Annotated in this window: 48 protein-coding genes (2 of these 48 cut by a window edge); 29 read left to right on the top strand and 19 right to left on the bottom strand. The window is 68.1% G+C overall.

Going from position 1 to position 57,671, the window contains the following annotated elements; translation table 11 throughout:
* From ACYX7E_RS04115 to ACYX7E_RS04100, 4 genes are all read right to left on the bottom strand, one after another.
* Positions 1–162 carry the start of a hypothetical protein gene (locus ACYX7E_RS04115; RefSeq protein WP_462079288.1) on the bottom strand. Its footprint begins 342 nt before the window's first position, so 162 of the gene's 504 nt are visible here — the first part of the coding sequence; it begins with the start codon at positions 160–162; the stop codon falls past the left edge of the window.
* Positions 163–608: 446 nt separating this feature from the next.
* Positions 609–1,049 carry a hypothetical protein gene (locus ACYX7E_RS04110; RefSeq protein WP_462079287.1) on the bottom strand — a complete coding sequence of 147 codons (441 nt, stop codon included), beginning with the start codon at positions 1,047–1,049 and terminating at the stop codon, positions 609–611.
* A gap of 423 nt (positions 1,050–1,472) precedes the next feature.
* Complete coding sequence (locus ACYX7E_RS04105) at positions 1,473–2,102, bottom strand: hypothetical protein (protein ID WP_462079286.1); 630 nt, start codon at positions 2,100–2,102, stop codon at positions 1,473–1,475.
* Positions 2,103–2,573: 471 nt separating this feature from the next.
* Positions 2,574–2,927 (bottom strand): winged helix-turn-helix transcriptional regulator, encoded by a 354-nt coding sequence (locus ACYX7E_RS04100; RefSeq protein WP_462079285.1) that lies wholly within the window; start codon positions 2,925–2,927, stop codon positions 2,574–2,576.
* A gap of 183 nt (positions 2,928–3,110) precedes the next feature.
* On the opposite strand from ACYX7E_RS04100, the gene ACYX7E_RS04095 reads away from it, so the two are divergent.
* On the top strand, positions 3,111–4,028 hold the full coding sequence (locus ACYX7E_RS04095; RefSeq protein ID WP_462079284.1) for an SDR family oxidoreductase: 918 nt from the start codon (positions 3,111–3,113) through the stop codon (positions 4,026–4,028).
* Between the two features lie 69 nt (positions 4,029–4,097).
* On the opposite strand, the gene ACYX7E_RS04090 is transcribed toward ACYX7E_RS04095, so the two are convergent.
* The 4 genes from ACYX7E_RS04090 to ACYX7E_RS04075 form a co-directional block, all read right to left on the bottom strand.
* The gene (locus tag ACYX7E_RS04090; protein WP_462079283.1) at positions 4,098–4,334 is read right to left on the bottom strand and encodes a hypothetical protein; all 237 of its coding nucleotides are present in this window, start codon (positions 4,332–4,334) and stop codon (positions 4,098–4,100) included.
* Between the two features lie 239 nt (positions 4,335–4,573).
* Positions 4,574–5,203: a glutathione S-transferase family protein gene (locus ACYX7E_RS04085; protein ID WP_462079282.1), complete on the bottom strand. Its 630-nt coding sequence runs from the start codon at positions 5,201–5,203 to the stop codon at positions 4,574–4,576.
* Positions 5,204–5,435: 232 nt separating this feature from the next.
* Complete coding sequence (gene ppc / locus ACYX7E_RS04080) at positions 5,436–8,219, bottom strand: phosphoenolpyruvate carboxylase (protein WP_462079281.1); 2,784 nt, start codon at positions 8,217–8,219, stop codon at positions 5,436–5,438.
* 245 nt (positions 8,220–8,464) lie between these two features.
* Positions 8,465–9,844, bottom strand: coding sequence for a glutamate--cysteine ligase (locus ACYX7E_RS04075; protein ID WP_462079280.1), 1,380 nt, complete (start codon positions 9,842–9,844; stop codon positions 8,465–8,467).
* 311 nt (positions 9,845–10,155) lie between these two features.
* Here ACYX7E_RS04075 and ACYX7E_RS04070 point away from each other — a divergent pair, with 311 nt between their 5' ends.
* Positions 10,156–11,004, top strand: coding sequence for a helix-turn-helix domain-containing protein (locus ACYX7E_RS04070; protein WP_462079279.1), 849 nt, complete (start codon positions 10,156–10,158; stop codon positions 11,002–11,004).
* Between the two features lie 244 nt (positions 11,005–11,248).
* Positions 11,249–12,223: an MBL fold metallo-hydrolase gene (locus tag ACYX7E_RS04065; protein WP_462079468.1), complete on the top strand. Its 975-nt coding sequence runs from the start codon at positions 11,249–11,251 to the stop codon at positions 12,221–12,223.
* 78 nt (positions 12,224–12,301) lie between these two features.
* Here the strand turns inward: ACYX7E_RS04065 and yihA are convergent, their stop codons facing one another.
* Positions 12,302–12,985, bottom strand: a complete 684-nt coding sequence (gene yihA / locus ACYX7E_RS04060) for a ribosome biogenesis GTP-binding protein YihA/YsxC (RefSeq protein ID WP_462079278.1) — start codon at positions 12,983–12,985, stop codon at positions 12,302–12,304.
* A 150-nt stretch (positions 12,986–13,135) separates the two neighbouring features.
* On the opposite strand from yihA, the gene ACYX7E_RS04055 reads away from it, so the two are divergent.
* The 4 genes from ACYX7E_RS04055 to ACYX7E_RS04040 all read left to right on the top strand — a co-directional run bounded on the left by ACYX7E_RS04055 (position 13,136) and on the right by ACYX7E_RS04040 (position 16,662).
* Positions 13,136–14,041, top strand: a complete 906-nt coding sequence (locus ACYX7E_RS04055; RefSeq protein ID WP_462079277.1) for a c-type cytochrome — start codon at positions 13,136–13,138, stop codon at positions 14,039–14,041.
* A gap of 156 nt (positions 14,042–14,197) precedes the next feature.
* Positions 14,198–14,848 carry a thiol:disulfide interchange protein DsbA/DsbL gene (locus tag ACYX7E_RS04050; RefSeq protein WP_462079276.1) on the top strand — a complete coding sequence of 217 codons (651 nt, stop codon included), beginning with the start codon at positions 14,198–14,200 and terminating at the stop codon, positions 14,846–14,848.
* A gap of 217 nt (positions 14,849–15,065) precedes the next feature.
* Positions 15,066–15,869 carry a thiol:disulfide interchange protein DsbA/DsbL gene (locus ACYX7E_RS04045; protein WP_462079275.1) on the top strand — a complete coding sequence of 268 codons (804 nt, stop codon included), beginning with the start codon at positions 15,066–15,068 and terminating at the stop codon, positions 15,867–15,869.
* A gap of 31 nt (positions 15,870–15,900) precedes the next feature.
* Positions 15,901–16,662, top strand: a complete 762-nt coding sequence (locus ACYX7E_RS04040; RefSeq protein ID WP_462079274.1) for an endonuclease/exonuclease/phosphatase family protein — start codon at positions 15,901–15,903, stop codon at positions 16,660–16,662.
* Between the two features lie 210 nt (positions 16,663–16,872).
* Here ACYX7E_RS04040 and ACYX7E_RS04035 read toward each other — a convergent pair whose 3' ends face one another.
* Positions 16,873–18,090, bottom strand: a complete 1,218-nt coding sequence (locus tag ACYX7E_RS04035; RefSeq protein WP_462079273.1) for an alpha/beta hydrolase — start codon at positions 18,088–18,090, stop codon at positions 16,873–16,875.
* Between the two features lie 136 nt (positions 18,091–18,226).
* A complete protein-coding gene (locus ACYX7E_RS04030) occupies positions 18,227–21,211 on the bottom strand; it encodes a TonB-dependent receptor plug domain-containing protein (RefSeq protein ID WP_462079272.1) in 2,985 nt (994 codons plus the stop codon).
* A 339-nt stretch (positions 21,212–21,550) separates the two neighbouring features.
* Here ACYX7E_RS04030 and ACYX7E_RS04025 point away from each other — a divergent pair, with 339 nt between their 5' ends.
* Entirely contained in the window at positions 21,551–22,270 is a 720-nt protein-coding gene (locus ACYX7E_RS04025) for a GntR family transcriptional regulator (protein ID WP_462079271.1), read from the top strand.
* 151 nt (positions 22,271–22,421) lie between these two features.
* On the opposite strand, the gene ACYX7E_RS04020 is transcribed toward ACYX7E_RS04025, so the two are convergent.
* From ACYX7E_RS04020 to ACYX7E_RS04000, 5 genes are all read right to left on the bottom strand, one after another.
* Complete coding sequence (locus tag ACYX7E_RS04020; RefSeq protein WP_462079270.1) at positions 22,422–23,069, bottom strand: ChuX/HutX family heme-like substrate-binding protein; 648 nt, start codon at positions 23,067–23,069, stop codon at positions 22,422–22,424.
* Positions 23,070–23,165: 96 nt separating this feature from the next.
* Complete coding sequence (locus tag ACYX7E_RS04015; protein WP_462079269.1) at positions 23,166–23,990, bottom strand: class II aldolase/adducin family protein; 825 nt, start codon at positions 23,988–23,990, stop codon at positions 23,166–23,168.
* Positions 23,987–24,844: a VOC family protein gene (locus ACYX7E_RS04010; protein ID WP_462079268.1), complete on the bottom strand. Its 858-nt coding sequence runs from the start codon at positions 24,842–24,844 to the stop codon at positions 23,987–23,989. The genes ACYX7E_RS04015 and ACYX7E_RS04010 overlap by 4 nt, the downstream gene beginning before the upstream one ends.
* Complete coding sequence (locus ACYX7E_RS04005; protein WP_462079267.1) at positions 24,841–25,767, bottom strand: VOC family protein; 927 nt, start codon at positions 25,765–25,767, stop codon at positions 24,841–24,843. The genes ACYX7E_RS04010 and ACYX7E_RS04005 overlap by 4 nt, the downstream gene beginning before the upstream one ends.
* A 59-nt stretch (positions 25,768–25,826) precedes the next feature.
* Positions 25,827–26,990 (bottom strand): amidohydrolase, encoded by a 1,164-nt coding sequence (locus ACYX7E_RS04000; protein WP_462079266.1) that lies wholly within the window; start codon positions 26,988–26,990, stop codon positions 25,827–25,829.
* A gap of 247 nt (positions 26,991–27,237) precedes the next feature.
* Here ACYX7E_RS04000 and ACYX7E_RS03995 point away from each other — a divergent pair, with 247 nt between their 5' ends.
* From ACYX7E_RS03995 to ACYX7E_RS03960, 8 genes are all read left to right on the top strand, one after another.
* Complete coding sequence (locus ACYX7E_RS03995; protein ID WP_462079265.1) at positions 27,238–28,725, top strand: 2-hydroxymuconic semialdehyde dehydrogenase; 1,488 nt, start codon at positions 27,238–27,240, stop codon at positions 28,723–28,725.
* On the top strand, positions 28,706–29,548 hold the full coding sequence (locus ACYX7E_RS03990; protein WP_462079264.1) for a 2-keto-4-pentenoate hydratase: 843 nt from the start codon (positions 28,706–28,708) through the stop codon (positions 29,546–29,548). Before ACYX7E_RS03995 ends, ACYX7E_RS03990 begins: the two co-directional genes overlap by 20 nt.
* A gap of 4 nt (positions 29,549–29,552) precedes the next feature.
* Positions 29,553–30,581: an acetaldehyde dehydrogenase (acetylating) gene (locus ACYX7E_RS03985; protein WP_462079263.1), complete on the top strand. Its 1,029-nt coding sequence runs from the start codon at positions 29,553–29,555 to the stop codon at positions 30,579–30,581.
* On the top strand, positions 30,578–31,621 hold the full coding sequence (gene dmpG / locus ACYX7E_RS03980) for a 4-hydroxy-2-oxovalerate aldolase (protein ID WP_462079262.1): 1,044 nt from the start codon (positions 30,578–30,580) through the stop codon (positions 31,619–31,621). Before ACYX7E_RS03985 ends, dmpG begins: the two co-directional genes overlap by 4 nt.
* Complete coding sequence (locus ACYX7E_RS03975; RefSeq protein WP_462079261.1) at positions 31,618–32,394, top strand: 2-keto-4-pentenoate hydratase; 777 nt, start codon at positions 31,618–31,620, stop codon at positions 32,392–32,394. The genes dmpG and ACYX7E_RS03975 overlap by 4 nt, the downstream gene beginning before the upstream one ends.
* A gap of 99 nt (positions 32,395–32,493) precedes the next feature.
* Entirely contained in the window at positions 32,494–32,691 is a 198-nt protein-coding gene (locus tag ACYX7E_RS03970; protein WP_462079260.1) for a tautomerase family protein, read from the top strand.
* A 74-nt stretch (positions 32,692–32,765) separates the two neighbouring features.
* A complete protein-coding gene (locus ACYX7E_RS03965; protein ID WP_462079259.1) occupies positions 32,766–34,112 on the top strand; it encodes a DUF3100 domain-containing protein in 1,347 nt (448 codons plus the stop codon).
* A gap of 401 nt (positions 34,113–34,513) precedes the next feature.
* Positions 34,514–35,899, top strand: coding sequence for a putative porin (locus ACYX7E_RS03960; protein WP_462079258.1), 1,386 nt, complete (start codon positions 34,514–34,516; stop codon positions 35,897–35,899).
* 81 nt (positions 35,900–35,980) lie between these two features.
* Here ACYX7E_RS03960 and ACYX7E_RS03955 read toward each other — a convergent pair whose 3' ends face one another.
* The gene (locus tag ACYX7E_RS03955; protein WP_462079257.1) at positions 35,981–36,775 is read right to left on the bottom strand and encodes a sulfite exporter TauE/SafE family protein; all 795 of its coding nucleotides are present in this window, start codon (positions 36,773–36,775) and stop codon (positions 35,981–35,983) included.
* A 140-nt stretch (positions 36,776–36,915) separates the two neighbouring features.
* Between ACYX7E_RS03955 and ACYX7E_RS03950 the strand changes: the two genes are divergently transcribed.
* The 3 genes from ACYX7E_RS03950 (at position 36,916) to ACYX7E_RS03940 (ending at position 40,695) form a co-directional block, all read left to right on the top strand.
* Positions 36,916–38,856, top strand: a complete 1,941-nt coding sequence (locus ACYX7E_RS03950) for a lytic transglycosylase domain-containing protein (protein ID WP_462079256.1) — start codon at positions 36,916–36,918, stop codon at positions 38,854–38,856.
* Positions 38,853–39,347 (top strand): GNAT family N-acetyltransferase, encoded by a 495-nt coding sequence (locus ACYX7E_RS03945; protein WP_462079255.1) that lies wholly within the window; start codon positions 38,853–38,855, stop codon positions 39,345–39,347. Before ACYX7E_RS03950 ends, ACYX7E_RS03945 begins: the two co-directional genes overlap by 4 nt.
* Before the next feature lie 106 nt (positions 39,348–39,453).
* A complete protein-coding gene (locus tag ACYX7E_RS03940) occupies positions 39,454–40,695 on the top strand; it encodes a multifunctional CCA addition/repair protein (RefSeq protein WP_462079254.1) in 1,242 nt (413 codons plus the stop codon).
* Between the two features lie 67 nt (positions 40,696–40,762).
* Here the strand turns inward: ACYX7E_RS03940 and ACYX7E_RS03935 are convergent, their stop codons facing one another.
* On the bottom strand, positions 40,763–43,630 hold the full coding sequence (locus ACYX7E_RS03935; RefSeq protein WP_462079253.1) for a TonB-dependent receptor: 2,868 nt from the start codon (positions 43,628–43,630) through the stop codon (positions 40,763–40,765).
* A 140-nt stretch (positions 43,631–43,770) separates the two neighbouring features.
* Between ACYX7E_RS03935 and agaR the strand changes: the two genes are divergently transcribed.
* Positions 43,771–44,550 (top strand): transcriptional repressor AgaR, encoded by a 780-nt coding sequence (gene agaR / locus ACYX7E_RS03930; protein ID WP_462079252.1) that lies wholly within the window; start codon positions 43,771–43,773, stop codon positions 44,548–44,550.
* Positions 44,551–44,596: 46 nt separating this feature from the next.
* Here the strand turns inward: agaR and ACYX7E_RS03925 are convergent, their stop codons facing one another.
* Positions 44,597–45,736 (bottom strand): amidohydrolase family protein, encoded by a 1,140-nt coding sequence (locus ACYX7E_RS03925; RefSeq protein ID WP_462079251.1) that lies wholly within the window; start codon positions 45,734–45,736, stop codon positions 44,597–44,599.
* Between the two features lie 112 nt (positions 45,737–45,848).
* Between ACYX7E_RS03925 and ACYX7E_RS03920 the strand changes: the two genes are divergently transcribed.
* The 9 genes from ACYX7E_RS03920 to kdpC form a co-directional block, all read left to right on the top strand.
* On the top strand, positions 45,849–47,984 hold the full coding sequence (locus tag ACYX7E_RS03920) for a glycoside hydrolase family 36 protein (protein WP_462079250.1): 2,136 nt from the start codon (positions 45,849–45,851) through the stop codon (positions 47,982–47,984).
* Positions 47,981–48,895: an EamA family transporter gene (locus tag ACYX7E_RS03915; protein WP_462079249.1), complete on the top strand. Its 915-nt coding sequence runs from the start codon at positions 47,981–47,983 to the stop codon at positions 48,893–48,895. The genes ACYX7E_RS03920 and ACYX7E_RS03915 overlap by 4 nt, the downstream gene beginning before the upstream one ends.
* A gap of 16 nt (positions 48,896–48,911) precedes the next feature.
* Positions 48,912–50,201 (top strand): D-tagatose-bisphosphate aldolase, class II, non-catalytic subunit, encoded by a 1,290-nt coding sequence (locus ACYX7E_RS03910; protein ID WP_462079248.1) that lies wholly within the window; start codon positions 48,912–48,914, stop codon positions 50,199–50,201.
* Positions 50,188–51,357, top strand: coding sequence for an SIS domain-containing protein (locus tag ACYX7E_RS03905; protein WP_462079247.1), 1,170 nt, complete (start codon positions 50,188–50,190; stop codon positions 51,355–51,357). Before ACYX7E_RS03910 ends, ACYX7E_RS03905 begins: the two co-directional genes overlap by 14 nt.
* Complete coding sequence (locus ACYX7E_RS03900) at positions 51,354–52,295, top strand: N-acetylglucosamine kinase (RefSeq protein WP_462079246.1); 942 nt, start codon at positions 51,354–51,356, stop codon at positions 52,293–52,295. Before ACYX7E_RS03905 ends, ACYX7E_RS03900 begins: the two co-directional genes overlap by 4 nt.
* A 183-nt stretch (positions 52,296–52,478) precedes the next feature.
* Entirely contained in the window at positions 52,479–53,231 is a 753-nt protein-coding gene (locus ACYX7E_RS03895; protein WP_462079245.1) for a TorF family putative porin, read from the top strand.
* Positions 53,232–53,284: 53 nt separating this feature from the next.
* Complete coding sequence (locus ACYX7E_RS03890) at positions 53,285–55,057, top strand: potassium-transporting ATPase subunit KdpA (protein ID WP_462079244.1); 1,773 nt, start codon at positions 53,285–53,287, stop codon at positions 55,055–55,057.
* A 10-nt stretch (positions 55,058–55,067) separates the two neighbouring features.
* The gene (gene kdpB / locus ACYX7E_RS03885; RefSeq protein WP_462079243.1) at positions 55,068–57,161 is read left to right on the top strand and encodes a potassium-transporting ATPase subunit KdpB; all 2,094 of its coding nucleotides are present in this window, start codon (positions 55,068–55,070) and stop codon (positions 57,159–57,161) included.
* Positions 57,162–57,172: 11 nt separating this feature from the next.
* Positions 57,173–57,671, top strand: partial view of a potassium-transporting ATPase subunit KdpC gene (gene kdpC / locus ACYX7E_RS03880; RefSeq protein WP_462079242.1) — the 5' portion only. Its footprint extends 167 nt past the window's final position; only the first 499 of its 666 coding nucleotides appear in the window; it begins with the start codon at positions 57,173–57,175; the stop codon falls past the right edge of the window.

Raw genomic sequence — 57,671 nt, 5'->3', positions numbered from 1 at the left:
GTAGGTCTCGTACTCAGTAGCGGTGCCCTCTGCCGAAGCGAGCGACGTCTTGAGCGGAAGACCATCGCTGGGGTTCAGACCAAGATAGACCCCGAGAGCGCCAAGCCCCGCAAGAGAGACTGCGCCTAGAAGATTTTTGGACCTTTCAGTCAGCCTGGACATATTCACCAAAGCCGCCTAACGCCTGCGTTAAGTCGACCCGCGAAGCGGGTTCGACTTGAATGAATTGTTAGAGCTTGCTCCGAATTGCATCTGCGATCTCCCCAGCTCTCATGTTGCTTGCCGCTAGTAAAAGTTCCTGCCAGAACTCCGGCGGGGCTCTACAAGCCTCGCCAAGGCTCACCAGGCAGCCAAGCGCCAAGCGCCAAGCGCCAAGCCAAGCTCATTGTGGCGCAGATAGTCTTCTGCCTCAGACCAAGATTGAGCCGCCTCTGCGCTCGGAAAATTCTCGGATAGGTAGAAACGGCTAGCTGCCAGGTAGCGCAGTGACGTCGCACACGAAGCTTTTAAATCAGGATTCGACATTGATCTCGGCAAGCCTAACGCCCGAATTAAGCCGACCCACAGCAGGGCGGCGACTGGGTGTGAATATAGCCGAAGGCGTGCAATCAGGCGCCGCACTGATGCGGGTTCGGCTTGAATGAATTGTTAGGTGCCAGCCCGTGCGCCACCGCGATTAGATCTGCGATGACTTGCTGCCGACCTTTGGGCGATTTGACGCTGGCAGGCAGACGACTGAGCCAGTGTCCGTTTGGCCCGGCACCGCCACGCAACGCGGCGAGGCGCCGGGAAGAAGGCAGCGGTTTGGTTGAGAGCGTTTTGATGCAGGCGTCCAACTGCTCTCGCGAAGTGAACTGAAAGATCATGCCGCAAGACTCTACGCACAGCACGGGATAGCCAAGTTTGCCATCGACCTCTGGAGCGGGAGGGTCGAACTCCGTTGCACGGTACCAAGGCTCCTTGCCCCTTTGCACATGAACCCAATAGGCCATTGGCGCAGATCGCCAGTTGGCTATGTGCTCTACCCATGATCGCGGAGGCTTCTTCATGGCACCTAACGCCTGAATTAAGCCGACCCGCACTGGATTGGCACCGAAGCCGATAGTACCCAGAACGAACCGGAGTTAGCGAACCTGATGCGGGTTCGGCTTGGATGAATTGTTAGGCCTCTTGCTTCCCATGTCCGGGCTGAGCTTACTGGCCATCTGTGGGCGCGTGCCGAGACTAGGGCTTTGGAGGCGGGTCGCTCGCCACCGCCTCACGAATGATTTTGTATGCGGAAGCTATCTCACCTGCCTGATAGCTTGCGCCGGTTCCGGTAGTAGTTATGGCTTTGTTCGCAAGTGCAGCTGCGAGAATTTCCGCCGTCAGCTCGTCGATGCTTTTAGACATTTTGCCCTCCGATGTATTTGGTTGATGCCTAACGCCTGAATTAAGCCGAGCCGCGAAGCGGCTTCGGCTTGAATGAATTGTTAGCCAGACCCACCAAGAATCAGGTCTCGCTCTTTAATCTCTTTCTTGGCGATTGAAACAGCATCACCGCTAATCTGCTTAATTTCACTTGCAAGTTCATTGAGGTCTTTCAAGTTAGAGCGAAACTCTTCTTCCGAGCTTGAATCTTGAAGGGCAAGGAACTGCTCCCGGAGAGAGGCTAATGCTCGGCTGATCATTAGCACGTCCAATGAAAGCTGCCACTCAGGGATATCAAAGACTGGCAATGCCATCAATGCATGATGGGTGTCAGCCATCAGCGGCGGCGATATCTGGTCTATGTCTTCTTGCTCATTGGACTCATAGGCCTTGCATACGTCTAGGGCCAAACGATGCGAGCGGGCCATAAGCGCCATGATCACCTCCAGCTTTTGCTTGTCGGCCTTTGCTTGCTTGTACTCTTCAAGTTTGCGGGCGTGCACATTCTGCTGCTTGGCTATCCAAGCAGCCGCCACGATTGCGAGGATGCTGCCAATGGCTTGGATCCAGGCAGGTGCGGAATCTTTCGAAAGGTCGAGTCTGTAGCCCTGCACGTATGCAACGCACGCGACTGCCAGCGAGACTAGCCCGATAGCGGCAAGCTGGAGGGCCTTGTTTTTAGTGCCGAGCATAGATGCCCATAGGTCTGGCTAACTACTATTAGACCCCGAAGCGGGGTGTAGCACTGATTCTGGGTACGGGCCAGCATCACTGTCAATCGAGTTTTTCTTTTTGACAACGCGGGCTTACGAGCTTTAGGAGAATCCAATCAGCTTGGTAAATTTGCGTGTTATGCGGTGGCCCAGCCGTTGTATCCGGAGACGTGCTCTGCTTGCCGTCATAACCATGCCGCCACGGTTTCTGTTCCGAGCAGGCTGTTCTGGTGAAGTTCGCCGCAGTTGTGGTTCGAACGATGCCAGTTGCGCACCGAAGAGAATGGTCGGCACTGCTCCGCCGTCATATCCGAAGCGATGCATGATGGCTTTCGATTGCGTTGGACGGCATGGCCGGAGGTCGCGTGATTCCCTTGGACTAGCGTCGCGCATGAGGAATCGCGCCCATGGGCGCTCCCACATCGGTGAGTCTCTCGGTGGTGCTTCGCTTCATTGCTCTCCGTCCGGCCAACCCGACTGGATGCGCGGCAGGTTGGTTTCGATCCAGTCGGCCAGGGCCTGCACTTTGTCGGCGGCTTCGCGGCCCAATGGCGTCAGGGTGTATTCAACGTGTGGGGGCACGACGGGCAGGGCGCGGCGTTCGAGCAGGCCGTCGTGTTCCAGCCATTGCAGGGTCTGGGCGAGCATCTTCTCGCTGACGCCGCCGATGCGGCGACGCAGTTCGCTGAAACGCAGGGTGCCGGCCTGCAACGCGACCAGGACGAGCACGCCCCAGCGGCTGGTGACGTGCCGGAGCACGTCGCGCGAGGGGCAGCGGGCGTCGAAGAGCTCGCCCCGCTGCATGCGCTCGGACAGGGACTCGGGCGGCCGAGCGGACGGGGCCAGGCGGGCGGCGGTTGCGGCAGGGGCAGCGATGACACTTACTCCGGGGTGCGTACTTACAAAAAGTTAGCTTAAGGACTAGGCTGCCGTCAACGTCGATCCGGCGCCCTCTCCCTCCGTACTCCCACGCCCCAAGGAATCCCGATGAGCACTCCCACTTCTGCTGCCGCCTCCCGCTTGATCGCGGTCACCGGCGCTACCGGCCAGCTCGGCCGCCTGGTCGTCGACGACCTGCTGTCTGCCGGCCATCCGGCCGACCGCATCGTCGCGGCGGTGCGTTCGCCGGCCAAGGCGGCCGATCTCACCGCGCTGGGCGTGCAGGTCCGCGAGGCCGACTACGATCGGCCCGAGACGCTGGACGCAGCATTGGCCGGGGTTGAAACGTTGCTGCTGGTGTCGTCCAGCGAGGTCGGAAAGCGCCTGCCGCAGCACCAGGCGGTCATCGATGCGGCCAGCCGGGCCGGCGTGGGCCTGCTTGCCTATACCAGCCTGCTGCATGCCGACCGTTCGCCGCTGGGCCTGGCCGCCGAGCACCTGCAGACCGAGCAGGCGCTGCAACGCGCGGGCATTGCACACGTGCTGCTGCGCAACGGCTGGTACAGCGAGAACTACGCGGCCGGCATACCCGCGGCGCTGGCGCATGGTGCAGTATTCGGCAGCGCGGGCGAGGGCCGCCTGTCGCTGGCCAGCCGCGCCGACTATGCCGCCGCTGCGGTGGCGGTGCTGACGGCAAACGAGGCGCAGGCCGGCAAGGTCTACGAGCTCGCTGGCGACGATGCGGTCACGCTGGCGGACTTCGCTGCAGAACTGTCGCGACAGAGCGGCCAGGCCGTGGCCTATCGCGACCTGCCGCAGGACGACTATCGCCAGGCACTGATCGGTGCGGGCCTGCCGCCGCCGGTGGCCGACCTGCTGTCGGACTCGGACGCAGGCGCGGCCCAGGGTGGCCTGTTCGACGACGGCCGCCAGTTGGGCCGGCTGATCGGAAGGCCGACGACGGCGTTGGCGGAGGTCATCGCCGCCGCGTTGCCGCGCGAGATCGCGCAAGCGCCGCAGGCATGAATGAACTGCAGGCCGGACATCCGGTCTGCAGTGCGCAGATATCTACGGCGCATGGATATGCACTGCACTTCACCCGCCGCAACCGCCGCAACAGGTCGACGGCATCCGTTCGACATCGGCGCCGCGCACCCAGACATCGGCACGACTGAGCGCGGCGACCAGTTCGTCCGCGCCCAGCAGCGTCGACAGGCGCAGTGCGCCGTCCGGGTCGACATCGACCAGTGCCGAGGGGTCGGCATCGCCGACCTGGCTGGCAACGCGGTCGAGGTCGGGCGCGGGGCCCATCAGGTGGATCCTGAATTCCATCGTGCATGCTCCCGGCGGACCTGGGAATCGGCTTGCAACGGTCCGCCGCGTTGCGCCACGCACGGGCATCGATGCCCGTGACGTGATGCTGCGCGCATGCAGCGGCACGTGCGTTGACCTGCATCAAGTGCGATGGACACGCTGCACGCAGCGTCGCACGTGCCTGCGTATCGCGATCCATCCCCCCCTGAGCAAGCACTGACGCGCAGGCAGTTTTGAGCAAGAACCTGAAGAGGTTCTCAGGCCTTGCGCAAGGCATCATCGAGGGCGGCGGCGCGCTGGCTGGCCGGGCGGGCGCGCAGGCGCGCCGAGTATTCGACGAAGGCCGGCCGCTCCGGCAGCGTCTTGAACATCAGGCCCCAGTTGATCTGGCTGCCGACGTAGACGTCCGCGGCGGTGAACTGCTCGCCGAGCAGCCATGGCGATGCGCCGGCGATCGCCGACTCGAGGACGTCGACGGTGCGCTCGTAGCTGCCGTAACCGACCATGCCGGACTTCTCGACCGGCGCCAGCAGGCCCATCGCCTTGGCCGATACCGCGGCCTCGACGGGACCGGCCGCGAAGAACAGCCAGCGCAGGTAGGTGGCGCGACGCGGGTCGTCGACGGCTGGTGCAAGCCCGGCCTGCGGGAAGGCATCGGCGAGGTAGGCACAGATCGCCGCGGTTTCGGTGACGACCGCTTCGCCATGCACGACCGCCGGGACCTTGCCCATCGGATTGATCGCCAGGTAGTCGGGCGACTTCATCGAGGTCGTCATGTCGAGGATCTCGGCGCGGTACGGCTGGCCGATCTCCTCGAGCATCCAGCGCGCGATGCGGCCGCGCGACATCGGATGGGTGTACAGCACGAGCGCGGCGGTGTCGGACATGGCGGCGGCTTCCGGTGGTGGTCGGCGCAAGTCTAGGGCCTGCCATCCATTGCCGGGTAGCTGGTCAGTCGTCAGCGGGTGTTGCGTGGCGCAGCGCCTGACTGGCCCTCAGGTCAAGCCGCGCGGCGCCGGATGGCGCCTGACAAGGCCCAACCCGAAGGGCCGGTCACGGCGCGGGCCATCCGGCAATGGAGACAGGCCCTGGTCGGTTGCGCGCCGGCGGCCGCAAGCTTCAGCCGGTGTTCTGGATGCCGGCGGCGATGCCGTTGACGGTCGAGACCAGCGCGCGCAGCAGGTCAGGGTCTTCGCGGTTGCCGACACGCCAGCGCTGCAGCAGTTCGACCTGCAGCAGGCTGAGCGGATCGACGTAGGGGTTGCGCAGGCGGATCGACAGCCGCAGGCGGTAATCGTCGGCGAGGATGCGCTCGCTTTGCTTCAGCAGCAGGATCGCGTCGCAGGTGCGCAGGAACTCCTCGGCGATGCCGGGATAGAAGGCGGCATGCGCGTCGCCGGCCAGGCGCGAGTAGCGCTCGAAGATCGCCATGTCGGATTTCGCCAGCAGCATCTCGACGTCGTCAATCATCGCCGCGAAGAACGGCCAGTGCCGGGTCATCTCCGACATCGTTTCCTGTCCATGCATCTGGATGCCGTGCTGCAGCGCAGTGCCGATGCCGTACCAGCCGGTCAGGCCGGAGCGGTTCTGCGACCACGCGAACACCCACGGGATCGCGCGCAGGTTGTTGATGCCGCCATCGCGACGGCGCGACGGGCGCGAGCCGATCTGCAGGCGCTCGATGACGTCGACCGGCGTCGCGGCACGGAAGTAATCCGGGAAGTCGGCACGCTCATGCACCAGTGCGCGGTAATGCGCGCGCGAGACCTCGGCCAGCTCGGTCGCGATCAGCCGCCACTCAGGCAGACGCGGATCCTGCTCGCGTGGTCGCAGCGTGGCGCGCAGCACCGCACCGGTGGTCTGCTCGAGGTTGCGCAACGCCAGCGCGCGGATGCCGTACTTGCGGTGGATGACCTCGCCCTGCTCGGTGACGCGCATGCTGCCATCGACCGAGCCGCGCGGCGCGGCGTTGATGGCACGCTCCGTCTTGCCGCCACCGCGGCTGACCGAACCGCCGCGACCATGGAAGAACATGATGCGCACGCCGGCGCCGGCCGCCATCGCGGTCAGCTCGCGCTGCGTGCACTGCAGCGCCCAGCGCGAGGCCAGCAGGCCACCGTCCTTGGCGCTGTCGGAATAGCCCAGCATCACCGTCTGCACGTTGCCGCGCGCGGCCAGGTGGCTGCGGTACTGCGGGTCGTCGAACAGCTGCTGCATTACCGCGGTCGAGGCCTGCAGGTCGTCGACGGTCTCGAACAGCGGCGTCACGTCCAGCGGCACGGTCTCGCCCTCGACGCAGCCGGCGATGCGCGCCAGCGCCAGCACCGCCAGCGCGTCGGCGGCGCTGCGGCTCATGCTGATGATGTACAGGCCGGTGGCGTTGACGCCGTGGCTGCGGCGCACGTCGAGCACGGCGCGGAACACGTCCAGCGTCGAGCCGACGATGCCTTCCTGCGCGTCGATGTCGATCCGGGGCGGCGACGACAGGATCGCGTGCAAGCGGTCGACGCGATCAGCGACGTCGCGCGAGGTCCAGGCCTCGTCATCGGTCAACGTGGCGATGGCTTCGTCGTGCACGGCCGAATCCTGGCGCAGGTCCAGCGAGGCCAGGTGGAAGCCGAACGTGCGCGCGCGCCACAGCACGCGCTGCAGGGCGAAGCGGCCGGCATGCTCGCCGCGATGGTCGCGCAGGCTGGCGTCGATCAGCTCAAGGTCGGCGACGAAGTCCTCGGCATTGGCATAGCCGCCGGCTTCGGACTGCCCGGTCAGCGACAGCTTGCCGATCATCAGGTCGAGCAGGCGCCGGTACGGCATGTCGGCCAGGCGCGGGCTGAAGCCGGCCAGCGCATCGGGCAGCGCCGAAGCATAGGCATCGACGCGCGCCTGGATCGCATCGGCGACGCTGGCGCGCCCCAGCGACTGGGTCAGGATGTCGCCGAGCGCATGCAGGTCCTTGCGGTACTCGCCCAGCGCCAGTCCGCGCTGCAGGTCGAGCGCGGCGCGCATGGTGTCGGCATTGACGTTGGGATTGCCGTCCATGTCGCCGCCGACCCAGGTGCCGAAGCGGACGATCTGCGGCGTCTCGATGCGCTGGCCGTAGACGGCCTCGACCGCATCGGTGAGTTCTTCGTAGAACACCGGCAGCACGCGGTACAGCACCTGCGCGAGGTAGAAGCCGACGTGCTCGACCTCGTCCTGCACGGTGGGTTTCTGGCTGGGTGCGTCGCTGGTCTGCCAGCCGGACGTCAGCGCGAGCCGGATCCGCGCGAGGTCGGAGCGGCGCTCCGGCGGCGTGCGCTCGCGGTCGATGTCCGCGATCAGGCGCTCGACGATCTCGTGCTCCTTTTCCAGCATCGCGCGCCGGACCGCCTCGGTCGGATGCGCGGTGAACACCGGCTCGATCCACAGCCGCGGCAGGCAGGCCTGCAGTTCGTCGAGCGACACGCCCTCGGCGTGCAGGTCGCGCAGCACGGCTTCGAGGCCACCAGGCTGTGGCGCTTCGCTGGCGCGCTGGTAATCGCGGCGGCGGCGGATGCGGTGCACGCGCTCGGCCAGGTTGATCGCGCCGAAATACGCGGCGAACGCGCGCACCACGGCTTCGGCATGCTCGACCGGGATTGCCGCCAGCGCCTGCGCGAGGGTATCGATCGACAGGCCATGCTCGCGCCGGGCGATCGCGGCACGCCGGATGCCTTCCACTTCATCCAGCAGCGCCGGCGAGCCCTGCTCGGCCAGCACTTCGCCAACCAGCGCACCGAGCCGGCGCACGTCGTCGCGCAGCAGGTGGTCGTTGTCGGCGAAAACAATCTCGCGCAGGGATTCTTCGCGCAGGGCGTCATCGCGAAGGGCACCGTTACGAGCGGGGGCATCACGGACAAGGTCCGGGCTGGAACGTGTCGACATTGCGTAGGGACTCACATGGCGGCGATGGGGGCGGCAATGCCCTGCCGCTGCGCGCGCCGCATCCCGATGCGGATGCGTTCGCGGCGCATGCGCTGCCCTGATCCGGGCGGTGCACGCGATCCACGCGATCGAGGCGATCACGCGATACGGGTTGCCCGGGGGAGGCGACGGCAGGCCTTGCCTGTCCATGAGACTAACGCAGGATCATGTCCGGCGTGCAGGTCCGCGCCGACGTCAGCAGGCGATCAGTACGCGTATTCGCGGAACACGTGGTCGATGTCGCCGGCCCAGGCGCCGTGGAACAGTTCCAGCTTGCGCTCGGCCGCGGTCTGGTTGGCTTCGACGACGTCGATCAGCGGCTCCAGGAACACGCGCTCGTCCTGGCCCTTGCCGTTGAGGCGGGCGCGGCGGCGCAGGCCTTCGGCGGAGATCTTCAGCGCTTCCACCGCCAGGTCGCGCAGCGTGCCCCCGCGATGCGGCACCTTCAGGCCCAGGCGCGGCACCTGGTCGCGCAGCGCATTGCGCTCGCCCAGGCTGAAGTCCTTGACCAGGTCCCAGGCCGCGTCCAGCGCGGTCTGGTCGTACAGCAGGCCGACCCAGAACGCCGGCAACGCGCACAACCGGTTCCACGGGCCGCCATCGGCGCCGCGCATCTCCAGGAACTTCTTCAGCCGCACTTCGGGGAAGGCAGTGGTCATGTGATCGTTCCAGTCGCGGATGGTCGGCAACTGGCCCGGCAGCACCGACAGCCTGCCCTCCAGGAAGTCGCGGAAACTCAGCCCGCTGGCATCGTGGTATTTCCCTTTACCGTCCGGCCCATCGCGATAGGAGAAGTACATCGGCACGTCGAGCAGGTAGTCGACATAACGCTCGTAACCGAAGCCGTCCTCGAACACGAAGTCGAGCATGCCGGTGCGGTCGGGATCGGTATCGGTCCAGATGTGCGAGCGGTAGCTCAGGAAGCCGTTGGGCTTGCCTTCGGTGAACGGCGAGTCGGCGAACAATGCGGTCGCGATCGGCTGCAGCGCCAGCGAGACGCGGAACTTCTGCACCATGTCCGCTTCGGTCGCGTAATCCAGGTTGACCTGCACGGTGCAGGTGCGCGTCATCATGTCCAGGCCGAGGCTGCCGACCTTGGGCATGTAGCTGCGCATGATCCGGTAGCGGCCCTTGGGCATCCATGGCATCTCGTCGCGACGCCACTTGGGCTGGAAGCCCATGCCGAGGAAGCCGAGTTGGAGCTCGTCGGCGACGGCCTTGACTTCGCGCAGGTGGCTGCCGACTTCGCCGCAGGTCTGGTGGACGGTCTCCAGCGGCGCGCCCGACAGTTCCAGCTGCCCGGCCGGCTCCAGCGTCACCGAGGCGCCGTTCTTCAGCAGCGCGATCGTGCGCCCGCCCTCGTCGACCGGCGTCCAGTCGAAACGGGTCAGGCCCTTCAGCAGCGCCTCGATGCCGCGCGGACCATCGAAGGTTGGCGGACGCAAGTCGTCGAGCTGGAAGCCGAACTTCTCGTGTTCGGTGCCGATCCGCCAATCCGCTTCGGGCTTCTCGCCGGAGGCGAGCACTTCGACCAACTGGTCGCGCCGGGTGATCGGGGTATCGTTGGCGTTGCTCTGGCTGGACACGGGTGCGCTCGCAGGGGTGCAGGATGCGCCGACCAGGTGGCAGCATGCCGGCCCGGCACTATAGCGGTTGCGGGGCCCGCGAAAGACGCCCGCGGCGACCCCAGAGTGTTCCGTCACGCAGGGTAGTCGCGGGTGCGGCGGGGCGCCATCAGGGGACTGCGAGGGGCCCTAACCTGCGCGCGGCGCGCGGGCCGAAGCGATCGCGCCAGCACGGTCGCACGGCGACAACCCGCGCCCGCAGGCCACTCGCCGCGTCATGCTGGACTACGGCGCACGCGCCAATGGTCGCGCTCGCGGTAGCATCCCGCGCCATGGACGTCGCCTATCCCCACCACGCCAGCCACACCTCCGCTGCGCTGCTCGCGCAACTGGCCAGCCTTGCCGACTGCGCGCAGGCCGAAGGCTTCGCCTGCATCACCGCGCGCCGCGAGCATGGCGCGCGCTCGGTCGACATCGCCGGGCCGCAGTTGGCCATCCTGCTGCAGGGTCGCAAGCAGGTGCACAGCGCGGAGGCAGCGCTGGTCTTCGTGCCGGGCGACCTGTTCCTGGTGGCGCGGCGTTGCCGGATCGACGTGGTCAACACGCCCGACCCCGACAGCGGCCTGTACCTGAGCGCGATCATCCCGCTGTGCGAAGAGGCGCTGACCGCGGCGCGCGCACTCTGGAACGAACCCCTGCCCGCCGCCGGCGCCGACATCGCCCGCTGCGCGCTGGCCGACTTCGGCGTGCCGTTGCTGCAATGGCGCGAGGCGCTGGCACAGGGCCGCTACACCGAGGCGCGGCTGGCCCTGGCCACGATTGTCATCGGCCTGTGCCGGCAGGGCCATGGCAGCCTGCTGTTGCCGCCGGTGCCCAGCGTGTCGACGCAGCTGCGCGAACTGGTCGCCGCGCGTCCCGCGCATGCCTGGCAGGCGCGCGATTTCGAGGAACAGCTGGCGATCAGCGGCGCCACGTTGCGACGCCGGTTGGCGGCCGAACAGACCAGCGTGCGCGAACTGCTGGCCGACGCGCGCCTGGCGCATGCGATGGAACTGCTCTACACCACGCGGCTGCCGCTGAAGACCATCGCGTCGCGGGTCGGCTACCGTTCGGTCAACAGTTTCCGCAAGCGCTTCAGCGCGCGCTATGGCCTGGAGCCTGCGGCGATCGGCAACGGCTGATCCTTGCGCGACAGTGGTGTCGCTGAGCGCTGCGCGCATCGCGATGAGCGGATCGCGCCCATCACCGCGGTCAGCATGGAGGCTCCGCTGGCGACAGCCGCAACCGGATCTCCCGATGTCCTTCTTGCCCCCTGCATTCCTGCTGACACATCCACGCCGCGTGCCGACGCGTACGCCACGACGGGCCGCCCCGCAGCCGGCAACTGCGCGGTCGAAGATCGCGCGTTCGCTGTTGGCACTGTCGATGCTGGCACTGTCGGCGACGACCCTGTCGATCCTGCCTGCGACCGTCGCGCAGGCGTCCACGCGCGACGCGCCCTCCACGCAGGTGCCGGGCGTCTACCACCAGGCCATCGGCAATCTGCAGGTCACCGCCCTGTTCGATGGCACCGTGGCGCTGCCGCGCGCGCAGCTCAAGGGCATCGCGCCCGACGTGCTGGCGCAGTTGCTCGACCGCCGCCATGTCCCCGAGACCGCCAAGGGCATGCAGACTGCAGTCAATGCCTACGTGGTCCGCCAGGGCGAGCACCTGACCCTGGTCGACGCCGGCACCGCGCAGTGTTTCGGCCCCGGCCTCGGCCAGGTCCTGGCCAACCTGCGCGCGGCCGGTGTCGACCCAGCGCAGATCGACGACGTGCTGCTGACGCATGCGCATCCCGACCACATGTGCGGCGTGCTCGACGGCAACGGCGCGATCGCATTCCCGAATGCGTCGGTGTGGCTGTCGCAGGCCGACGCGGACTACTGGCTGGACCCGGCGTCCGAGGCGACCGCACCGCAACCGCTGGTGTTCGCGTTCGCGCTGGCCCGCAACGCGGTCGCACCGTATGCCGCGGCCGGCCGGCTGCGCCGCTTCAAGCCGACCGATGCGCTGCCGGCAGGTGCCCGCGCGGTCGCGTCGCAGGGGCATACGCCCGGCCACGTCTCGTACCTGTTCGATGGCGGCCAGGGCGCGCAACTGCTGGTCTGGGGCGATGTCGTCCACTACCACGCAGTGCAGTTCGCATGGCCCGACGCCAGCTTCGAGGCCGACAGCGATCCGGTCGCTGCGATCGCGTCGCGTCGCTCGTTGATGGCGCAGGCGGCCGACCAGGGCTGGTGGGTGGCCGGCGCGCACCTGCCCTTCCCTGGCCTGGGGCATGTGCGCCGGGAGGGCAGCGCTGCCGCTGCGTTCTCATGGGTGCCTGGCGAGTTCTCGCCGTTGTCGCGTACGCCCTGAGGACGGGCGCCCTGCCCTGAGGACGGCGGTGCGCGGCTGGCCCGGTCGCACCGGCCAGGCGACGCGCCGGAGCGCAGATCAGGCCTCGGGGGCCTGCTCGGCGGTCTGCGCTTCCACGCCGGGGCGCGGCGTCGGGGCGGCGGTCTGGCCGAACTGCAGCCAGCCGTTGATGATCTTGCGCGCTTCGTCGACGCCGACCTTGGATTCGCTGGAGAAGGTCTGCGCGCTGACGATGTCGCCGAACGCGGCCGACAGTTCCTTGCGCACCGCCAGCAGGGTGTTGACCGAGGCGCCGCGGCCGAGCTTGTCGGCCTTGGTCAGCAGCACGTGCGCCGGGATCTGCCGCTGCACCGCATAGGCCAGCATGTTGCGGTCGTAATCCTTCAGCGGGTGCCGGATATCCATCACCACGATCAGCCCGCGCAGGGCCTCGCGGGTGGTGAAGTAGTCGTTGAGGAAGGCCTGCCAGTGTGCCTTGAGGTCGCGCGGGACCTTGGCGTAGCCGTAGCCGGGCAGGTCGACCAGGTAGCGGAGTTCGTGCGGAGGCAGTTCGAAGAACACCAGCTGCTGCGTGCGGCCCGGGGTCTTGGAGACCCGCGCGAGCGCGTTCTGGCGGCACAAGGCATTGAGCGCACTGGACTTGCCGGCGTTGGAACGACCGGCGAAAGCGACCTCGTAACCACCGTCGGGCGGGAGCTGCTTGGGGGTGTGCGCGGCCAGCAGATAGGTGGCGCGGGCCAGGGGATTGGAGGGATTTGCCATCCCGCTAGCTTCTCACGTCTGGCCGGCCGGCACCCTGCCCACTCACCGGGTTTGACCGGCCAGCGCCACAACGACGATAATTTCGGGCCTTGCGGCCGCCCAGTGCGGCTGTTGCACATCGATTGCACCATCGCTTCACGGAGCCCAGCAATGCGCCACGCTCGCGCCTACGGTATCGCCGGATTCGTCGCCCTCGTCGTCGGCGCCGTCGCTTTTGCCCAGACCACTGTCGCGCCGTTGCCCGACAACGCCCCGGTCGAGGTGGCGCCGCTGGACGCCAATGCGGTCGCCGCACTGGCCAAGACCAAGCCTGGCGACGCCGCTGCCGGCGCAACCAAGGCCGGCACCTGCGCGGCCTGCCACGGCCTCGACGGCAACCCGCCGGCCGGCCTGCCGTATCCGCGTCTCGCGGGCCAGAGCGAGCGCTACGTCTCCCAGCAGCTCGCGCTGTTCAAGGGCGGCCAGCGCACCACCGGCCTGGCCGCGGCAATGGTGCCGTTCGCGATGGACCTGAGCGCGCAGGACATGCGCGACCTCGGCGCCTACTTCGCCACCCAGACCAGCGGCGCCGGCATCGCCGACGACACCGTGATCACCGATGACGGTCCGTACAAGGACCTGAAGTTCTACCAGGTCGGCGAGAAGCTCTACCGCAGCGGCGACACCGCCCGCGGCATCCCGGCGTGCATGGCCTGCCACGGTCCGTCCGGCTCGGGCAACCCGGGCCCGGCCTATCCGCACGTCGCCGGCCAGGAAGCGGCCTATGTCGAGCGCCGCCTGCAGGAATACCGGGCCGGCACCCCGGAAGCGCACGATGCGCGCCTGTTCCACATCATGGCGACGGTGTCCAAGTCGCTGACCGACCAGGAAATCACCGCGCTGGCCAGCTACCTGCAGGGCCTGCATCCCACGCCCAACGCCACCACGCTGGCCGCGATGGAAGTGGCGGCCAAGACCGCCCCGGCAGTGGCCCCGCCGGCCGCCGCGCCCGACGCCGCGGCCCCCGCCGAGGCGGCTCCGGCGCCGGAAGCTGAACAGACTGCGACCCAGGGCTGAGAACTTTCCGCGCTCCCGCGCGGTCTGATCCACCGTTCTCTCCCTTAGATCTTGTGGCCGGCCCGGGTATCCTGAGCCGGCCTTTTTTTAGCCTGCCAGGTCAGTCAGATGGTCCGTCCCATGGTTCGCCCCCTGATCCGCCCGATGATGTCGCCGATGCTCCGGAGGACGTTCCGCCACGCTGCCGCCCTCGCGCTGCTGTGCCTGCTGCCGCTGCTGGCGGCCGGCGCGCAGGCACCATCGGCTCCGGTCGAAGGCCAGGACTACCTGCTGATCGCCCCGCCGCAACGCTGGCAACCGGCCGACGGCAAGATCGAAGTCGCCGAGGTCTTCGCCTACAGCTGCGGCCATTGCGCGCACTTCCAGCCCAGCGTCGATACCTGGCTGCGCAAGCTGCCGAAGGACGTGCGCTTCAGCTACGTGCCCGCCGCCTACGAGCAGAGCGATCCCTACGCCCGCGCGTTTTTCGCCTCGCAGTCGCTGGGTCAGCTCCGGCGCACCCACGAGGCGACGTTCAAGGCCCTGCATGAGGCCTTCACGCTGCCGCTGCGCAATGCGTCCAGCGGCGAGATCGAAACGTTCTACGCCTCGCTCGGCGTCGACGCCGGGCGCCTGCGCGAGGCCATGGTCTCGCCGGCGACCGACCGGCTGATGGCGCAGGCGCGCGCGTTCCAGGTCAACGCCGGCATCCAGGGCACGCCCAGTGTCATCGTCAACGGCAAGTACCTGGTGCGTGGCCGTTCGTTCGATGACATCCTGCGCATCACCGACCAGCTGATCGTGCGCGAGCGCGCGGCCGGGCGCTGATCCAATCTCCCGGGCCAATCCAGTCAGGCTGGTCGGATCAGGCCAATCAAATCAGACCGGCCAAATCGAGCTGATCAGATCAAGCTGAGCACGTCACACTGAACCCCGTCAGACGCCGGCCCCGTCGCCGACACCGCGGCAACACCGGTTGCCGCACACTGGCCTCCTTGCACGCCCTCCTCATTCCACGTCCCCACATTCCGAAGGACCCTCGCCCATGACTCTGCACCGCGCACTGGTACCGCTTGCCCTTGGTCTGCTGCTGATGGCCTGCGGCCAGAAGGACGCCCCGGCCGATGCTGCCACGCCCCCGGCCGTCGAAGCCCCCGCAGCGACAACCCCGGCGCCTGCCGCCGACGCGGCCACCCCGCCCGCCGACAGCACCGCTGCCAGCACGCCTGCGGACGCGGCCGCGAGCGCGACCCCGGCCGCAGCGCCGACCCCGGCGACGCCGGTCCCGGGCCTGACCCCCGGCAAGGACTACGACATCATCCAGGGCGGCCAGCGCTTCGCGGCCGGCAGCAACATCGAAGTCGCCGAAGTCTTCGCCTACTGGTGCGGCGCCTGCGCGCAGTTCGACCCGCTGGTGTCGGCGTGGTCGGCCAAGCTGCCGGCCGACGTCAAGTTCACCTACGTGCCGGCCGTGTTCAACGCCCAGGACAACTACCCGCGCGCGTTCTACGCCGCCGAGGCCGCTGGCATCCTGCCCAAGACCCATTCGACGGTGTTCCAGGCGATCCACCTGGAGCGCAGCCTGAAGCCGACCGCGACCCTCGACGACCTGGCCGCGTTCTACGCCAAGCACGGCGCGAATGCCGCCAACTTCAAGAGCACGATGGAGAGCTTTGCGGTCAACGCCAACCTCGGCCGTGCGCGCCAGTTCGCGATCCGCAGCGGCATCAACCACACCCCGACCCTGGTCATCAACGGCAAGTACCGCATCAACGGCACCAGCCACGAGAACCAGCTGCAGATCGCCGACGCCATCATCGCGCACGAGCGCGGCGCGGCAACGCCGTAAGCGCAGCGGCTGCGAAGGACGTCTCACACGGGTGTCGAACCAGCGCCTGAAATTGCTGAGCGCCAACATCCAGGCCGGCTCCAGCACGCGTCGCTATAGCGACTATGCGACGCGCAGCTGGTCGCACGTGCTGCCGACCGGCGGCAAGCGGGGTGCGCTGGATGTCATTGCCAAGCTCGCCAGCGGCCACGACATCGTCGGGCTGCAGGAGAGCGATCCCGGCAGCTGGCGCTCGGGCTTCACCAACCAGACGCATTACCTGGCCGAGCGCGGCGGGTTCGACTACTGGTCGCACCAGCCCAACCGCCGCGTCGGCAGCGTCGCGTCCAGCGCCAACGGCCTGCTGAGCAAGCTGGAACCGCTGGAAGTCATCGACCATCCGCTCCCCGGCCGCATCTCCGGGCGCGGCGTGCTGCTGGGCCGTTTCGGCACCGGCGACGATGGCCTGACGATCGCGGTGGCCCACCTGTCGCTGGGCGCGCAATCGCGGCGGGCACAGCTGGCCTTCATCGCCGAACTGCTCCAGCAGTATCCCAATGCGGTGCTGATGGGCGACTTCAACTGCACGCACGACCGCCCGGAGATGGAGATTCTCTATCGCGGCACGTCGCTGCAGCCGCCGGGCTGCATCGTGCATACATTCCCGAGCTGGCGGCCGCAACGCGGTATCGACCACATCCTGGTGACCTCGTCGCTGCAGGCCGTCGGTACGCATGCGCTGCCGGCCGCGTTCTCCGACCACCTGGCCTTGTCGACCGAACTGGTCATCCCCGACAGCGCCCTGCTGCGCTGAGTGGGTTCGCGCCCATGGGCGCTCCCACAAACAAGCCAGCCCTTGTGAGACTCCGACTGTCATAGGAGCCCTACTCTTGTGGGGCTCTGTTCTTGTGGGGCTCTGTTCTTGTGGGGCTCTGTTCTTGTGGGGCTCTGTTCTTGTGGCGCTCTGTTCTTGTGGGAGCGCCCATGGGCGCGAACCAGCGAGCTACCCCCCCCTCAACCCCACTCAATCCTTGTCGGCGTTGATCAGGTGAGGCTTGCTGCCGTAACGCTCGTCCATCGCCAGGCGCTCGGCGTGCAGCGTCTGTATTTCCGCTGCTGTCAGGCCATCGTGCAGGGTCTGCTTGAGCTGGTTGAGCCACGGGATGCGGTGCGGATCGGGCAACGCGCGCACCTGCAGGCGCAGGCGGTAACGCTGGTCGGCGGTCATGTCGAAATACGCACGCGCGGTCGGCACCGCCGGCACCGTGGTCGCGCCGAACAGCACGAAGCCGACGCCGCGACCGATCGCGGCCGGGATCACGCTACCGTGGTCTTCGCCCGCGATCTCGTTGAAGTCGACCAGCATCGACGGCGCGGTGGCAAGGTGGCGCGCGGCATCGCGTGCGCGCGTGACCTGGCCGCGACGCGCGAGGTCGGCATCGGCGCGCGCGGCACGCTCGGGGTCTTCGGCCCAGGCCGTCGGCCGCAGGGCTTCTTCGTATTGGCCTGCCATCAGCAGCACGCGGACCGGCGTGTCGGTCGGTTTGCGGTTGCGCGCGAAGGTCTCGATCTCGCCGCTGAGCGCATGCCCGCCAAACCAGAATGAAGGGCTGATCGCGATGAAACTCTCGAACGCGTCCGGCCGCCGGGTCAGCGCACGCGCGGTGAACATGCCGGCCAGCGAATGGCCCATCAGCGTCTGTCGCTTGCGGTCGATGCGGTAGTCGCGCTCGATCTGCGGCTTGACCTCGTCCTCGATGAACGCGAGGAACGCTTCGGCGCCACCGGTCGGCGATTTCGCACGCGGTTCGTCGACGACCGGCGTCAGGTCCCAGGTGCGGCGCGCGGGGATGTCGGCCCCCGGCGGATAACCGATGCCGACGACCACGGTGCGCACGTCCTCGCCGACATCGGTACGGCGCAGGTAGGAGCGCAGGGTATCGACGGCGGTCAGGAACATCGCATTGGCGTCGAGCACGTACAGCACGCGGTAGCCGCTGGCGGGAGGCGGCTGGTCGGGCCAGGCCACCATCACCAGGTATTCGAGGCCATTGTGGCTGGACGTGACCAGGCGTTGCTCGGAGCGCGGTAACGAGAACGGCGTGCCGGCATGCGTGCCGGCGGATGCGCCAGCGTGCGCCTGGGGTGACGGCGACTGCATGGTGGCCAGGGCAGGCGACAACCCGGACAACACCAACAGCATCGAAAGCAGGGCCGGCCGCAGCCAGCAGGCGATTCGCATCATGGAACTCCGGCAATGCCTGCCACGGACCGCGATCCGGGCAGGCGGGTCATGTCGTCGACAACGCATGTCGTCGCCCACCACACGGGACATCACCCGCGCGGAACCGGCGGTGCCGGTCCGCGCAGGGTGGACATTACCAGCGCTTGTCGAACGCCAGCACCAGGGTGCGGCCCATCACGGTCGCGTTGGCCGGATCGTAGGGATCGGGCAGCGTATCGACCACCGCCGTCGTGCCGCTGTCGAAGAACGGCGGGTTGCCATCGGTGAAGTTGACCGCGGTGAAGTTCACGCGCGAGTCGTTGAAGAAGCCGCCGATGCCGGACAGGTCGTAGCCGATGTTGAAATCGAAGGTCTTCCAGGCCTTGACCCGCACCGGGTTCGCCGATGCCACCGGCTGGCCGAGCGCGTTGGGCACGAAGCAGCCCGAGCTGCATTCGTAGTCGTCGACGTAGTTCATCGTCAGCGACGCATCGAGGTTGCCGTAGCGCCACTTGATGCCCTGCATCGAACGCAGCGGCACCGGGCTTGCGCCATCGGCCGGGCTGTACTTGCCAAGGCGGTCGACGTAGCCCGAACCCGGGGTCGCTTCGATCTCGTACGACTTCAGCAGCGTGCCGCGGGTGAAGAACTCGAGCGAGCCCGCGCCGTCGGTGTCGAAGGCGTAGCTGGCGTTGAAGTCGATGCCATCCATCCGCAGCGAGGCCAGGTTGAGCTGGGTCGCGTTGACGATCATCGCGACCTGCGACGCACTCTGCACCGCACCGGAACCGAGCTGGCCGAGGTAGCGGGGATCGTTGTCGATCAGGTCCTGCACGCGCGCGACCGACGGATTGATCTCCAGGCTGTCGATGTACGGCGTGGTGCCGGTGGCGAACAGCTGCTGCAGGATGCCGCCGAGTTGGCCGGACTGGATGCGGACGATGCGGTCGTCGATCTTGAGATTGAAGTAGCTGGCGCCCACGCGCAGGCCGGGCGCCCATTCGGGCTTCCAGTCGAAGCCGAAGGTCCAGGTGGTCGCCTCTTCCGGACGCAGGGTCGGACCGGCGCCGCCGGAGACCACGATCGCGGTGAAGGTACAACCGCCTGCCGTCGCTGGCAGCACGCCGTTGAGCGGGACCAAGGTGGTGTCGCACGGCGCGCGGTAGAGGTCGGCACGCATGAACGCGCCGTTGCCGCCGGTGATCGGCTGCACGCCGTTGTAGGCGTAGCGCATCGGCGGGGCGTGGAACGAGGTGCCCCAGCTGCCGCGCAGGGTCAGGCTGTCGGTCGGCTTGAAGTCGATGCCGACCTTGGGATTGAAGGTCGAGAAATCGCCCATGCCGTTGCTGCGCTCGTAGCGGCCGGCGACCGAGACGTCGAGCTTCTTGGCGAACGCGGACTGGTTGTCCTTGCCGATCAGCGGGAACGCCAGCTCGGCGAACACCGCGCCGACATCGCGCTCGGTGGTGCCGAAGGTTTCCTGCTGGTTCGAGGTCGAGCGCCAGTTGAAGTCGAGGTTGCCGCCGATGTTCTCGCGACGGTAGTCGACGCCGGCCGCGAGCTTGGCGGTACCGCCGGACATCTCGAACAGGTCGCCGTCGACCTTGAAGCTCGCCTGCGCCAGCCACGAGGTGAACTCGAGGTTCTCGTAGCCGATCAGCTGCGACAGCACCTGCTCGGACAGCGGGTTGGTCGTATAGGGATTGAAGGCCTGGTAGTTCAGGCCGGCGCAGTAGGCCTGGGCCGCGGCCGAAGCGTTGCCGGCCAGGCCCTGGCTGCACTGGATCGACGTCGGCGCCTGCACGCGCGAGCCGCCGGGACCGGCCAGGTAGTCGTAGATGTTGGCATTACGCTGGACATCGGAATTGCGGAACTGCTTTTCGCGGCTGTACGACAGCGTGGCCTCACCGCGCCAGCTGCCACCCAGTTCGAAGCCGGCACCGACCATCGCGGCCAGGCTGTCGGCGCCGACCTCGCGCTGCAGCGGGCGGTCGTCGATCAGCACGCCGTAGTTGTTGGCCACGCCGGGGATCAGATAGGGATTGCCGGGGCCGAGCGTGCCGTACAGCGCCTGGTAGCCCTGGTTGTAGCTGCCGCGGCGCTGCGTGTAACGCAGGTCGCCGTAGAGCTCCGTGGAGTCGCCCACGCGCTGCTCGAAGCCGAGGAAGGCGCTGTGGCGCTCCATCTCCGGCAGGATGTCGACCATGTTCCAGGCATCGTGGGTGTTGCCCACGCCATTGCTGACCGGCACCAGGCTGCCCACGGTGAGGCCGGTGCCGGCGCCGCCGGGCACGCTGTAGACGACGTTGCCCGAACCGGTCGCGGTCCCGGCGAACAGGTTGGCGGCAGCGCCGGAGCGCGCGCCGAAGCGACGCCAGTTCACGCCGCCCTGACTGCTGAGGTCGGCACCGTCGCGATAGACCTCGCGATCGTTGGCGAGCACGTTCTTCTGGCGGTTGTACTCGTAGCCCAGGATCATGCCGCCGCCGTCCCAGCGCGTGCCCCAGGTCTGCCCGACCTGGACCTGCTCGCCGCCGCCCTGGCTGGTGCTGCCGACCCGCAACGTGGTGTGCGCGCCGTCGTCGCTGCGCTTGAGCAGGATGTTGACCACGCCGCCGACCGCGTCGGAACCGTAGACGGCCGAGGCGCCATCGAGCAGCACTTCGATGTGCGAGACCGCATTGGTCGGGATGCTGGAAATATCGACGAAGTCGCCGTACTGGCCGGCCGCCGCGACGCGGCGCCCGTTGACCAGGACCAGCGTCGACAACGCGCCCAGGCCGCGCAGGTTCACGCCCTGGCCGCCGGTCATGTTGGAGCCGGCCACGCTGCTGTCCTGGCCCTGGATGTTGTCGCTCATGCCGACGCCGCCGGCGAAGTTGGCCGGCAGTTCACGCAGGTACTCGCCGATCGTGGCCTTGCCGCTTTCCTTGATCTGCTCGGCATTGATGACCAGCACGCTGTTGCCGGCCGGCTCGGCGCCGCGGATGTTGGTGCCGGTGACGACGATGGTGTCCAGGGTCTGGCCCACCGTGGACTGCGCCTCCTGCTGCTGGGCGTGCAGCACGCCGGAAATGCTCAACGCGAGCAGGCTGACGCCCCCCGCTACCCCTTTCAGACATCGTGCGCGCTTGCTCATGGTGTTCCCCGACTGGCTGGTGATTTCGATGAATCGGCTACGTGGAGGTGTGGCCAAGGATCGGCCTGCAGCCCGCGACACCCCTGTCACGACGGCTGAATGTTGATCCGATATGAGCAGAGATTCCGATCGGTTGTCAAGAAATTACGATATTTTCTGAACAAATTTTGCCGATGGCCCGTTGTTCAGTCCCAAGAGGCCGCATTAAATCGATAATTTTCAGAGAATTGCGCGCCGCAACATCGGGCATCAGAGCCCGGAAAGGGCCCTCCGATGCTGCACTGCCGCAGGGTTTGGCGAACGATTGATTTTCGAAATTAGCCCGCGCATCCTGTCGCGATGAGCCAGCCCGCCCTCGTTGCTTCTTCCCGTACGCTCGCCAGCCAGGCCTACCAGCGCATCCGCCATGACATTGTCGCCGGACGCCTGGTGCCCGGCAGCAAGCTCAAGCTCGAATCCCTGGTGCAGCAGTACCAGATCGGCATGTCGCCGCTGCGCGAGGCGCTGGCGCGGCTGGTCGGCGACCAGCTGGTGAACACCGAGGAACAGCGCGGGTTCTGGGTGGCGCCCTTGTCGCTGGAAGAGCTCGACGATATCTCGCGCGTGCGCACCCTGGTCGAGACCGAAGCGCTGCGCCTGTCGATCGAGAATGGCGACGACGCCTGGGAACAGGGCGTCCGTGCAGCGTTCGATGCCCTCAGCGACGTCGAGGAAGTCCTGCCGGGCGCCGAGCAGCCGGTTGCGCAGGAGATGATGGATCAATGGGAATCGCGCAACCACGCGTTCCATACGTCCTTGATCGCCGCCTGCGATTCGCCGTGGCTCAGCAAGCTGCAGGAGCTGCTTTACCACCAGGCCGAGCGCTACCGTCGGGTGTCGTTGAATTACTCGCACGGCCGCCGCTTCGTGCACGACGAGCATGTCGCGATCTTCGAAGCCGCGATCGAACGCAACGCCGTGCGCGCGTGCCGGCTCACGCAGGACCACCTGATGCGCACCTACGATGCGGTGCGCAATGCGATGTCGAAGATGCAGGCGTTTTCCAGCGACGCGGCGTAACCCAAAGACCGACGCGTCGATGGCGAAAGGCGCGGTCGTGCCCACCCGCGCCACCTGGACGTAGGGCGGGTCTCGACCCGCCATTCACCACCGTCATTCGCGCCCGCCGACTCACTCGCCGGCTCGCCCCCGCCTCCTCACCGCCCCAGCCTTACGACAGGCTGCAGATGCGCGGATGCGTCTTCAGCAGCTCACGCGTGCGCTCGAAGCCTTCCACGGCCTTGGGATCGAAATCCTTGACGCCTTCCGACACGTACAGCCCGACGATCAGGTTGCCGTCCTTGCCGTAGAACGCGAGGATCCGTGTGAAACGGTCCGGACGCGCGGTCGGGATCTGCATCGTCCAGATCTGGTCGACTTCCTGCGGGGTGATGTGGCCATGCACGCCTGCGCCTTCGTCGGCATACATGTCGTACCAGATCAGCGAGCTCGTCGACTGCGTCTGCGGCACCGTGCTCGGGAAGTTCCAGGCATGCATGCCTCCGGAGGTGAAGACGATGCCGATCCTGGTGTCCGCGCCCCAGGCATCGACCGACTTCCAGACCTGGTCGAAGAACACGCGGTTGGACCGCACGCCATAAGCCTGGTCGGCGTGCAGGGCACTGGCGACGGTCGCTTCGGGCATGCGGAACAGGCGGCTGACGGCCGGTGGCGGCGCGCCCGGGCGGACCTTGCCGTAGTAATGCTGGATCACCTTGGCGTCATCGGTCGAGGCGCAGGTATCGGCCGCGGCGGCCTGGCCGGCCAGGCCCAGTGCGGCCAGCAGCGTCAGGTTCAGGGCAAGGGGCTTGAAGCGCATGTTCGGTCTTCCTTTGAGGGCAAGGGGAGGGATGACAGGAGGATTGGCTGGCCACGCAACGATGGGCGGCGCCATCGGCACGTCGCTGGCTGGAGATCAGGACGGGGGACGCGACGCGATATCGATCGATGGCGCCTGCGCCTGATCGGACGGCGCGCGTGCGCAGTGCTCGCGATCGGCATGCTCCGGATCGCCATGCGTCAGGTAGTCCCACATGCGTTCGAGCAGGCGACCGGCCCAGACCGCGCGTGCGTCCGACTGCGCATCAGTGAAGCGGGTCGCCGTCGCGGCGCCGGCAGCGGCCAGGCAATCGAGCTCGACGCGCGCGGCGTCCTCGAGATACCAGGCCAGCACCACTGCCATCTCCAGCGAATCGCCGGCAAGCACCGCGCCATTGCCGCGCATGACGATCGCGCGCGCATCGCCGAGCCGGGTCGCCAGCGCCACCGCCTGCGGGTCGCTGCGCACCAGCAGCGGGTCGTCCCACAGCGGCGGCTGCGGATGGAAATAACTGCCGAAGCCATGGCGCGCCACCGGCGTCTGGCCGAGCACGCTCAGGCTCATCAGCTTGGGCGACTGCACGCGCGCAATGCCGCCGACCTGCGGCCGCGCACGATAGATCTCGCGATGGATGCGTACTTCCGGCAGCACGCCTTCGGGCAGCGGTCCTGCCAGGGGCACCACCTGGCAGGCATCGCCCGGCTTCGTCAGTCCCAGCGGCACCGACGGGCCGACCAGGAAATGCCCGGCATCCAGGCGCAGGCTGCAATGCCCGTAGGCATGCACCAGGCCATGCCGGCCCAGCGCGCGCGCGGCGATGCGCACGGTCTGCTGTTGCGCGATGCTGGCGATCGGCGGGACGGCCGCACCGGCATCGGTCGCGGCCTGTGTCGCGACCGGATCGGTCAGCGGACGGCTCATTCGCGGAACTCGCGGATGTCGGGTCGCGCGCCCCATTCGCAGAAGCCTTTCGGGCCGAACTCGAACTGGCGCTCGCGGTACAACAGTTCGTCGGCGATGCTGCACACGCCCGAGGAATACTCGAACACCATGCCTTCGGGCCCTTCGAAATACAGGAAGCGCGCCGACGACGTTGGATGCTTGCCGGGACCGAACACCACCGGGATGCCGCGCTCGCGGATGAAGTTGTACGAGCGCTGGACGTCGTCGGTGCTGGCGACCTGGTGGTTGATGTGCTGGATGCCGGCACGGTCGGTCGGGAACAGTGCGATCTTGTGGTGGATCTCGTCGATGCGCAGCAACGGCGCGTCGCCGATGCGATCGCTGACCTTGGCGTTGCAGATCGTGGTCCAGAAGCGCTCGTCGCGGACCGCATCGGTCGTGCACAGGCCGACATGGCTGAAGCCGGTGATGCCGGCGTCGCGCGTGGCCTGGTAGCGACGGCCGCCGATCGCGGGACGCCAGGCGAGCTCGATGCGGTTGCCGGTGGGATCGCGGAAGGCGATGAACGCACGCACCTTGCGCAGGTCGGCTTCGACGGTGGTACCGACGTGCACCGGATGCCCGATCGCCTCGAGCTGGGTGGCGGCGGCATCGAGTTCGGCGCGGGTGTCGACTTCGAAGGCGATGACCTGGTCGGCCGGATCGCCGTCGAGGTAGCACAGCGTGTGCTCGCGCTGGTCGGAGCGGAAATACACCGCGTTGCCGCTGCGCTCGCTGACTTCAAGCCCGAGGATGTCGGTGGCGTAACGCGTCGCGCCCGCGAGGTCGCGCGTGCCCAGCCGCACATAGCAGACGTCGCGCAGGGTGATCACGGCTTGCCGACCTCACGCAGTTGCGGACGTGCGCGCGTGCTGCGCTGCGTGCCATCGGCCTGCGACAGGTATTCGGGAATGCTGCAGTCGCTGCCCCAGCCGCAGTACGCCTCGGGCACGGCAGCGAACTGGCGCGGGCGATCGTCCTGGCCCAACGTGCGGCCTTCGGCGACGACGCTGTAGAGCACGTCGTCGGGACCCTCGAAGGTCAGGAACACCTGCTCCGACGTCGGCCGGCGGCCCGGCCCGTGGCGGACCGGCAGGCCCTGGTCGCGCAGCAGGTAGAACTGCTGCATGACCTTGTCGCAGGATTCGACGCCGAACTCGACCGCCAGCACGCCCGATCCACTGGAGGGGTGCAGCGACAGCCGGTGGTGCGCGCGATCCACGGCCGAATCCAGGCCCAGGTACACCGCGTCGCCGATCCAGTCGGCGATGCGCAGGCCGAACACGTCGCGCCACAGCGCTTCGTCGCGCGCGATCTGCGGCGTGCGGATCGCGACGGCGGACAGGCCGGTCATACCGCTGTCGCGACTGGCATGGAAACGCCAGCCCTTGTGCAGCGGGCGCACAACCAGTTCGATGGACAGGCCGCCCGGGGTGGTGAACGCAAGCAGCTCCTTGACCTGGCGCCGTGCCGCCAGCGCGTCATCGCGCCGGGCGCTGATGCCTTGCGCTTCGAGCGCCAGCACCGCACGCGCCAGTGTCTCGGTATCGCGCACTTCCAGGCCGATCGACTGCCGCGACAGCGGCGCCTGCGCATAGGCCAGCGTGCAGGCCCGCGCATCGCTGCGCAGGGCAACCTCGCCATCGCTGCGCCAGGACTCCTGCAGGCCCAGCAGCGCGATGGCCTGGGCGGCAGCGGCTCCGGGATCGCGACTTCCCAGGTGGACGTATCGCAACTGCTCGATGGTGATGGTCATCGCAAGCTCCGCGGAGTGTGGGCGGCAGGTGGAAGGCGCTCGTTCTGTTGCAGGCCGGTCTAACCCAGGCGGCGCTGCACGATGCCCGCGAACACGCTCGCGGCGACGGGCAGCAGCTGGTCGTCGAAACGGAAGGTCGGGTGGTGGCACATCGCACTGTCCATGCCCAGGAACAGATAGGCACCGGGCCACTGGTCGAGCATGTAGGAGAAGTCGTCGGAGAACGGATACGCGCGCATGTCGGTCTTGACGTTGTCGGCGCCCAGCACGTCACCCAAGGCCTCGGCGGCCAGCGCGGCCTGCTCGGGCGCATTGACGCACGGCGGGCACGAGTGCGGGATCTCGAGCTGGATGCGGCAGCCGGAGATCTGCGCCTGGCCTTCGCACAGCGCGCGCAGGCGCTTGAGCAGCTCGTCGTGCACGTCGCGGGACAGCGAGCGGATGGTGCCGCTGAGCGATGCGGTCGCCGGAATGATGTTGTGGGTGGTGCCGGCCTGCAGCTTGCCGACATTGATCAGCGCGGCCTCCATCGGATCGATGTGGCGGCCGACGATCGCGCTGATCTCCACCGCCAGCCGCGCGGCGACCTGCAACGGATCATTGGCGCGGTGCGGTGCCGCGGCATGGCCGCCGACCCCTTCGATCTCGATCTCGAACACCGCCAGCGACTGCAGGGTGGCGCCGCTGCGCACGCTGGCTTCGCCGGTCTTCAGTGCCGGCATGTTGTGGAAGGCGTAGACCTCGTCGCAGGGCCAGCGCGTGAACAGGCCGTCCTCGACCATCTTGATCGCGCCGCGCCCGCCCTCTTCGGCGGGCTGGAAGATCAGCACCACGCGACCGCTGGCGGGCGGGTGCGCTGTCAGATATTGCGCCGTGCCCAGCAGGGCCGAGGTGTGGCCGTCGTGCCCGCAGGTATGCGCGACGCCGGCGCGCTGCGAACGGAACGGCAGGTCGTTGTGCTCGTCCATCGGCAGCGCGTCCATGTCCGCACGCAGGCCGATGCTCAGGCCCGGCTTGCCGCTGTCGATGACCGCGACCACGCCGGTGCCGCCCAGGCCCGAATGCACCTCGAGTCCCAGCGACTGCAGCACGTCGATGACCAGCGCCGAGGTCTTGAACTCCTCGAAACCCAGCTCAGGCCAGGCATGGATCTGCTGGCGCCAGGCGGTCATCACGGGGGCGAGGGTCTGGACGGGCGCGGGGATGGCAGGCAGGACGGGCATGACGTGGGTCGGTCTCGGCAGGCAGGGTTTGCGACGTTGGAATAGGACCAGATCGTTCCGGCGCTGTCAATTATAATTTCGATATTTGAACCCACAGGAGCCGGGAGATCTGCAGAAAACCGGAAAAAGATTTGACTAATTTCGACTTTTTATTCAAAACTGGCCGCCTCGCTCGGCTGCCTGGATGGCGACGAGCCACGAATTTCGCTATTTCCGCCTCCCGCACCCGCCACCGGCACGGACACCCATGACCCACGCTGCAGCGACCGATCCCAGCCTTCCCGTCATCACCCACTTCATCGATGGACAGCCGGTGGCATCGTCGCGCCCGCTGTTCAACAACCACGATCCCGCGACCGGCGCGGTCGCGACCCTGGTGCATGAAGCCGATGCCGCGGTCGTCGACCAGGCCGTCGCCGCCGCGCGTCGCGCGCTGCGCGGCCCGTGGTCGGCCTTCACCGATGCGCAGCGCGCGGCCGCACTGCGCCGGATCGCCGACGGCGTACGCGCGCGCTTCGACGAATTCCTCGCCGCCGAAATGCGCGACACCGGCAAGCCCTACGAACTGGCCAGCCATCTCGACATCCCGCGCGGCGCGGCCAACTTCGACGTCTTCGCCGACCAGATCGCCAACACCTCGACCGAAAGCTTCCGCACGCCCACGCCCGACGGCCTGGGCGCGCTGAACTACGGCCTGCGCACGCCACGCGGCGTCATCGCGGTGATCTGCCCGTGGAACCTTCCCCTGCTGCTGATGACCTGGAAGGTCGCGCCGGCATTGGCCTTCGGCAACACCGTCATCGTCAAGCCGTCCGAGGACACGCCGTCGACGACCGCGCTGCTGGCCGAGGTGATCCGCGATGCCGGCGTACCCGATGGCGTGTTCAACGTCGTCCACGGCTTCGGCCCCGACAGTGCCGGCCAGTACCTGACCGAACACCCCAACGTCGACGCGATCACCTTCACCGGCGAGACCCGCACCGGCACCGCGATCATGAAGGCCGCCGCGGTCGGCGTGCGCCCGGTGTCGTTCGAACTCGGCGGCAAGAACGCCGGCATCGTGTTCGCCGACTGCGACCTCGACGCCGCGGTCGCCGGCATCGCGCGCTCGGCCTTCCTCAACAGCGGGCAGGTCTGCCTGGGCACCGAGCGCGTCTATGTCGAACGCCCGATCTTCGACACCTTCGTCGCGCGCCTGAAGCAGGCCGCCGAAGCGCTGGTGCCGGGCGATCCCAACGACCATGCCACCAGCTTCGGCCCGGTCATCAGCGCCGAGCACCACGCCAAGGTGTTGTCGTACTACAAGCGCGCCCGCGACGAAGGCGCCACCGTCGTCACCGGCGGCGGCGTGCCATCGCTGCCGGACGCGCTGGCGGGCGGTTACTGGGTACAGCCGACGATCTGGACCGGCCTGCCGGAATCGTCGTCGGTGATCGCCGAGGAAATCTTCGGACCGTGCTGCCACATCGCGCCGTTCGACCGCGAGGACGAGGTCATCGCGCTGGCCAATGCCACGCCCTACGGCCTGGCGACGACGATCTGGACGCAGAACCTGCCGCGCGCGCATCGCGTCGCCGCCGCGATCGAAGTCGGCATCGCCTGGGTCAACTGCTGGTTCCTGCGCGACCTGCGCACCGCGTTCGGCGGCGCCAAGCAGTCGGGCATCGGCCGCGAAGGCGGCGTCCATGGCCTCGAGTTCTATACGGAGTTGCGCAATGTCTGCATCAAGCTCTGATCTGCGCCAGCAGCCTGCTGGCTTCGAGCCTGCTGGCTTCGAGCGTGCCGTCGTCGAGGCCGCGCGCCTGCTCGGCGAGGCCGCGACCACGCGCACGTCCTGCGATCCGGTCAAGGACCTGCTGTCGCCCCACGGCATCGAGGCCGCTTACGCGGTGCAGTCGCGGCTGACCGATGCCGCCGAGGCCAGCGGCCGCCGCGTGGTCGGTCGCAAGATCGGCCTGACCTCGGTCGCGGTGCAGACCCAGCTCGGCGTCGACCAGCCCGACTTCGGCATGCTGTTCGACGACATGGAATACGGCGACGGCCAGCAGGTACCGCTGTCTCGGCTGATCCAGCCCAAGGTCGAGGCCGAGATCGCCTTCGTCATCGAGCGCGACCTCGACATCGAGCGCCCGACGCTGGCGCACGTGCTCAATGCGATCGGCTACGCGCTGCCGGCAATCGAGATTGTCGACAGCCGCGTGCGCGACTGGAAGATCAGTATCCTCGACACCATCGCCGACAACGCCTCGTCCGGGCTGTACGTGCTGGGCGGCTCGCCGAAGAAGGTCGACGCCTTCGACCTGTCGCTGTGCGGCATGAGCCTGGAACGCGCCGGTGAGCCGGTGTCCGTCGGCTGCGGCGCGGCCTGCCTGGGCAATCCGCTCAACGCGGTGGTCTGGCTGGCGCGCACCGTCGCGCGGATCGGCCGTCCGCTGCGGGCCGGCGACATCGTGTTGTCGGGTGCGCTTGGCCCGATGGTGCCGGTCGTGGCCGGCGACGTGTTCGAAGCGCGCATCTCCGGCCTCGGCCGGGTCAGCGCCACTTTCTCGAAGGAGTGACGCGATGAGCGCGATCAGCACACAGCACGACGCCGCGACGGCGATCCCGCCCGGCAGGACCAAGGTGGCGATCATCGGCTCGGGCAACATCGGCACCGACCTGATGATCAAGCTGCTGCGGCATGGCCGCCAGCTGCAGATCGTCGCCCTGGTCGGCGTCGATGCCGACTCCGATGGCCTGGCGCGCGCACGCCGACTCGGCGTGGCGACCACGCATGAGGGCCTGGAAGGCCTGCGCGCGATGCCGGAATACGCCGACATCGGCATCGTCTTCGATGCCACCTCGGCCAGCGCGCACCTCTATCACGCACAGGTGCTGCAGGCCGACGGCAAGCGCGTCATCGACCTGACGCCGGCCGCGGTCGGTCCGTATGCGGTGCCGGCGGTCAACCTCGACCAGCATCTGGATGCGCCCAACCTCAACATGGTCACCTGCGGCGGCCAGGCGACGATCCCGATCGTGGCCGCGGTGTCGCGAGTCGCACCGGTGCGCTACGCCGAGATCGTCGCGTCGATCGCATCCAAGTCCGCCGGTCCCGGGACCCGCGCCAACATCGACGAGTTCACCGAGACCACCTCGCGTGCGCTGGAGACCGTCGGTGGCGCGCACAAGGGCAAGGCGATCATCGTGCTCAATCCGGCCGAGCCGCCGTTGATGATGCGCGACACCGTGTACTGCCTGACCGAAGGCGGCGACACCGATGCGATCCGCGCATCTGTGCAGGCCATGGTCGCGGCCGTCGCCGCCTATGTGCCCGGCTACCGGCTCAAGCAGGACGTGCAGTTCGAAGCGCTCGACGCCAGCGCCTGCGCGGCGATCCTGCGCGATCCCCATGGCCCGTCAGGGCCGGCCAGCGCCGGATTCAAGGTCAGCGCCGGCCTTAAAGTCAGCGTATTCCTCGAAGTCGAAGGCGCCGGCCATTACCTGCCGGCCTATGCCGGCAACCTCGACATCATGACGTCGGCCGCGATCGCGGCGGCCGAGCGCATGGTCGAACTGTCGCAGGCCCGCACCCCGGAGGTCGCCGCATGAGCACCGAACGCCAGCCCAGGCTGTACATCCAGGACGTGACGCTGCGCGATGGCATGCATGCGATCCGCCACCAGTACGGACTCGACCACGTGCGTGCGATCACGCGCGCGCTCGACGCCGCCGGCGTCGCCGCGATCGAAGTCGCGCATGGCGACGGCCTTGCCGGTTCCAGCTTCAATTACGGTTTCGGTCGCCATACCGACCTTGAATGGATCGCCGCGGTCGCCGACAGCGTGACCCAGGCCAAGGTCACCACCCTGCTGCTGCCCGGCATCGGCACCGTGCATGAACTGCGCGAGTCGGTGCAGGCCGGTGTGCGCTCGGTGCGCGTGGCCACGCACTGCACCGAGGCCGACGTCGCCCGCCAGCACATCGAGGAGGCGCGGCGGCTGGACATCGATGTCGCCGGCTTCCTGATGATGAGCCACATGATCCCGCCGGCCGCGCTGGCCGAGCAGGCGCTGAAGATGGAAAGCTACGGCGCCTATTGCGTCTACGTCACCGATTCGGGTGGCGCGCTGACCATGGACGGCGCGCGCGACCGCGTGCGTGCCCTGCGCGAAGTCCTCAAGCCGGAGACGCAGATCGGCATCCATGCCCACCACAACCTGTCGCTGGGCGTGGCCAACTCGATCGTCGCGGTCGAGAACGGCGTGACCCGCGTCGATGCATCGCTGGCCGGCATGGGCGCGGGCGCCGGCAATGCGCCGCTGGAAGTCTTCATTGCCGCCGCCGAGCGCATGGGCTGGAACCACGGCTGCGACCTGTTCCAGCTGATGGATGCCGCCGAAGACCTGGTACGACCCCTGCAGGACCGCCCGGTCCGCGTTGATCGCGAAACCCTGAGCCTGGGCTATGCAGGCGTCTATTCCAGCTTCCTGCGCCACGCCGAGAAGGCCGCCGCCGACTACGGCCTGGACGTGCGCACGATCCTGATCGAACTGGGTGCGCGCCGCATGGTGGGTGGCCAGGAAGACATGATCGTCGACGTCGCCCTCGACCTGCTCGAACAACGCAAGCAAAAGGCCGCCACCGCATGAGCACCGCAAGCACCGCCCGCGTCGCAACGCTGGCCGAACGCCTGGATTCGGCTGCGTTCAACGCCACCGCCACGCCGCAACTCGAAGACCCGATCACGCTCGACGAGGCCTATGCCGTGCAGCGCGAGAGCATCGCGCGACGCCTGGCCCGCGGCGAGACCCGCGTCGGCATCAAGATGGGCTTCACCAGCCGCGCCAAGATGGTGCAGATGGGCGTGTCGGACCTGATCTGGGGCCGGCTGACCTCGGGCATGCTGGTCGAGGACGGCGGCAGCGTCTCGATCGCCGACTACGTGCATCCGCGCGTCGAGCCGGAGATCGCGTTCCTGATCTCGCGTCCGCTCAGCGGCCGGGTCACCCTTCCCCAGGCGCTGGCCGCGGTCGAGGCAGTCGCGCCCGCATTGGAAATCATCGACTCGCGCTACCAGGATTTCCGCTTCTCGCTGACCGACGTCGTCGCCGACAACAGTTCGTCATCGGGCTTCGTCGTCGGCCCCTGGCGGCGGCCCGACCTCGACATCGCCAACCTCGGCCTGGTGATGGCGTTCAATGGCCGGCCGCAGGCGTTTGGATCGACCGCCGCGATCCTGGGCCATCCGCTGCGCTCGCTGGTGTCGGCCGCACGTGTCATTGCCGAGGCCGGTGAAACGCTGCAGCCGGGCGACATCGTGCTGGCCGGTGGCGCGACCGCCGCCAGCGCGCTGGTACCCGATAGTTTCGTCTCGCTGGAGATGGAAGCGCTGGGACGCTGCGGCTTCCACGTCGAGGCCTGAGCGCTGCCGTCGACTCTCCACGCGCAAGCCACAGATCGCTGCACGGACACCCGCTCGAACACCTGCGCCAATACGTCACCGCACACAGGACACACCGCCATGCCGATCGTGCACGCCAACATCCTCGCCGGCCGCAGCCAGCAGCAGAAGGCCGCGTTCGCGCGTGCCGTCACCGCCGCCGCCGTGGAGCACCTCGGCGTCCCGGCGACCGCCGTGCGCGTGCTGATCCACGAAATCGCCGCGGACGACTGGTTCACCGCAGGCGAACCGAAATCTCCACCGCCCGGCGCCAGCTGACGCCACGCCGACGTCGCGCATCGTCACGCAATCGACGCCCAGTCCATCGCGAACCTTCCCGAGCGATCACCACCATGTCCGATTCCGCTTCCGTGCCAACCCATGCCGCTGCGTCGCGGGGCATCCCCGCCCGCGTCGGGCTCCTGTTGCTGGTGGTGCTGGCGGCCACCGCGCTGACCGAATGGATCGGGCCGATGGCGATCCCGCTGTGGTCCGCGCAGATCGTGATCCTGCCGATGCTGGTGGCGCTGCTGCTGACCACGCTGCTGGCGGTCTGGCATGCCCGCCTGCCGTCGCCGCTGCAACTCGACCTGCCGCTGCAACGCTATGCCGACCGCCTGCTGGCGATCGCGCTGCTGCTGTTCATCGTCAAGCTCGGGTTGATGGCCGGCGCCAACATGCAGGCGCTGCGCGCCGTCGGCTGGGCGCTGGCGTTCCAGGAACTCGGCCACGCCTTCGGCACCGTGGTGCTGGCGCTGCCGCTGGCGCTGCTGCTGGGCATCAAGCGCGAAGCCGTCGGCGCGACCTTCTCGATCGGTCGCGAAACCGCGATGGTCATCATCGGCCAGAAGTACGGCATGCAGTCGCCCGAAGGCCGCGGCGTACTTGCCGAGTACATCACCGGCACCGTGCTCGGCGCGGTGTTCATTTCGTTGCTGGCCAGCGTGGTCGCGGCGTTCGGCATCTTCGACGTGCGTTCGCTGGCGATGGGCGCGGGCATCGGTTCGGGCAGCATGATGGCCGCCGCGCTGGGGCCGATCACCGTCGGGCAGTCGCCGGACGTGGCGCGCGAACTGACCGCGATCGCCGGTGCCGCCAACCTGATCGCAGGCGTCGTCGGCTTCTATTTCGCCGCTTACATCACCCTGCCGACCTGCCACTGGCTGTACGGCAAGCTCGAGCCGATCCTCGGCCGCAACGCGCTCGCGCGCAGCGCGCCGTCGACGGCCGACCTGGACCCCAACGCCACGCTCGACGAAGGCGATGACCGGCCGACGTTCGCCGATGGCGTGCTGGCGCTGGCGCTGATGGTCGCGGGCATCGTGCTCAGCAACTGGATCGGGCATGGCGTGGCACCGCTGCAGACCCTGCCGGGCGTGGCCATCATGGTCGGCATCGTGCTGCTGGGCCTGCTGCTGAAGCAGGTCGTGCGCAAGCTGCCGCTGATGCTGTTCCTGGCGGTGTTCGCCACGCTGTCGACGCTGCAGGGCGCCTGGCCGCTGGCCGGCAGGGTGGCCGAGCTGATCAACCAGGTGCAGTTCATGAGCATCACCACCACCGTGCTGGCCCTGGCGGGCTTCGCGGTGGCGCGCAAGCTGCCGATGTTCCGTCGCCTGGGCTGGCGCATCGTGGTGGTGTCGCTGACCGCCGCGACCGGCGCCTTCATCGGTTCGGCCACGGTCGCCGAGTTCTTTCACTGAGGACGCGCTCCCTCGGGCACGGTATTCATCACGCCCGACTTTCCACAGGGCCCGTGCGTGGCGGAACGCGAATTTTTCGCGTGTCCGCTCTTCACGAGCCCGTGCTTCGCGGGCCCCTGTTTCGCGTTCCCGCCGGCCGCCCGACCCACGCCATGCCGGCACTACGGCCCCTGTCGCGCTGCGACCGACTGTCAACGCGCGCGCCCAGTGATGCGTCAATGACATGCATCAGCGCGGTGTCAGCACGGATCATGCACGCTCTGCGCCGCGTCGCCTCGCAGCGTCTTGCTTCGCGGCGCCTGGCGTCCACGCCTGCCCTGTCCTTCCACCGCCCCGTCCTTCCACTGTCCCGCTTTCCACCAGCGCGCATTGCTTCGTCGCGCCCCAGCAAGGAATCTTCCATGGTCCAGATCCACCCCACCGCTGCCCGTGCCGCCCTGCGCGGCCCACGCCTGGCGATGCTCGCCATCGCCCTGTGCGCTGCCGGCGTGCCGGCTGCCTTCGCGCAGAATGTTGCACCGGAGACCGTCGCCGGGTTGCGTGCGGAACTGGATGCCCTGAAGGCCGAACAGGCCGAGCGCGACCGCAGGATCCAGCGTCTCGAGGATGCGCTGTTGCAGGTGTCCGGCGCATCGGCGAGCGGCGTCGCCGCGGCCGCTCCGCCCGCAGCGTCGACGGCTGCGATGCCGGCCGCCAGCCGCGCAGTCCCTGCACCGGCCAGCGCCGGCACGCCGTTGCCCAGCACCGGTGGCGGTGGCGATCTCGCGTCGCGCCTGAAGGTCTCGGGCGACCTGCGCCTGCGCGGCCAGGGCGACTGGTCCGACGACGACGGCAAGAACCGCGGCAGCATGCAGTTGCGCGGCCGCCTCGGCGCGACCTTTGCCGTCAACGATCGCATCACCATCGGCGCGCGCCTGGCCACCGGCGACAGCGACGACCCCAACAGCACCGACGTGCAGCTGTCGAACTGGCTCGACGATCTCGACGTCAGCCTCGACATGGCCTACGTGCAGTTCAACTTCGACAAGCTGACGCTGTACGGCGGCAAGATGCCGCAGCCGTTCGTGCGCACCGACCTGATCTGGGATGGCGACGTCAATCCGCAGGGCATCGGCGCGACCTACAAGGCGCCGCTGGCCAATGGCGGTACGTTCCGCGCCAATGCACTCGCCTTCATCGTCGACGAGCAGGCCGCCGGCCCCGACAGCACGATGCTGGGCGGGCAGGTCGGCTACGAATCGCCGGTCAAAGGCAACTGGAAGTTCGACGCCTACGGCGCCTATTACCACTACGACCTCGGCAGCATCGCCGGTGCCGATGCCGGCGACTTCCGCAGCAACCTGCGCAATCCCGACGGCACCTACCTCTCGGACTATCGCCTCGCCAATGCCACGCTGGGCGTGACTTACGGCGGCTTCGGTACGCAATGGCCGCTGAAGCTGCTCGTCGACTACGTGCACAACCTGGGCGCGCGCACCGACGCCGATACCGGCTACGGCGCCGACCTGGTCTTCGGCAAGGCCAGCACGCCGGGCGACTGGCGCTTCACCTACGGCTACTCGATGGCGCAGAACGATGCCGTGCTGGCCGCGTTCTCGCACGACAACATCGGCATCGGTACCAACTACCGCCTGCATGCCCTGACCGTGGATTACGTGCCGATGCCGAAGACGATGATCAGCGCGTACTGGTACCACTACAAGCCGTACAGCGCGCTGTACGCCGGCAGCAACCAGCCCAACGACTGGCTCGACCGCCTGCGTCTGGCGTTCCTGGTCAACTTCTGATCCAGGCAACACGCATGACGGGGCGATCCGTCATGCGTGGTCGGATCGCGGCCACAGCCGCGATCCACCTGCACCGCCGACCTAGGTGAACAGCAACGAGAACCCGACCAGGAACATGAAGCAGGCGAACACCTTCTTCAGCGCCGGTCCGCTGATCGCATGCGCAAGCCGCGTGCCCAGTGGCGCCGCGAGGATCGAGGCGATGGCCACGCCGATCGCCGCGGGCAGGTAGACATAGCCGATCGCGTGCGCGGGCAGCGCGCCCGGCGGGGCCTGCAGCGCATAGCCCAGGCCACTGGCGATGCCGATGAAGATGCCGCAGGCCGACGAGGTGCCGACCGCGCGCACCGGCTGCACGCCGCGCCACATCAACAGCGGCACGGTCAGGCTGCCGCCGCCGATGCCGACGATCGCCGACATCGCGCCGATGCCGGTGCCGGCCGCACTCATGCCAACGCCAGTGGGCACCACGTCAACGACCGGCCCGCTGCGCGTGCGGCTCAGGATCATCTGCAGGCCGATCAGGAAACAGTAGATCGCCACGCACCATTTCAGCACGTCGCCCGGCAACGCGATCGCGAAGCGGCTGCCGATCCAGCCACCGATGAGCAGGCCAGGCACCATCCACGCGACCGTCGGCCACAACACGCTGCCGCGGCGATGGTGTGCACGTGCCGACGACGCGGCCGTCAGCACGATGCTCGCCAGCGAGCTGGCCAGCGCGGCATGCATCGCGGCCTCCTTGGGGATGCCATGCAGTGGCAGCAGCCACGCCAGCGACGTCACCAGCACCAGGCCACCCCCAATGCCCAGCAGCCCGGCCAGCACACCAGCGACGGCGCCGAGCAGCGGGAACATCCACACACCATCCATCATTGCGTCATACCTTTGGGCCGCAGCCTGCACTGGCCGTCAACGGCCTTCGGAGCACGCGCCATCGTCGTCGCCAAGGCGGCGAAAACCGGAACGCGCTCCCACGGAGGGGGAATTCATGCGGGGTCCGTTATAGTCCGCGCATGCTGAAATCCTGCCTGCACATCCTACCTGTCGCAGCCCTGTGGCTGTGCGTTGCCACCGCCGATGCGCAGACCACCGCGCCGGCATCGGACCTGCAGCTGCGCGAGGCCCTGCAGGCCGCGGAGCGCGGCCAACCGGTCGCCCCGGGCCAGCACCCGGCGCAGGGCTGGATCGAATACGCGACCCTGCGCCGCAACCTCGATACCCTGCCCGTGGCCCAGGCCGAGGCGTTCCTGAAGCGCTGGCAGGGCCAGGCCGTCGCCGAGACCTTCCGCGCCGAATGGCTGCGTGCGCTGTACAAGCGCCAGGACTGGGCCGGGATCCGCAACGCGGCATCACCGTCGTCCACCAACAGCGCGTTGCGCTGCATCACGCTGGATGCGCGCCAGCGTGGCGGCAGTGTCGATGCGCAGTGGACCCGCGACCTGCAGTCGATCTGGCGCGGCAGCGGCAAGCCCCTGCCCAGCGAATGCGATGGCCCCTTCGCGGTCCTCGCCTCGCGCGGCGAGTTGACCGAAGCCCTGCGCTGGGAGCGCATCGACCAGGCCGCGGCGGAGTGGGATCCGATCGTCATGCGCGCGGCCGCCAACGGCCTGCCGGCCGACCAGCGCGCACTGGCCACCGATTACGCGGCCTTCCTGCAGTCGCCCAGCGAACGCGCGCTGGCCTGGCCGAAGACCGAGCGCAGCCGGTTGATGGCGTCGCATGGACTGGCGCGGCTGGCCAAGGCCGACCCACTGGCGGCCGAGGCGCAGCTGGCCCGCTATGCGCCCGCGCTCGGTTTCAGCGAAGCCGACAACGGCCGCGTGCTGTACCAGGCCGCGCTGTGGACGGTGGCCTCCTACCTACCCGACTCGGCGCGACTGTTGAACCGCGTGCCGGAATCGGCCTACGACGACCGCCTGCACGAATGGCGCGTGCGTGAGGCGCTCTCGCGTTCGGACTGGGCGGCCGCGCGTGCCGCGATCGCCAAGATGGGCGACAAGCAGCGCAACGATTCGCGCTGGACCTGGTTCGCCGCACGCACCACCGAGCTGGGCGGCGACAAGGTCAGCGCGCAGGCGCTGTACCAGCGCGCCGCGACCGCGTCCGACTTCCACGGCTTCCTCGCCGCCGATCGCCTCAACCTGCCCTACCAGTTGTGCCCGCTGGCGCTGGACGCCAACGCCGGCGCGCGCAACGCGGTCGCCAACGATCCGGCCATGGTGCGCGCGATGGCGCTGTACCGGATCGATCGCAGCGGCTGGGCGACCCGCGAGTGGGCCGAGGCCGTCGATCGTTTCGACGACACCCAGCGCCGCTACGCGGTCGAGATCGCGATCGACAACGGCTGGTTCGACCGTGCGGTGTTCGGTCTCAACAAACATCCCGACGACAGCCGCTACTACACCCTGCGCTTCCCGTTGCACCACACCGAGGCGATCCAGCGTGAAGCCAGGGCGCAGCGCCTGGACCCGGCCTGGATCGCCGCCGAGATCCGTGCCGAGAGCGTGTTCAATCCGCTTGCGCGCTCGCCTGCCAATGCGCGCGGGCTGATGCAGGTGCTGCCGACCACCGGGCAGGGCGTCGCACGCCGGCTGGGCCTGGCCTGGGGCGGCGCCGACAGCCTGTACGACCCCGATACCAACATCGCACTGGGCACCGCCTACCTGCGCGAGAAGGAAGACATGTACGGCTTCCCGTACATCGCGATCGCCGCCTACAACGCCGGTCCGACACCGACCGCCCGCTGGCAGGCGCAACGCCCGGCAATGGATCCCGACTTCTGGATCGAGACCATCAGCTACAAGGAAACCCGCGACTACGTCGCCCGCATCCTGGCCTTCAGCGTGATCTACGACTGGCGCATGTACCGCGCCGCGGTCCCGGTCAGCGACCGCATGCGCGGCATTGAAGGCAGCGCCCGCAAGAAGCTGATCTGCCCGGCCGGCAAGGCATGAGCGTGGCGGTCGTCGAGGGCGGCCGCGCGCTGATCCGGCGCGCGACCGCCGACGATGTCGCCGCGATGTTCGAGGTCCGCACCGGCGTGCGCGAGAACCACCTGTCGATGCAGCAACTGGCGACGCTGGGCATCACCCCCGAGACACTGCCGCCGATGCTCGATGGCGACGGCCGTGGCTGGATCGCCGACGTCGATGGCGAGGCGGTCGGTTTCTCGATGGCCGATGCACGCCAGGCCACGGTGTTCGGCATGTTCATGCGCAGCGGCCACGAAGGCCGCGGTATCGGCCGCGCGCTGATGGCGGCCGCCGAGGACTGGTTGTTCGCCACCGGCTGCACGCGCATCTGGCTGCTGACCGACGCCGACCCGGAGGTCCGTGCCAACGGCTTCTACCGCCACCTGGGCTGGATCGAGGACGCCATCGAGGACGATGGCCAGATGCGCTTCATCAAGCATGCGCCAGTGCCTGCGCCCGCAGCATCCGCATGATTTCCGAGCCTGCCGCGATACCGGCCGCAACGTCGACCAGCATGGATCCGCAGGCACGCCGGCCGCGGGCACCCGCCAACCGCGACGGATCGGGCATCATCGCGGCATGAAGATCTATCTTGTCGGCGGTGCGGTCCGCGATGCCCTGCTCGGGGTGGCGCCGGGTGACAACGACCATGTCGTCGTCGGCGAAACCACGGACAGCATGCTGGCCGCCGGTTTCCGTCCGGTGGGCCGCGACTTCCCGGTGTTCCTGCATCCGCAGTCCGGCGAGGAGTACGCGCTGGCGCGAACCGAGCGCAAGTCGGCGCCGGGGTATCGTGGGTTCATCGTGCATGCCGATCCCGGCGTGACGCTGGAAGAAGATCTGCTGCGCCGCGACTTCACGATCAACGCGATCGCGCGCGACGACGACGGCCGGCTGATTGATCCCCATGGCGGCGTCCGCGACATCGAGGCGCGCGTGCTGCGCCACGTCGGGCCTGCCTTCGTCGAGGACCCACTGCGCGTGCTGCGCGCGGCGCGTTTCATGGCGCGGCTGGCACCGCTGGGCTTCACGATCGCGCCGGAGACCCTGGCGCTGATGCAGCGGATCGCCGCTGATGACGAACTCGCGGCCCTGGTGCCCGAACGCATCTGGCAGGAGCTGTCCAAGGCGCTGGCCGAACCCCGGCCGTCGGCCTTCCTGCGCACGCTGCGCGAAGCCGATGCGCTGCGGGTCATCCTGCCCGAGATCGACGCGTTGTACGGCGTGCCGCAGCGCGCGGAATACCATCCCGAGATCGACACCGGCCGCCACCAGGAAATGGTCAGCGACATGGCCGCCCGGCTGGCGCCGCGCGATGCGCGGATCGGTTTCGCCGCGCTGACCCACGACCTCGGCAAGGCGCTGACGCCGGAAGACGAGTGGCCCCGGCACATCGGCCACGAGCATGCCGGCGTCAAGCCGCTGCTGGCGCTCTGCGAACGCCTGCGCGTGCCTCTGGAGCATCGAGACCTCGCGGTGATGGTCTGCCGCGAACACCTCAACATCCATCGCCTGGCCGAACTGCGGCCTTCGACCGTGCACGACCTGCTGGCCCGCTGCGATGGTTTCCGCAAGCCCGAGCGCATCCCCAGGATGGCCCTGGCCTGCGAAGCCGACAAGCGCGGGCGGCTGGGCAACGAAAGTGCCGACTATCCGCAACGACGGCTGCTGCTGGCCCTGCATGAGGCCGCGATGGCGGTCAGTGCACGCGATGTGCTGCAGCCAGGACTGAGCGGCCCGCAGATCGGCGAGGCCCTGCGCAAGGCACGCGTCCGCGCGATCGAGCAGGCACGCGCGGCATTCCCCGATCCGACCGCGTAGTCATTGCAGGCGTGCGGCGGCAGCGCCGGTGGACGCTGCCGTGAGTCGCACGCCTGAAGCGCCTGCGCTAGAAGCGCAGGCTCAGGCCCAGGTTCACCGAGCGGCCGTAACGGTAGTAGCCCTGTGACAGCAGCGGATTGCCGTTGAGGCTGTAGGTCTGCTCGTCGTCGAGCAGGTTCTGGCCTTCCAGGCTGATGCTGAACATGTCGTTGAACTTGTACGAGACGTGCGCCGTCAGCCAGGTGATCGCATCGGCCTGTTCGTTGTAGCCGGTGCCGATGACGTTGATCGCAGTGACGAAGCCTTCGGTATGGTCGGCATTCGCGCCGATCGACCACGGGCCCTTCTCGTACATCAGGCCAAGCGAGTACGTCGCCGGGGCGATGCCCTCGAGCGGACGCTCTTCGTCGCCGACCCAGCTGCGCGACCAGTTGCGCGTGTACTGCGCGCGCACGCCGAAGCCGCTGTCCCAGAAATGCTGCAGGCCGGCCTCGATGCCTCGGACCTTGGCGTAATCGCCATTGATCGGACGCATGATGTTGAACAGGTAGCCCGGTACGCCGATATCCTGGCCCGGCTCCCAGCTGGTGGTGATCTGGTTCTCGATGCGCTTGTAGAACACGGCCAGGTTGACGATCGAGTTCTCGGTGAAATACCACTCCAGCGAGGCGTCGCCCTGGCGGGCGCTGTACGGCTGCAGGTCGACGTTGCCACCGTAGATCTGCGTGAACTCGCCCCAGGACACGCTGGCGGTGGTGTTGGTCGGCGCCAGCTTGTCGACCGGCGGTCGCGCCATGGTCTTGGCCGCGCCGAGGCGCAGCTGCAGCTCATCGGTGAAGCGCCAGGTGAAGTTGCCCGACGGCAGCACGAAGGAGTAGTCGGCGTCCTGTTCGATCGGCGTCGGCGGGGCGTACTGCGCGGTGTAGTTGAAGGCACCGTTCTCGGTGATGCTGAGAATCTTGGCATCCCAGGCGCTGGCGCGGGTCTTGGTCTTGACGAAGCGCACGCCGACATCGGCATTCCAGCGGTCGCCGGACAGGTCGGCCTGGACGTGGAACGCGGTGGTCTTCTCGCTGACGCGGTAGCTCTCCAGCGGATTCCAGGCCGGGGCGGCCAGCGCATAGTCGTACGGTGTACCGTCGGCGCGCAGGTTTCCGTTGTAGGCCGCCAGTTGCGCCAGGTAGTTGGGCACGTCGAACGCCAGGAAGCTGCGCGGGAAACTGGAGGCCACGCCGTCCATGAAGTGCGGCAAGTTGAAGGTGTGCGAGATCACGTTGCCGCCAAGGTCGCCGACATTGATCGCATTGTCGCCCGAGTAGTAGTCGGCGCCGGCGTTGAGGGTATTGTTGACGAGGTCGCGCGACTTCTTGCGGTCGGTGCTGTTGATGCCGAAGTGCAGGTTGTCGATGCCCCAGTTGCCGACGAACAACTTGCCCGACACCGCGCCGCCGGTGATCTCGTCCTCGATGTTGTCGCCGCGCAGTTCCATGTAGTGGGTGTTGAAGTCGGCGCCGGTGAACTGGCCGTTGGCCAGGCCGGTGATCAGGTCGCGGCCGTCGTCGAACTGTGCGCTGACGTTGGGCACCGCATGCGGACCGAGGGTAATGCGCGCGACGTTGGGCTGGTTCATGCGCAGCACGACGTAGGTGTCCTGGCCGCCCGAATAGCGCTTGGACGTCGAGCGGTAGAGGTCGGCATTGAAGGTCAGGTTGTCAGTGGCCTTCCATTCGCCGTTGACGCCGTAGAGATCGGTGTCGACGACACGGTATTCGGTCTGGTTCAGAAGCTCGGGATTCAGGCGCAACTCGGGGTCGGGATTGGCCATCGTGAAGCCGGTGACGATGCCGTTCTGCACCACCACGTCCGACCAGCGTCCCGGCGCGAACAACGGGTAGTAGGACTGCTGGTACGACACCTGCGGCGAATCGAGCCGGGTCTTCAGGCCGTCGACGACGATGCGGACGTTGTCGTTGGGCCGCCACTCGAACTTGCCCGAGAACGCGCGCCGCTTCTTGTCCTCGAGCACCGAGCCGACGCGGAACTGGCCGGGCGCGATCAGGCCGTATTCCTCGGGATCGAGCTCGCCGTTGTTGTTGGGGTCGATGTTGCCGCCCCAGGCATTGCCCCACCAGTTGGGATCGTTGGGGTCGGGGTTGCGGGTCCAGCCGCCGTCGTTGCCGGCGATGTCGGTACGGTCCTTGCGCTGCGCGTAGACCACGCCCAGCAGCAGGCCCATGGTGTCGCCGGCAAAGGTGTTGCTGTAGGTCGCGGAGAACTTGCGGCCGTTGAGCTCGGACATCTGGTTGCGGTCGCCTTCCAGGCGCACGATGCCGTGCTGGCCCTTCTGGTCGAACGGACTGGCCGAACGCAGGTTGATCAGGCCGCCGATCGCACCCTCGGTCAGCGAGGCCTGCGCGCCCTTGATGACATCGGCGCCGCTGATGACGTCGGCCGGCAGCACGTCGTAGGCGAAATCGCGTCCGGCGCCATCCGTCGCCAGGATGCGGCCATTGAACGTGGTCAGCGTGTACTCGGGGCCCAGGCCGCGCACGCTGACCTTCTGGCCTTCGCCGCCCGCAGTGCGCGAGATCGCCACGCCGGTGATGTGGCTCAGCGAGTCGGCGACGTTGTCGTCCGGGAATTTGCCCAGCTCCAGCGCGCTGATCGAATCCTGCACCGTGGCGGCGTCGCGCTTGAGTTCGTTGGAGCGCGCCATGCTGCCGCGGACGCCGGTCACCACGACCGTCCCCAGCGTCTCGGTGTCGTCGCCAGGCCGGGTCGCATCGGCCGGCTGCTGTGTCGTCGAGGCCTGGGCGGGTGTGGCGCCGTCGGGCAGGTCCTGGGCCAGGAGGGTCGACGGGGCCGCCAGGGTGGCCAGCAGGGCAAACGCGATTCCACGGTACAGGGTGTTCCGATGCAGGGGTGCGGCGTTCACTGGGTTCTCTCCTCAGGGGGCGCGGTGGCGGGCCTTGCTGGTTAAACAACGAAACCGAGCCTATAACAGGTTTCGTTTAGCATCAATAGCGAAACACAACGAAATGCGGCATACTTCGCCGGGTCCAAAGGACTGCCCCCATGGCCGCCACCCGCGATACCAGTCAACGTCGTCTCCAGATCAGCGAACTCGTGCGTCAGCAAGGCAGTGTGCAGGTCGACACCCTGGCCCGGCGCTTCGGCGTCAGCATGCAGACGGTGCGCAAGGATCTGCGCTACCTCTCCGAGCGCGGCGTGATGACGCGTGCCTATGGCGGCGCCATCGACAGCGGCGTCGTCGGCGGCACGCTGGCCGAGCCGCCCTACGAAGCCAAGCGCACCGCCCACCTCGACGAGAAGCGCCGCATCGGCCAGCGCGCGGCCGCGCTGGTCAAGGCCGGCGACACCATCGCGATCGATTCGGGCACCACGTCCATCCAGCTGGCCGAGGCGCTGCCGGACATCGACGTGACCGTGGTCACCAACGATTTCGGCGTGCTGACGGCGCTGACGCCCAAGCACAACATCAACATCGTCATGCTCGGCGGCGAACTGCGGCGCAGGAACATGGCGTTCTACGGCGGCCTGACCGTCGAGGCGCTGGATGCGCTGCACGTGGACATGCTGTTCCTGGGTGTCGACGGCTTCGACCTCGAGCGCGGCATCACCACGCATTACGAACCCGAAGCCCTGCTCAACCGCAAGATGGTCGAGGCCGCGCGCCTGGTCATCGCGATCACCGACAGTTCCAAGTTCGGCAAGATCTGCCTGCACCGGATCATCCCGATCGGCGCCCTGAATACGCTGATCACCGACACCGGCGCACCCGACGAGATCCTGCAGGCCAGCCAGCAACTCGGCTTCGAACTGCTGCTCGCCTGATCGGCCACCCAGCGGCGGGGGGACGCGTGCCGCAGGAGCGCGCCGATCAGTCGCCGGCCTTGCCGGCGCGGAACATGCGGACCGCATTGCCGTAGTAGATCTTGTCGATGACCGCACGCGGCAACGCCAGCCCCGGCACGTCGGCATGGATCATCTCGACGCGTTGGCTGTCGGCGGTGGCCAGATAGCGCCAGTCCGAGGTCCAGACCGCATGCGCCTCGCGCTTGAACGTCGCCGGATCCGCGTCCGGGCCCAGGGTCAGGTCGGTGCCGTAGAGCACGCGGTCCTGGTAGCGGATGAAGAAGTCACGCACCTTGTCGCGGTCGCGCACCGACTGGTATTGCACCTGGCTCATGCGCGCGGCCAGGTCGACGGTGGCATCGGGAAAGCGCTCCAGGAACGCCGCCAGCCGGCCGACGTCGTACTCGAGGCTGCCCAGGTGCGCGCCGACGAACCGCAATCCAGGATGCGCGGCGACGAAGCGGTCGCGCGCGTCGATCTGATCGTCGTAGCTCGGCTGATCAGGATGCAGGTACATGTGGTACTCGGGGTGATTGCGGAAGTACTCGCGATCGTTGTCGGTCGTCATCTGCGCCAGCGGCAACCAGCAGTTGTGCGGTTCGCCCTGGTGGCCGATCAGCGCAACATCGAGCGCGCGCACCTGGTCGGCGACGGCCGAGAGACCCGGATGGTCGAGCATCACCAGGCGCCCGTCGGCGTCCTTCTCGATCATGCCGACGTTCTTCCAGATCTTCACCGCGCGCGCGCCTTCGTCGACATCGCGCGCGAGCCCGGCATTGACGCGCGCCGCCCAGTCGGGCGCACCGAATCCGTCCATCGCAAACGTGGTCGCCCAGTGCAGCCGCGCCGGGTCAGTCTTGGCCAGCGCCAGCACCGCGGCTCGCTGCACAGCCAGTGTCGGGAAGTCCGGATAGTCGACGTTGATCGACATCAGCTCGAAGCCATCGTCGCGCGCCTGGTCCAGGAACGCGGCGTCCTGCGTATTGGCGTGCACGTGCGCGTCGTACTTACGCACGCGCGCGAAGTCCTCCATCGCATAGACCTCCTCGGGCACGGGTGCCGCAGCAGGCGTCGCGGCGGCAGGCGCGGGCGGCGGGTCACCGGCGCAGGACGACAGCAGAGCGACGGTCAGGCAGGGCAACAGCGTACGCAGGATCAGATGCATCGGATCGCCTCTTGATACATAACGAAACTTAATTGAACCATATCGCAACAAAACGCTTGCATCAACCTTGGCGTCTCACGCAGAATCCAGTCACCTCAACCGGATTGTCGCCATGCCCCCGATTGAACGTCGCACCCTCCTGAAACTGGTGGCCGGCAGCGTGGCCGGCGGTGCCGCCTGGGCGACCCTGCCCTGGGCCCACGCCGCACGCCAGGGCGCGCGCGGCGACGTCGCGCAGGTCAATGACGCCGTGCTGTCGATCGACTTCGATCACCGCCTGTACAGCCGCATCATTGCCAACGGCAAGCCGCTGACGCCGTTCCAGGACAGCGAGACCCTGCTGCTGGCCGACGAGGCCAGCGAAGCCTTCACCTTCGTCGGCGAACAGACCCTCGCGCTCGACGATCCCCGCCATGGTCGCGGCCAGCAGCTGATCGTCAGCGGGCGCTCGCCGCGCGGCATCGAGAAGCAGGTCGCGGTGTCGTTCTTCGACAGCCTGCCCGGCATGGCCGTGGTGCAGACGCGCTATCGCAACCAGGGAAGCGCCGCGGTCGATGTCGTCGGCTGGCGCAGCGCCGGGCACGCGCTCGACGATGCGCCCGGCGGCTTCTGGAGCTATTCCGGCGCCACCCATACCGATCGCCGCGACTGGATGCAGCCGTTGCAGGACGGCTTCGACCAGCGCAACACGCTGGGCATGGATTCCTCCGACTACGGCGGCGGCACCCCGGTGGCCAACATCTGGCGGCGCGACGTCGGCCTGGCAGTCGGCCATGTCGAACCGGTCGTGCGCCTGCTGGAGATGCCGGTCAGCAAGTACGCCGGCGGCGCAAGTATCGCTGTCGAGTCGCGGGTGCCGGCGACGATCGCCCCCGGCGACACCCTGGTCACCGACCGCACCCTGCTGGCCGTGCATGCGGGCGACTGTTTCGCACCGTTGAACCAGTACCGGCAGTTCATGCAGGCCGAAGGCATCGAAGCGCCCAAGGCCCCCGAGTCGGCGTTCGCGCCGGTCTGGTGCGCCTGGGGGTACGAGCGCGACTTCAATACCGCGCAGATCCTGGCGACGCTGCCGAAAGCGCGCGAACTCGGCTTCGAATGGGCCGTGCTCGACGACGGCTGGCAGACCAACGAGGGCGATTGGGACATCGACACGCGCAAGTTCCCGCGCGGCGATGCCGACATGCGCGCCTTCGTCCAGGCGGTGCGCGCACAGGGCATGCGCCCGCGCCTGTGGTTGGCGCCGCTGGCGGCCGATCCGGGCAGCGACGTCCTGCACGAGCATGTCGACATGCTGCTGCTCGGCGAAGGCGGCGCGTTCCAGACCGTGACCTGGTGGAACGCGCTGACGCAGTGCCCGGCCTACCCGCCGACGATCGATTTCTATGTTGCGCTGGTCACCAAGGCGATCGGCGACTGGGGCTTCGAGGGTATCAAGCTCGATGGCCAGCACCTCAACGCCGTGGCCCCCTGCCACAACCCGGCGCACAAGCACGCGCATCCGAACGAATCGTTCGAAAAGCTCGCGGATTTCTGGAACGCGATCTACAAGGCCGCACACGACGCCAACCCCGAGGCCGTCGTCGAGTTGTGCCCCTGCGGCACCGCGTTCGCGTTCCACAACCTGCCGGCGACCGACCAGTTCCCGTCGTCGGACCCGTTGTCGTCCTGGCAGGTGCGCAGCAAGGGCAAGGCCATCAAGGCGCTGATCGGCGACCGCAGCAGCTATGCCGGCGATCACGTCGAACTGTCCACCGGCGGCCGCGATTTCGCCTCCAGCGTCGGCATCGGCGCGGTGATCTCGACCAAGTTCACCTGGCCCAGGGACACCGACACCCCGACTGCACCGCTACCGCCCGGTGGCTACCTGCTGACGCCGGAGAAGGAAGCGCTGTGGGCGCGTTGGGTCGGGCTGTACAAGCAGCTGATGCTGCCCAAGGGCGACTACTTGGGCGCGCTGTACGACATCGGCTTCGACCGACCCGAGGCGCATGCGATCGCCAAGGACGGCGCGATCCACTACGCGTTCTATGCCGATACCTGGAAGGGGCCGGTACAACTGCGCGGACTGGCGGCGGGACGCCACCGCGTACGCGATCTGTTCAACGACGTCGACCTCGGCGCAGTCGACGCCGACGCCGCCGGCACCGCGACCTTGACGGTCGCGTTCTCGGACTTCCTGCTGCTGCAGGTCGCGCCCGAAGGCGCGGACGCGGGTGGCGCTGCACGCTCGGGCACCGCGGCATGAGCGCGGTCGCCGCCGCGCCGCAGCGTCGCCCCTGGCTGGTGTTCGCGCTGACCACGGTCGCGCTGTGGGGCGTCTGGGGCGCGCTGTCGGGCCTGTCGGCCGGACGCGGCTTCCCCGACACGCTGGTCTATTGCGTGTGGGCGCTGACGATGATCCCACCGGCGCTGTACATCCTGTGGCGCGGCGGCTGGGCGCTGGACCGCTCGCCGCGCGCGATCGCCTACGGCATGACGATCGGCCTGCTCGGCGCCGGTGGCCAGATGTTGCTGTTCCACACGCTGACGATCGGCCCGGCCTACTTCGTGTTCCCGATCATTTCGCTGTCGCCGGTGGTGACCATCGCGCTGTCGTTCCTGCTGCTGCGCGAACGCACCGGCTGGCGGGGCACGGCCGGCATCGTGCTGGCGCTGGTCGCGCTGCCGCTGCTGGACCTGTCGTTCGGGCGCGGTGCCGGCGATGGTCTGGGCTGGTTCCTGCAGTCGCTGCTGATCATGCTGGCCTGGGGCGTGCAGGCGTACTTCATGCGCCTGGCCAACCACAGCGTGCGGGCGGAAAGCATCTTCTTCTACATGACGCTGGGCGCGCTGCTGCTGGCCCCGGTGGCCTGGGCGATGACCGACTGGACGCAGCCGATCAACCTCGGCCTCGATGGCCCATGGCTGACCGCGGCGATCCAGGTGCTCAACGCGATCGGCGCGCTGACCCTGGTCTACGCGTTCCGGCACGGCAAGGCCATCGTGGTCGCCCCGCTGACCAATGCCGGCGCGCCGCTGGTCACTGCCGTGCTGTCGCTGATCTTCGCCAGCGTCATCCCCGGCCCGCTGAAGATGGTCGGGCTGGTGCTGGCACTGGTCGCGTCGCTGCTGCTGGTGCTGGAACCCGAGCGCGACCCAGTCCCTCCCCACCCCTGACCGGACCCACGCCCCCATGCACGTCCTGCTCGACCTCGTCGCGCGCCACCAACAGGGACACGCCACCGGCGTGACCTCGATCTGCTCGGCGCATCCCATCGTCATCGAAGCCGGCCTGCGCCATGCGCAGCGCAGCGGGCAATCGCTGGTGCTGTTCGAAGCGACCTGCAACCAGGTCAACCAGGACGGCGGCTATACCGGGATGACGCCGGCCGACTTCGTCGACTTCGTCTATGCGATTGCCGACCGCGTCGGCTTCGACCGCGCGCGCATCGCGCTGGGCGGCGATCACCTCGGCCCCAATCCGTGGACGTCGCTCGATGCCGCCGCGGCGATGGACAAGGCCGAGACCATGGTCGCGGCCTATGTCGCCGCGGGCTTCCGCAAGATCCACCTGGATTGCTCGATGGCCTGCCAGGGCGATCGCGATCCGCTCCCCGAGGCCGAGATCGTGCGTCGCGCGGTGCGCCTGTGCCAGGCCGCCGAGGCCGCGCATGCCCAGGCCGGCGGCGAACCGCCGGTCTACGTCATCGGCACCGAAGTCCCCGTACCCGGCGGCGCCACCGAATCGATCGAGGGCCTGGCGCTGACCACGCCGCAGACCGCGCTGGAGACGATCGACGCACATCGCCAGGCCTTCGCCGAGGCCGGACTGGACGCCGCGTGGCAGCGTGTCATCGCCTCGGTGGTGCAGCCGGGCGTGGAGTTCGACCACCACAGCGTCATCGACTACGACCCCGCCGCTGCGCGCACACTGAGCCAGGCCATCACGCAGGTGCCGGGCATGGTGTTCGAAGCGCATTCCACCGATTACCAGACCCGCGCGGCGCTGGCCGCGCTGGTGCGCGACCACTTCGCGATCCTGAAGGTCGGCCCGGGGCTGACGTTCGCGCTGCGCGAGGCGCTGTGGGCACTCGATGCGATCGAGCGCGAATGGATCGAGCCCGTGCGCCAGGCCGGACTGCGCGACGTCGTGATCGCGCGCATGCGCGCGCATCCGGCGCACTGGCAACGCTACTACCATGGCGACGGCCACGCGTTGACCGTGGACCTGCACTACAGCCTCAGCGACCGCATGCGCTACTACTGGCCCGATCCCGCGATCGAAGGCGCGCGCCAGCGACTGTTCGACAACCTGCGCGCCGATCCGCCACCGATCTCGCTGATCAGCCAATACCTCCCCCATGCATTGCATGCGCTGCGCAACGGACACGCGACCGTCGATCCGCTGTCGCTGGCCATCGCGCACATCAATGCGGTCCTGGACGACTACCACGATGCCTGCCACCCCCATGACACCCATTGAAACCACCGCGCACCTCGGCATGACCGAGGCCGACCTGATTGCCGCCGACGCACTGTGGACGGCACGCGAGATCGAGCAGCAGCCGCACATGCTCGAACGCACGCATGCGCTCGTGTCGGCGCTGCACACGCAGATCCAGGCCTTCGTGTCGCCGGTCACCGGCGACCCGCAGGCCCGTGTGATCCTGACCGGCGCCGGCACCTCGGCCTACATCGGCCTGTGCCTGGCCCCACTGCTGGGCCGCCAGCTGGCCGCGCGCGTGGATGCAGTGGCCACGACCGATATCGTCAGCGCGCCGCACCTGCACCTCAAGCCGGGGCAGCCGCTGCTGCTGGTGTCGTTCGGCCGCTCCGGCAACAGCCCCGAGAGCCTGGCCGCGGTGGAACTGGCGGAGTCGATCGTCGATGACGTGCGCCACCTGATCGTGACCTGCAATCCGCACGGAGCGCTCGGCCGCAGCGCGGTCCGCAGCGCGCTGACGCTGCAATTGCCGGAAGAAACCCACGACGCCAGCTTTGCGATGACCTCGAGCTTCAGCTGCATGATGTACGCGACCCTGGTCGCGCTGTCGGCGCCCGGCACGATGGATGGCCGCATCGGCGCGATCGCCGCGGCGACCGCACATGTCATCGACGAGGCCCGCGAACGGTTGCAGGCGCTGGCCTGGCGCGGCTACGACCGCGTGGTCTACCTCGGCAGCGGCGTGCTGCAAGGGCTGGCGCGCGAGGCGACGTTGAAGCTCGGCGAACTGACCAACGGCGCGGTCGCGACCTGCTTCGACTCGCCCCTCGGATTCCGCCATGGGCCGAAGACCTTCATCACCGCGCAGACCCTGGTCGTGGTCTTCGTCAGCAACGATCCGCTGACGCGCCGCTACGACCACGACCTGATCGACGAGCTGCGCCGCGACCGCTGCGCGGCGCGCATCATCGAGGTCAGCGCCGAGCCGCGCAATCCCGCCGATGACGACACCGTCATCGTGCCCGGCATGGCCGGCACGCAGGACGTCGACCTGCTGTGGCCGTTCGTCGCGGTCGCGCAGCTCTATGCGTTCGAGGCCTCGCGCGCGCTGGGACTGTCGCCGGACAATCCGAACAAGCAGGGCGTGGTGAACCGCGTCGTGCAGGGTGTCCGCCTGTACGCGATCGGCGCATGAGCCGCCTCTGCTACCTCGGCGTCGACGGCGGCGGAACCAAGACACGGTTCGCCCTGGTCGGCGCCGATGGCAGCCTGCTGGCCGAAGCCCAACTGGGCACCACCTACCATCCGCATGCCGGCGTCGATGGCATTCGCGCGATCCTGGCCCAGGGTGTCGAGCAGGTGCTGGCGATCTCGGACGCGACCCGCGACGACATCGCGCACGCCTTCTTCGGCCTGCCCGCGTATGGCGAGGACAGCCGCATCGCACCGCTGCTGGATGCGATCCCGGCCGCGATCCTGGGACATGCGCGCTACGCCTGCGACAACGACATGGTCTGCGGCTGGGCGGGATCGCTGGGCTGCGCCGATGGCATCAACATCGTCGCCGGCACCGGCTCGATCGGCTACGGCCAGCGCCAGCAGGCGCAGGCGCGCGCCGGCGGCTGGGGCGAAGCGTTCTCCGACGAAGGCTCGGCCTACTGGATCGCGATGCAGGGCCTGAACGCGTACTCGCGGATGAGTGACGGCCGCCTGCCACGCGGACCACTGCATGCCATCCTCAACGAGGCATTGCAGCTGCAGCACGACCTCGACATCTGTGCGCATGTCTATGGCACGCAGTCCTATGCCCGCGGCGAACTCGCGCAGCTGTCGCCTCTGGTCGCCGACGCCGCCACTGCCGGCGACGCCATCGCGCTGCGGATCTTCCAGCAGGCCGGCCAGGAACTGGCATTGATTGCGGACGCGCTGCGCATCGCACTGGACTTCAGCCCTGGCGAGCCGGTGCCGCTGTCGTATTCCGGCGGCGCGTTCAGTGCCGGCGACCTGCTGCTGGCACCATTCCGGCAGGCGCTGCGGGCGGCCAGCCCGTCTTTCGAGCTGCGCCAGCCCCTGCACGATCCGCATTACGGCGCTGCGCTGTATGCGATGACGCTGGCCGCGCGCGACGCCTGAGAACCTGTTCTGAGCGCAAGAGCCCCTGATCGCGTCCGGCGCGCAGGCTTTACGCAGATACGTCTACGCAGACACGATTTACGCAGATTTTATGCGGCGCGCGTCCGGCGGGCGTAGAGACTTTACGGCGCACGGCAAGACACTGGCGGCATCGGCGGAAGGTCTCCGCCAGGATGCTTAGCCATGTTCACGCAACACCTCTGCACGACCGCTGCTCCAGCCCGGGATCCGGCCTCGCGCGTGCGGCTGCATGCCGCGATCTTCATCGGCCTTGCGCTGGCGTCTAGCCATTCCGGCGCCAGCGAACTGAGCGGAAGCGCGACTGCGACCACCGACTATGTCTGGCGCGGCACTACGCAAAGCCAAGGCGATCCTGCGCTGCAGGCCGGCCTCAAGCTGGCCGGCGCGCGCGGCTGGTATGCGTCGGCCTGGGCATCCAGCGTCGCCTTCCCCAGCGATCCCAAGGCCAGCACCGAGCTCGATCTCGTCGCCGGCTGGAGCGGTGCGTTGTCGCCGCAGTGGTCGCTCGACGTCAACCTGACGCAGTACCGCTACCCGGCGGCGACGAGCGATCTGGACTGGACCGAACTCGTCGGCACGCTGACCTGGAAGCAGGACCGTTGGCTGCAGCTGGGCCATTCCCGCCACGCATTGGCCGGCGATCGCCCGGGCACCTATGCGCAGCTCGGTGCGCGCTGGCCATGGGGCGAACGCCTGCGTGTCGAAGCGGCGGCCGGGCGCTACTGGTTCGATGGCGTCGACGGCGATGGCCGCACGCACGCGGGCTATGCCCACGCACAGCTCGGCGCGGTCTGGGCCGTCGCGCCCCCGCTGGAACTGCGCGTGACCGTGCATGCCACCGACAGCGCTGCCAGACATCTGTTCCCCGAGCTTGCCGGCACGCGCATCGAAGGCGCGCTGCAGGCCTCGTTCTGACCGCACGCCCGACAGGCACCACGCCCCCTTCTTCGCAATGACGGTCCACCGCCATGATTGAATTCATTTCCGTTTTCGCACTGGCCATCGTGCTGGGTTGGCCACTCGGCCGTTACCTGGCGCGGGTGATGCGCGGCGCGCCGATGCCGGGCGACCGCGTGTTCGGCTGGATCGAACGTCCGCTGTACCGGCTGCTCGGCGTCGACCCGCGCGCAGGCATGGACTGGAAGGCCTACGCGATCGCATTCGTCGGCAGCAACCTCGTGCTCGGCCTGCTGGCCTGGACCGTGCTGATGACGCAGGCCTGGCTGCCGCTCAATCCCAACGGCGCGCCCAACATACGCTGGGATCTTGCGCTGCACACGATGGTCTCGTTCCTGACCAACACCAACCAGCAGCATTACTCCGGCCAGGCGCAACTGTCGCACCTGGCCCAGATGACCAGCATCGTCGGCCTGCAGGTGGTGACGCCGATGATGGCACTGGCGCTGGTGGTGGCGACGCTGCGCGGCCTGTTCGGCGGACGTGCGGATGCCAACGGCAAACTCTGTGCTGCAGGTGATGCCGGCCCTCTCGACGTCGGGCATGCGGATGCCGGGCGCATCGACAGCGCCGACGCGAACGCACGCAACATCGATGTCGGCAACTACTGGGCCGACGTCATCCGCCCCAGCGTCCGCGTGATGCTGCCGCTGTGCCTGGTGTGGTCGCTGCTGTTGACCGCGCAGGGTGTGCCTTCGACGCTGCAAGGCGGACCGGTGGCGGCGCCGATCGATGCTTCGGCCGGCATGGATGCGCAGAAGATCCCGCTGGGACCGGTCGCCGCGATGGTGGCCGCCAAGCAGCTCGGCAGCAACGGCGGCGGCTGGTACGGCCCCAACAGCACGGTGCCGCTGGAGAACCCGACCCCACTGGCGAACCTGCTGGAAACGCTGGCGCTGATCCTGATCCCGATCGCCGTGGTGTTCATGCTCAGCGCGTTCACCGGGCGCAAGCGGCTCAGCGCGCTGGTGTTCGGCACGATGATGGCGATGTCGCTGGTGTCGGTGTCCGCGGCGCTGTGGTCGGAAGGCTATTCGTCGACCGCCGCCGGCGTTGCGCTGATGGAAGGCAAGGAGGTGCGCATCGGTGCCGACGCATCGGCGCTGTGGGCCGCGATGACGACGCAGATCAACAACGGCTCGGTCAACATGATGCTGGACTCCTCGGCGCCGCTGACCGGCCTGGTCGCGATGTCCAACATGCTGGTCAACGCGATCTGGGGCGGCATCGGCTGCGGCCTGATGCAGTTCCTGGTCTACCTGCTGCTGGCGGTGTTCCTGGCCGGGCTGATGACCGGCCGCACGCCCGAACTGTTCGGACGCAAGATCGAGGCGCCCGAGATCAGGCTACTGGCGGTGCTGGTGCTGCTGCAGCCGCTGGTGCTGCTGGGCATGACCGCGATCACGCTGGCGCTGCCGTCGATCACCGGCAACTCCAATCCCGGCTTCCATGGCATCAGCCAGGTGTTCTACGAGTACACATCGGCATTCGCCAACAACGGCTCCGGATTCGAGGGGCTGGCCGATGCCACCTACTGGTGGAACCTCAGCTGCAGCCTGGTGCTGGCGCTGGGCCGCTATCCGGCGCTGATCGTACCGCTGGCGATCGCGGCGTCGATGGCACGCAAGCGTGTATCGCCGGACACCGCCGGCAGCCTGCAGATCGAGACGCCGACGTTCGCACTGACCCTGATCGCGGTGGTCGTGATCCTGACCCTGCTGCAGTTCATGCCCGTGCTGGTGCTGGGCCCCGTGGCCGACCACCTGACCCTGATCGCTTCCTGAGACCAAGACGATGATCATCGATACCCCACAGGCCGCGAAGCCTGCCTCCCGCCACGCCGGCAGTGTGCGCGGCACCGGGCCGGCCCTACTCGACGGCGCTGGCCTGCGCGCGGCCAGCGTGCATGCGTTCGCCAAGCTGTCGCCGCGCCATGCCATGCGCAACCCGGTGATGGCCGTGGTCTGGCTGGGCACGCTGGTGACGGCCGGGCTGACGCTGGGCGGATGGACCGCGCCGGGCATCGGCAGCACGGTGACCGCGCTGCTGCTGGTCACCGTGCTGTTCGCCAACTTCGCTGAGGCCGTCGCCGAGGCGCGCGGGCGCGGCCAGGCCGCGTCGCTGCGGCGCGCGCGCAATGATCTGGTCGCCTGCAGGATCGCCAGCATCGAAGACAGCGGCAGCCCCGTGGAAGTCCCCGCGACCGCGCTGCAGGCCGGTGACCTGGTGATCGTGTCCGAGGGGCAGATCGTGCCGGCCGATGGCGAGATCGTGCATGGGCTGGCGACGATCAATGAGGCCGCGGTGACCGGCGAATCCGCGCCGGTGCTGCGCGAGGCCGGCACCGATCGCTCCGGCGTCATCGGCGGGACCAAGGTATTGTCGGACGAGATCATCGTGCGCATCACCTCGGCGCCGGGCCAGGGCTTCCTCGACCGAATGATCGCGCTGGTCGAAGGCGCCAACCGGCAGAAGACGCCCAACGAGATCGCGCTCGGCCTGCTGCTGGCGACGATGACGCTGACGTTCCTGATCGTGGTCGCGACGCTGCCTGCGATCGCTGGCTTCGTCGGCGTGCGCATCGATCCGCTGCTGCTGGTCGCGCTGCTGGTGTGCCTGATCCCGACGACGATCGGCGGCCTGCTGCCGGCCATCGGCATCGCCGGCATGAACCGCGCACTGGCGGCGAACGTGCTGGCGAAATCGGGCAAGGCGGTCGAGGTCGCCGGCGACGTCGACGTGTTGCTGCTCGACAAGACCGGCACCATCACCTATGGCGACCGCCAGGCCACCGCCCTGCATGCACTGGCCGGCGTCGATCCGGGCCTGCTGCGGTCGGCGGCGTTGCTGGCCTCGCTGGCCGACCCGACACCGGAAGGCAAGTCGATCGTCAAACTGGCGCGCCAGCCCGGCGAGACGCTGGAGGCGCCCGATGGCGCGCACTTCATCGCCTTCAGCGCGCAGACGCGGATGTCGGGCGTCGATCTCGACGATGCGCGCGGCACGCCGCGCAGCATCCGCAAGGGCGCGCTCGACGCAATCGCCCAGCGCGTGCAGGCGCTGGGCGGTGAGATCCCGGCCGAACTGGTCGCGCGCGTCGAACAGGTCGCGCGCAAGGGCGCCACGCCGCTGGTCGTCGCCGAAGGCCGCCACGTGCTGGGCGTCATCGAACTGTCGGACGTGGTCAAGCAGGGCATCCAGGAGAAGTTCGCGCAGCTGCGCGCGATGGGCATCAAGACCGTGATGATCACCGGCGACAACCCGCTGACCGCAGCGGCGATCGCGGCCGAGGCCGGCGTCGACGATTACATCGCGCAGGCGCGCCCGGAAGACAAGCTCGCACGCATCCGCAGCGAACAGCGTGGCGGCCGCATGGTCGCGATGGTTGGCGACGGTACCAATGATGCGCCGGCGCTGGCGCAGGCCGACGTCGGCCTGGCGATGAACTCGGGCACGCAGGCGGCCAAGGAGGCCGGCAACATGGTCGACCTGGATTCGGATCCGGCCAAGCTGCTGCAGGTGGTCGCCATCGGCAAGCAGCAGTTGATCACCCGTGGCGCGTTGACGACATTCTCGCTGGCCAACGATGTCTCCAAGTACTTCGCGATCCTGCCGGCGCTGTTCGCCGCCGCAATCCCGTCGATGGCGGTCTTGAACGTGATGCAGCTGTCGAGCCCCACCAACGCGGTCGTCGCGGCGCTGATCTTCAACGCCGTGATCATCCCGCTGCTGATCCCACTGGCGCTCCGCGGCGTGCGCTTCCGTCCTTCGACGGCGACGGCCCTGCTGCGCCGGAACATGCTGGTCTATGGCATCGGCGGCGTCGTACTGCCGTTCGCCGCCATCAAACTGATCGACCTGGCGCTGGTCGCCACGGTCGGCGCCTGAGGAACCCCGTCATGAACACAACTGTCACGCATGACCACGTCGCCAATCGCCTCACTGCATTGCCGCCCGGCATCCCCGTACACACCCTGCTGCGCGCGTCGCTTGGCCTGGCACTGGTCTCGCTGCTCGGCTTCGGGCTGGCGTACTCGCTGGTGTCCACCGGACTCGGCCGCAGCCTGTTCCCGCACGCGGCCACCGGCAGCCTGATCGAACGCGATGGCCGCGTGGTCGGCTCGCGCCTGGTCGCGCAGCCGTTCGCGGACGCGCGCTACTTCCAGCCGCGCCCATCGGCATCGGGCTACGACCTGATGGCGATGGCCGGCAGCAACCAGGCGCGCAGCAACCCGGACCTGCGACAACGCCTGGACGATGCGGCGGCCGCGGTCGCCGCACGCGAGGGCGTGGCCGTGCAGGCGATTCCCGGCGATCTGTTGACGCAGTCCGGCAGCGGCATCGATCCGCACCTGACCCCGGCCGCCGCGCGCCTGCAGCTCGCGCGGGTCGCCGCCG

The sequence above is a fragment of the Luteimonas sp. RIT-PG2_3 genome, assembly GCF_054902115.1.
The sequence above is the reverse complement of the archived record's forward strand: the minus strand, read 5'-3'. Positions and strand labels throughout refer to the sequence as shown.

Excerpts from the sequence above, each read along its gene's own strand:
- ACYX7E_RS03990 (WP_462079264.1), top strand. The coding sequence starts at position 28,706 with ATGTCTGCATCAAGCTCTGATCTGCGCCAGCAGCCTGCTGGCTTCGAG.
- ACYX7E_RS04095 (WP_462079284.1), top strand. The coding sequence starts at position 3,111 with ATGAGCACTCCCACTTCTGCTGCCGCCTCCCGCTTGATCGCGGTCACC.
- ACYX7E_RS04085 (WP_462079282.1), bottom strand. The coding sequence starts at position 5,203 with ATGTCCGACACCGCCGCGCTCGTGCTGTACACCCATCCGATGTCGCGC.
- ACYX7E_RS03890 (WP_462079244.1), top strand. The coding sequence starts at position 53,285 with ATGATTGAATTCATTTCCGTTTTCGCACTGGCCATCGTGCTGGGTTGG.
- ACYX7E_RS04055 (WP_462079277.1), top strand. The coding sequence starts at position 13,136 with ATGCGCCACGCTCGCGCCTACGGTATCGCCGGATTCGTCGCCCTCGTC.
- ACYX7E_RS04105 (WP_462079286.1), bottom strand. The coding sequence starts at position 2,102 with ATGCTCGGCACTAAAAACAAGGCCCTCCAGCTTGCCGCTATCGGGCTA.
- ACYX7E_RS04030 (WP_462079272.1), bottom strand. The coding sequence starts at position 21,211 with ATGAGCAAGCGCGCACGATGTCTGAAAGGGGTAGCGGGGGGCGTCAGC.
- yihA (WP_462079278.1), bottom strand. The coding sequence starts at position 12,985 with ATGGCAAATCCCTCCAATCCCCTGGCCCGCGCCACCTATCTGCTGGCC.
- ppc (WP_462079281.1), bottom strand. The coding sequence starts at position 8,219 with ATGTCGACACGTTCCAGCCCGGACCTTGTCCGTGATGCCCCCGCTCGT.
- ACYX7E_RS04045 (WP_462079275.1), top strand. The coding sequence starts at position 15,066 with ATGACTCTGCACCGCGCACTGGTACCGCTTGCCCTTGGTCTGCTGCTG.
- agaR (WP_462079252.1), top strand. The coding sequence starts at position 43,771 with ATGGCCGCCACCCGCGATACCAGTCAACGTCGTCTCCAGATCAGCGAA.
- ACYX7E_RS04025 (WP_462079271.1), top strand. The coding sequence starts at position 21,551 with ATGAGCCAGCCCGCCCTCGTTGCTTCTTCCCGTACGCTCGCCAGCCAG.
- ACYX7E_RS04005 (WP_462079267.1), bottom strand. The coding sequence starts at position 25,767 with ATGACCATCACCATCGAGCAGTTGCGATACGTCCACCTGGGAAGTCGC.
- ACYX7E_RS04050 (WP_462079276.1), top strand. The coding sequence starts at position 14,198 with ATGCTCCGGAGGACGTTCCGCCACGCTGCCGCCCTCGCGCTGCTGTGC.
- ACYX7E_RS03970 (WP_462079260.1), top strand. The coding sequence starts at position 32,494 with ATGCCGATCGTGCACGCCAACATCCTCGCCGGCCGCAGCCAGCAGCAG.
- ACYX7E_RS03905 (WP_462079247.1), top strand. The coding sequence starts at position 50,188 with ATGACACCCATTGAAACCACCGCGCACCTCGGCATGACCGAGGCCGAC.
- ACYX7E_RS04065 (WP_462079468.1), top strand. The coding sequence starts at position 11,249 with ATGCTGGCACTGTCGGCGACGACCCTGTCGATCCTGCCTGCGACCGTC.
- ACYX7E_RS03985 (WP_462079263.1), top strand. The coding sequence starts at position 29,553 with ATGAGCGCGATCAGCACACAGCACGACGCCGCGACGGCGATCCCGCCC.
- ACYX7E_RS04100 (WP_462079285.1), bottom strand. The coding sequence starts at position 2,927 with ATGCAGCGGGGCGAGCTCTTCGACGCCCGCTGCCCCTCGCGCGACGTG.
- ACYX7E_RS03920 (WP_462079250.1), top strand. The coding sequence starts at position 45,849 with ATGCCCCCGATTGAACGTCGCACCCTCCTGAAACTGGTGGCCGGCAGC.
- ACYX7E_RS03910 (WP_462079248.1), top strand. The coding sequence starts at position 48,912 with ATGCACGTCCTGCTCGACCTCGTCGCGCGCCACCAACAGGGACACGCC.
- ACYX7E_RS04090 (WP_462079283.1), bottom strand. The coding sequence starts at position 4,334 with ATGGAATTCAGGATCCACCTGATGGGCCCCGCGCCCGACCTCGACCGC.
- ACYX7E_RS03900 (WP_462079246.1), top strand. The coding sequence starts at position 51,354 with ATGAGCCGCCTCTGCTACCTCGGCGTCGACGGCGGCGGAACCAAGACA.
- ACYX7E_RS04020 (WP_462079270.1), bottom strand. The coding sequence starts at position 23,069 with ATGCGCTTCAAGCCCCTTGCCCTGAACCTGACGCTGCTGGCCGCACTG.
- ACYX7E_RS03950 (WP_462079256.1), top strand. The coding sequence starts at position 36,916 with ATGCTGAAATCCTGCCTGCACATCCTACCTGTCGCAGCCCTGTGGCTG.
- ACYX7E_RS03960 (WP_462079258.1), top strand. The coding sequence starts at position 34,514 with ATGGTCCAGATCCACCCCACCGCTGCCCGTGCCGCCCTGCGCGGCCCA.
- ACYX7E_RS03955 (WP_462079257.1), bottom strand. The coding sequence starts at position 36,775 with ATGATGGATGGTGTGTGGATGTTCCCGCTGCTCGGCGCCGTCGCTGGT.
- ACYX7E_RS03915 (WP_462079249.1), top strand. The coding sequence starts at position 47,981 with ATGAGCGCGGTCGCCGCCGCGCCGCAGCGTCGCCCCTGGCTGGTGTTC.
- kdpB (WP_462079243.1), top strand. The coding sequence starts at position 55,068 with ATGATCATCGATACCCCACAGGCCGCGAAGCCTGCCTCCCGCCACGCC.
- ACYX7E_RS04110 (WP_462079287.1), bottom strand. The coding sequence starts at position 1,049 with ATGAAGAAGCCTCCGCGATCATGGGTAGAGCACATAGCCAACTGGCGA.
- ACYX7E_RS03895 (WP_462079245.1), top strand. The coding sequence starts at position 52,479 with ATGTTCACGCAACACCTCTGCACGACCGCTGCTCCAGCCCGGGATCCG.
- ACYX7E_RS04015 (WP_462079269.1), bottom strand. The coding sequence starts at position 23,990 with ATGAGCCGTCCGCTGACCGATCCGGTCGCGACACAGGCCGCGACCGAT.
- ACYX7E_RS03925 (WP_462079251.1), bottom strand. The coding sequence starts at position 45,736 with ATGCATCTGATCCTGCGTACGCTGTTGCCCTGCCTGACCGTCGCTCTG.
- ACYX7E_RS03995 (WP_462079265.1), top strand. The coding sequence starts at position 27,238 with ATGACCCACGCTGCAGCGACCGATCCCAGCCTTCCCGTCATCACCCAC.
- ACYX7E_RS04000 (WP_462079266.1), bottom strand. The coding sequence starts at position 26,990 with ATGCCCGTCCTGCCTGCCATCCCCGCGCCCGTCCAGACCCTCGCCCCC.
- ACYX7E_RS03945 (WP_462079255.1), top strand. The coding sequence starts at position 38,853 with ATGAGCGTGGCGGTCGTCGAGGGCGGCCGCGCGCTGATCCGGCGCGCG.
- dmpG (WP_462079262.1), top strand. The coding sequence starts at position 30,578 with ATGAGCACCGAACGCCAGCCCAGGCTGTACATCCAGGACGTGACGCTG.
- ACYX7E_RS03940 (WP_462079254.1), top strand. The coding sequence starts at position 39,454 with ATGAAGATCTATCTTGTCGGCGGTGCGGTCCGCGATGCCCTGCTCGGG.
- ACYX7E_RS03975 (WP_462079261.1), top strand. The coding sequence starts at position 31,618 with ATGAGCACCGCAAGCACCGCCCGCGTCGCAACGCTGGCCGAACGCCTG.
- ACYX7E_RS03965 (WP_462079259.1), top strand. The coding sequence starts at position 32,766 with ATGTCCGATTCCGCTTCCGTGCCAACCCATGCCGCTGCGTCGCGGGGC.
- ACYX7E_RS04070 (WP_462079279.1), top strand. The coding sequence starts at position 10,156 with ATGGACGTCGCCTATCCCCACCACGCCAGCCACACCTCCGCTGCGCTG.
- ACYX7E_RS04035 (WP_462079273.1), bottom strand. The coding sequence starts at position 18,090 with ATGCGAATCGCCTGCTGGCTGCGGCCGGCCCTGCTTTCGATGCTGTTG.